Annotated in this window: 54 protein-coding genes (1 of these 54 running past the window's edge); 17 read left to right on the forward strand and 37 right to left on the reverse strand. The window is 63.6% G+C overall.

The window, feature by feature from the left end:
• Positions 1 to 251: 251 nt before the first annotated feature.
• The 11 genes from ACLRGI_RS09090 to ftsH all read right to left on the reverse strand — a co-directional run bounded on the left by ACLRGI_RS09090 (position 252) and on the right by ftsH (position 10875).
• Positions 252 to 1769 carry a DHA2 family efflux MFS transporter permease subunit gene (locus ACLRGI_RS09090; RefSeq protein WP_419201343.1) on the reverse strand — a complete coding sequence of 506 codons (1518 nt, stop codon included), beginning with the start codon at positions 1767 to 1769 and terminating at the stop codon, positions 252 to 254.
• 105 nt (positions 1770 to 1874) lie between these two features.
• On the reverse strand, positions 1875 to 2777 hold the full coding sequence (gene panC / locus ACLRGI_RS09095) for a pantoate--beta-alanine ligase (RefSeq protein WP_419201345.1): 903 nt from the start codon (positions 2775 to 2777) through the stop codon (positions 1875 to 1877).
• A 5-nt stretch (positions 2778 to 2782) separates the two neighbouring features.
• Positions 2783 to 3691: a Rossmann-like and DUF2520 domain-containing protein gene (locus tag ACLRGI_RS09100; RefSeq protein ID WP_419201346.1), complete on the reverse strand. Its 909-nt coding sequence runs from the start codon at positions 3689 to 3691 to the stop codon at positions 2783 to 2785.
• Positions 3684 to 5327, reverse strand: a complete 1644-nt coding sequence (locus tag ACLRGI_RS09105; protein WP_419201348.1) for a PH domain-containing protein — start codon at positions 5325 to 5327, stop codon at positions 3684 to 3686. The genes ACLRGI_RS09100 and ACLRGI_RS09105 overlap by 8 nt, the downstream gene beginning before the upstream one ends.
• Positions 5324 to 5836 (reverse strand): PH domain-containing protein, encoded by a 513-nt coding sequence (locus ACLRGI_RS09110; protein WP_419201349.1) that lies wholly within the window; start codon positions 5834 to 5836, stop codon positions 5324 to 5326. Before ACLRGI_RS09110 ends, ACLRGI_RS09105 begins: the two co-directional genes overlap by 4 nt.
• Positions 5817 to 6338 carry a DUF3180 domain-containing protein gene (locus tag ACLRGI_RS09115; protein WP_419201350.1) on the reverse strand — a complete coding sequence of 174 codons (522 nt, stop codon included), beginning with the start codon at positions 6336 to 6338 and terminating at the stop codon, positions 5817 to 5819. Before ACLRGI_RS09115 ends, ACLRGI_RS09110 begins: the two co-directional genes overlap by 20 nt.
• Positions 6335 to 6880 carry a 2-amino-4-hydroxy-6-hydroxymethyldihydropteridine diphosphokinase gene (gene folK, locus ACLRGI_RS09120; RefSeq protein ID WP_419201351.1) on the reverse strand — a complete coding sequence of 182 codons (546 nt, stop codon included), beginning with the start codon at positions 6878 to 6880 and terminating at the stop codon, positions 6335 to 6337. The genes ACLRGI_RS09115 and folK overlap by 4 nt, the downstream gene beginning before the upstream one ends.
• Positions 6877 to 7236: a dihydroneopterin aldolase gene (gene folB / locus ACLRGI_RS09125; RefSeq protein ID WP_419201352.1), complete on the reverse strand. Its 360-nt coding sequence runs from the start codon at positions 7234 to 7236 to the stop codon at positions 6877 to 6879. Before folB ends, folK begins: the two co-directional genes overlap by 4 nt.
• Before the next feature lie 12 nt (positions 7237 to 7248).
• A complete protein-coding gene (gene folP, locus ACLRGI_RS09130; RefSeq protein ID WP_419201353.1) occupies positions 7249 to 8154 on the reverse strand; it encodes a dihydropteroate synthase in 906 nt (301 codons plus the stop codon).
• Between the two features lie 5 nt (positions 8155 to 8159).
• Positions 8160 to 8795: a GTP cyclohydrolase I FolE gene (gene folE / locus ACLRGI_RS09135; RefSeq protein ID WP_419201354.1), complete on the reverse strand. Its 636-nt coding sequence runs from the start codon at positions 8793 to 8795 to the stop codon at positions 8160 to 8162.
• Between the two features lie 10 nt (positions 8796 to 8805).
• Positions 8806 to 10875 (reverse strand): ATP-dependent zinc metalloprotease FtsH, encoded by a 2070-nt coding sequence (ftsH, locus tag ACLRGI_RS09140; protein ID WP_017198273.1) that lies wholly within the window; start codon positions 10873 to 10875, stop codon positions 8806 to 8808.
• A gap of 514 nt (positions 10876 to 11389) precedes the next feature.
• Here ftsH and ACLRGI_RS09145 point away from each other — a divergent pair.
• Entirely contained in the window at positions 11390 to 12367 is a 978-nt protein-coding gene (locus ACLRGI_RS09145) for a hypothetical protein (RefSeq protein WP_419201355.1), read from the forward strand.
• Between the two features lie 13 nt (positions 12368 to 12380).
• On the opposite strand, the gene ACLRGI_RS09150 is transcribed toward ACLRGI_RS09145, so the two are convergent.
• The 5 genes from ACLRGI_RS09150 to dacB all read right to left on the reverse strand — a co-directional run bounded on the left by ACLRGI_RS09150 (position 12381) and on the right by dacB (position 18047).
• Positions 12381 to 13223, reverse strand: coding sequence for a hypothetical protein (locus ACLRGI_RS09150; RefSeq protein ID WP_419201356.1), 843 nt, complete (start codon positions 13221 to 13223; stop codon positions 12381 to 12383).
• 450 nt (positions 13224 to 13673) lie between these two features.
• Positions 13674 to 14225 carry a hypoxanthine phosphoribosyltransferase gene (hpt, locus tag ACLRGI_RS09155; RefSeq protein ID WP_011772910.1) on the reverse strand — a complete coding sequence of 184 codons (552 nt, stop codon included), beginning with the start codon at positions 14223 to 14225 and terminating at the stop codon, positions 13674 to 13676.
• 31 nt (positions 14226 to 14256) lie between these two features.
• Complete coding sequence (tilS, locus tag ACLRGI_RS09160; RefSeq protein ID WP_419201531.1) at positions 14257 to 15327, reverse strand: tRNA lysidine(34) synthetase TilS; 1071 nt, start codon at positions 15325 to 15327, stop codon at positions 14257 to 14259.
• Between the two features lie 92 nt (positions 15328 to 15419).
• Complete coding sequence (locus ACLRGI_RS09165) at positions 15420 to 16541, reverse strand: Rv3626c family coenzyme F420 biosynthesis-associated protein (RefSeq protein WP_419201357.1); 1122 nt, start codon at positions 16539 to 16541, stop codon at positions 15420 to 15422.
• A gap of 60 nt (positions 16542 to 16601) precedes the next feature.
• Positions 16602 to 18047: a D-alanyl-D-alanine carboxypeptidase/D-alanyl-D-alanine endopeptidase gene (dacB, locus tag ACLRGI_RS09170; RefSeq protein WP_419201532.1), complete on the reverse strand. Its 1446-nt coding sequence runs from the start codon at positions 18045 to 18047 to the stop codon at positions 16602 to 16604.
• 147 nt (positions 18048 to 18194) lie between these two features.
• Here dacB and ACLRGI_RS09175 point away from each other — a divergent pair, with 147 nt between their 5' ends.
• The 6 genes from ACLRGI_RS09175 (at position 18195) to ACLRGI_RS09200 (ending at position 22619) form a co-directional block, all read left to right on the forward strand.
• Positions 18195 to 18683 (forward strand): inorganic diphosphatase, encoded by a 489-nt coding sequence (locus ACLRGI_RS09175; RefSeq protein WP_014920365.1) that lies wholly within the window; start codon positions 18195 to 18197, stop codon positions 18681 to 18683.
• Between the two features lie 180 nt (positions 18684 to 18863).
• Complete coding sequence (locus ACLRGI_RS09180; protein WP_419201358.1) at positions 18864 to 19844, forward strand: hypothetical protein; 981 nt, start codon at positions 18864 to 18866, stop codon at positions 19842 to 19844.
• Positions 19841 to 20644 (forward strand): hypothetical protein, encoded by an 804-nt coding sequence (locus ACLRGI_RS09185; protein WP_419201359.1) that lies wholly within the window; start codon positions 19841 to 19843, stop codon positions 20642 to 20644. Before ACLRGI_RS09180 ends, ACLRGI_RS09185 begins: the two co-directional genes overlap by 4 nt.
• 46 nt (positions 20645 to 20690) lie before the next feature.
• Positions 20691 to 21326 (forward strand): hypothetical protein, encoded by a 636-nt coding sequence (locus tag ACLRGI_RS09190; protein ID WP_419201360.1) that lies wholly within the window; start codon positions 20691 to 20693, stop codon positions 21324 to 21326.
• Positions 21313 to 21948 (forward strand): hypothetical protein, encoded by a 636-nt coding sequence (locus tag ACLRGI_RS09195; RefSeq protein WP_419201361.1) that lies wholly within the window; start codon positions 21313 to 21315, stop codon positions 21946 to 21948. The genes ACLRGI_RS09190 and ACLRGI_RS09195 overlap by 14 nt, the downstream gene beginning before the upstream one ends.
• A 71-nt stretch (positions 21949 to 22019) precedes the next feature.
• Positions 22020 to 22619: a hypothetical protein gene (locus ACLRGI_RS09200; RefSeq protein ID WP_419201362.1), complete on the forward strand. Its 600-nt coding sequence runs from the start codon at positions 22020 to 22022 to the stop codon at positions 22617 to 22619.
• Positions 22620 to 22762: 143 nt separating this feature from the next.
• Here ACLRGI_RS09200 and ACLRGI_RS09205 read toward each other — a convergent pair whose 3' ends face one another.
• Genes ACLRGI_RS09205 through ACLRGI_RS09215 form a run of 3 tightly spaced genes read right to left on the reverse strand, consistent with a single transcriptional unit; the run spans position 22763 to position 24752 of the window.
• Complete coding sequence (locus ACLRGI_RS09205) at positions 22763 to 23359, reverse strand: DUF3618 domain-containing protein (protein ID WP_419201363.1); 597 nt, start codon at positions 23357 to 23359, stop codon at positions 22763 to 22765.
• Positions 23356 to 23787, reverse strand: a complete 432-nt coding sequence (locus tag ACLRGI_RS09210; RefSeq protein ID WP_017198262.1) for a phage holin family protein — start codon at positions 23785 to 23787, stop codon at positions 23356 to 23358. Before ACLRGI_RS09210 ends, ACLRGI_RS09205 begins: the two co-directional genes overlap by 4 nt.
• On the reverse strand, positions 23784 to 24752 hold the full coding sequence (locus ACLRGI_RS09215) for a hypothetical protein (RefSeq protein WP_419201364.1): 969 nt from the start codon (positions 24750 to 24752) through the stop codon (positions 23784 to 23786). The genes ACLRGI_RS09210 and ACLRGI_RS09215 overlap by 4 nt, the downstream gene beginning before the upstream one ends.
• Before the next feature lie 182 nt (positions 24753 to 24934).
• Here ACLRGI_RS09215 and ACLRGI_RS09220 point away from each other — a divergent pair, with 182 nt between their 5' ends.
• Positions 24935 to 26017, forward strand: a complete 1083-nt coding sequence (locus ACLRGI_RS09220) for an FUSC family protein (protein WP_419201365.1) — start codon at positions 24935 to 24937, stop codon at positions 26015 to 26017.
• Between the two features lie 23 nt (positions 26018 to 26040).
• Here ACLRGI_RS09220 and ACLRGI_RS09225 read toward each other — a convergent pair whose 3' ends face one another.
• A complete protein-coding gene (locus ACLRGI_RS09225; RefSeq protein WP_419201366.1) occupies positions 26041 to 27075 on the reverse strand; it encodes an NAD-dependent epimerase/dehydratase family protein in 1035 nt (344 codons plus the stop codon).
• Positions 27076 to 27085: 10 nt separating this feature from the next.
• A complete protein-coding gene (gene rfaE2, locus ACLRGI_RS09230; protein WP_419201367.1) occupies positions 27086 to 28717 on the reverse strand; it encodes a D-glycero-beta-D-manno-heptose 1-phosphate adenylyltransferase in 1632 nt (543 codons plus the stop codon).
• A 158-nt stretch (positions 28718 to 28875) separates the two neighbouring features.
• Here rfaE2 and ACLRGI_RS09235 point away from each other — a divergent pair, with 158 nt between their 5' ends.
• The gene (locus ACLRGI_RS09235; protein WP_419201368.1) at positions 28876 to 30051 is read left to right on the forward strand and encodes a glycosyltransferase family 9 protein; all 1176 of its coding nucleotides are present in this window, start codon (positions 28876 to 28878) and stop codon (positions 30049 to 30051) included.
• Here ACLRGI_RS09235 and ACLRGI_RS09240 read toward each other — a convergent pair.
• Genes ACLRGI_RS09240 through ACLRGI_RS09270 form a run of 7 tightly spaced genes read right to left on the reverse strand, consistent with a single transcriptional unit; the run spans position 30017 to position 36921 of the window.
• Positions 30017 to 30712, reverse strand: coding sequence for an SDR family oxidoreductase (locus ACLRGI_RS09240; protein WP_419201369.1), 696 nt, complete (start codon positions 30710 to 30712; stop codon positions 30017 to 30019). The two genes, ACLRGI_RS09235 and ACLRGI_RS09240, sit on opposite strands and share 35 nt — an antisense overlap.
• Before the next feature lie 31 nt (positions 30713 to 30743).
• Positions 30744 to 32207, reverse strand: coding sequence for a PfkB family carbohydrate kinase (locus tag ACLRGI_RS09245; protein ID WP_419201370.1), 1464 nt, complete (start codon positions 32205 to 32207; stop codon positions 30744 to 30746).
• Positions 32204 to 32929 carry a D-sedoheptulose-7-phosphate isomerase gene (locus ACLRGI_RS09250; protein ID WP_419201371.1) on the reverse strand — a complete coding sequence of 242 codons (726 nt, stop codon included), beginning with the start codon at positions 32927 to 32929 and terminating at the stop codon, positions 32204 to 32206. The genes ACLRGI_RS09245 and ACLRGI_RS09250 overlap by 4 nt, the downstream gene beginning before the upstream one ends.
• Entirely contained in the window at positions 32926 to 34191 is a 1266-nt protein-coding gene (locus tag ACLRGI_RS09255; protein ID WP_419201372.1) for a glycosyltransferase, read from the reverse strand. Before ACLRGI_RS09255 ends, ACLRGI_RS09250 begins: the two co-directional genes overlap by 4 nt.
• Positions 34188 to 35285: a glycosyltransferase gene (locus tag ACLRGI_RS09260; protein ID WP_419201373.1), complete on the reverse strand. Its 1098-nt coding sequence runs from the start codon at positions 35283 to 35285 to the stop codon at positions 34188 to 34190. Before ACLRGI_RS09260 ends, ACLRGI_RS09255 begins: the two co-directional genes overlap by 4 nt.
• A complete protein-coding gene (locus ACLRGI_RS09265) occupies positions 35282 to 36370 on the reverse strand; it encodes a glycosyltransferase family 9 protein (RefSeq protein WP_419201374.1) in 1089 nt (362 codons plus the stop codon). The genes ACLRGI_RS09260 and ACLRGI_RS09265 overlap by 4 nt, the downstream gene beginning before the upstream one ends.
• The gene (locus ACLRGI_RS09270) at positions 36367 to 36921 is read right to left on the reverse strand and encodes a D-glycero-alpha-D-manno-heptose-1,7-bisphosphate 7-phosphatase (protein ID WP_419201375.1); all 555 of its coding nucleotides are present in this window, start codon (positions 36919 to 36921) and stop codon (positions 36367 to 36369) included. The genes ACLRGI_RS09265 and ACLRGI_RS09270 overlap by 4 nt, the downstream gene beginning before the upstream one ends.
• 86 nt (positions 36922 to 37007) lie before the next feature.
• Between ACLRGI_RS09270 and ACLRGI_RS09275 the strand changes: the two genes are divergently transcribed.
• Positions 37008 to 37970 carry a glycosyltransferase family 9 protein gene (locus ACLRGI_RS09275; RefSeq protein WP_419201377.1) on the forward strand — a complete coding sequence of 321 codons (963 nt, stop codon included), beginning with the start codon at positions 37008 to 37010 and terminating at the stop codon, positions 37968 to 37970.
• Between the two features lie 7 nt (positions 37971 to 37977).
• Here the strand turns inward: ACLRGI_RS09275 and ACLRGI_RS09280 are convergent, their stop codons facing one another.
• Entirely contained in the window at positions 37978 to 38754 is a 777-nt protein-coding gene (locus ACLRGI_RS09280) for a sigma-70 family RNA polymerase sigma factor (protein ID WP_419201378.1), read from the reverse strand.
• 141 nt (positions 38755 to 38895) lie between these two features.
• Here ACLRGI_RS09280 and ACLRGI_RS09285 point away from each other — a divergent pair, with 141 nt between their 5' ends.
• Complete coding sequence (locus tag ACLRGI_RS09285) at positions 38896 to 39636, forward strand: GAF and ANTAR domain-containing protein (RefSeq protein ID WP_419201379.1); 741 nt, start codon at positions 38896 to 38898, stop codon at positions 39634 to 39636.
• A 124-nt stretch (positions 39637 to 39760) separates the two neighbouring features.
• Here the strand turns inward: ACLRGI_RS09285 and ACLRGI_RS09290 are convergent, their stop codons facing one another.
• On the reverse strand, positions 39761 to 40606 hold the full coding sequence (locus ACLRGI_RS09290; protein WP_419201380.1) for an HAD family hydrolase: 846 nt from the start codon (positions 40604 to 40606) through the stop codon (positions 39761 to 39763).
• Positions 40607 to 40688: 82 nt separating this feature from the next.
• Complete coding sequence (gene helR / locus ACLRGI_RS09295; RefSeq protein ID WP_419201381.1) at positions 40689 to 42893, reverse strand: RNA polymerase recycling motor ATPase HelR; 2205 nt, start codon at positions 42891 to 42893, stop codon at positions 40689 to 40691.
• A gap of 243 nt (positions 42894 to 43136) precedes the next feature.
• Between helR and ACLRGI_RS09300 the strand changes: the two genes are divergently transcribed.
• On the forward strand, positions 43137 to 43877 hold the full coding sequence (locus ACLRGI_RS09300) for a class I SAM-dependent methyltransferase (protein ID WP_419201382.1): 741 nt from the start codon (positions 43137 to 43139) through the stop codon (positions 43875 to 43877).
• A gap of 79 nt (positions 43878 to 43956) precedes the next feature.
• On the opposite strand, the gene ACLRGI_RS09305 is transcribed toward ACLRGI_RS09300, so the two are convergent.
• Entirely contained in the window at positions 43957 to 44973 is a 1017-nt protein-coding gene (locus tag ACLRGI_RS09305; RefSeq protein WP_419201383.1) for a hypothetical protein, read from the reverse strand.
• A gap of 162 nt (positions 44974 to 45135) precedes the next feature.
• Entirely contained in the window at positions 45136 to 46416 is a 1281-nt protein-coding gene (gene serS, locus ACLRGI_RS09310) for a serine--tRNA ligase (protein WP_419201385.1), read from the reverse strand.
• Between the two features lie 112 nt (positions 46417 to 46528).
• Here serS and ACLRGI_RS09315 point away from each other — a divergent pair, with 112 nt between their 5' ends.
• Positions 46529 to 47590, forward strand: coding sequence for a diacylglycerol/lipid kinase family protein (locus tag ACLRGI_RS09315; protein ID WP_419201386.1), 1062 nt, complete (start codon positions 46529 to 46531; stop codon positions 47588 to 47590).
• Here ACLRGI_RS09315 and ACLRGI_RS09320 read toward each other — a convergent pair.
• The 3 genes from ACLRGI_RS09320 to ACLRGI_RS09330 all read right to left on the reverse strand — a co-directional run bounded on the left by ACLRGI_RS09320 (position 47587) and on the right by ACLRGI_RS09330 (position 49215).
• Positions 47587 to 47817 carry a hypothetical protein gene (locus ACLRGI_RS09320; protein WP_419201387.1) on the reverse strand — a complete coding sequence of 77 codons (231 nt, stop codon included), beginning with the start codon at positions 47815 to 47817 and terminating at the stop codon, positions 47587 to 47589. The two genes, ACLRGI_RS09315 and ACLRGI_RS09320, sit on opposite strands and share 4 nt — an antisense overlap.
• Positions 47818 to 47923: 106 nt before the next feature.
• Positions 47924 to 48856 (reverse strand): prephenate dehydratase, encoded by a 933-nt coding sequence (pheA, locus tag ACLRGI_RS09325; RefSeq protein WP_419201388.1) that lies wholly within the window; start codon positions 48854 to 48856, stop codon positions 47924 to 47926.
• A gap of 32 nt (positions 48857 to 48888) precedes the next feature.
• Positions 48889 to 49215, reverse strand: coding sequence for a rhodanese-like domain-containing protein (locus ACLRGI_RS09330; protein WP_419201389.1), 327 nt, complete (start codon positions 49213 to 49215; stop codon positions 48889 to 48891).
• A 185-nt stretch (positions 49216 to 49400) separates the two neighbouring features.
• Here ACLRGI_RS09330 and ACLRGI_RS09335 point away from each other — a divergent pair, with 185 nt between their 5' ends.
• Genes ACLRGI_RS09335 through ACLRGI_RS09345 form a run of 3 tightly spaced genes read left to right on the forward strand, consistent with a single transcriptional unit; the run spans position 49401 to position 53127 of the window.
• Positions 49401 to 50144 carry a Type 1 glutamine amidotransferase-like domain-containing protein gene (locus tag ACLRGI_RS09335; RefSeq protein ID WP_419201390.1) on the forward strand — a complete coding sequence of 248 codons (744 nt, stop codon included), beginning with the start codon at positions 49401 to 49403 and terminating at the stop codon, positions 50142 to 50144.
• The gene (locus ACLRGI_RS09340; RefSeq protein WP_419201391.1) at positions 50137 to 51573 is read left to right on the forward strand and encodes an amidase; all 1437 of its coding nucleotides are present in this window, start codon (positions 50137 to 50139) and stop codon (positions 51571 to 51573) included. The genes ACLRGI_RS09335 and ACLRGI_RS09340 overlap by 8 nt, the downstream gene beginning before the upstream one ends.
• Positions 51574 to 51627: 54 nt before the next feature.
• Positions 51628 to 53127, forward strand: coding sequence for a peptide MFS transporter (locus ACLRGI_RS09345; protein WP_419201392.1), 1500 nt, complete (start codon positions 51628 to 51630; stop codon positions 53125 to 53127).
• A 170-nt stretch (positions 53128 to 53297) separates the two neighbouring features.
• On the opposite strand, the gene ACLRGI_RS09350 is transcribed toward ACLRGI_RS09345, so the two are convergent.
• On the reverse strand, positions 53298 to 53969 hold the full coding sequence (locus ACLRGI_RS09350) for a DUF4190 domain-containing protein (protein ID WP_419201393.1): 672 nt from the start codon (positions 53967 to 53969) through the stop codon (positions 53298 to 53300).
• Positions 53970 to 54186: 217 nt separating this feature from the next.
• Between ACLRGI_RS09350 and ACLRGI_RS09355 the strand changes: the two genes are divergently transcribed.
• Positions 54187 to 54797 carry the 5' portion of an SDR family NAD(P)-dependent oxidoreductase gene (locus ACLRGI_RS09355; RefSeq protein WP_419201394.1) on the forward strand. The gene runs 145 nt beyond the window's last position, so only the first 611 of its 756 coding nucleotides appear in the window; it begins with the start codon at positions 54187 to 54189; its stop codon lies beyond the right edge, outside the window.

A 54797-nucleotide genomic window follows, 5' to 3' on the forward strand; every position in this document is an offset into this window, starting at 1 on the left:
CACAAGGAAAACAACCCCACAACACCATCAAACGAGCGCCAAACAGCAACTACAGGCTTCCGTGAAGCCCATCACATGAATCAACCACCACGTCACGGCCGCTAAACACGAAAGCCGACCACCGCCGTCGAACCCTTAAACCAACAACGCTCCCCCACCGAAGCGAAGGAGCGTTGAACTCAAACCCGAGGGACCTGAGAGAGCGATCGGCTCAAGCCAGAGGGATGTGAGAGAGCGTCGGAAGGAGGCGGTCAGTGACCCCCATGCCCTCCGGCGCCGTTGGTTTTGCGCATCATGGCGCCGAGCACCACGGCAGCAACAGCTATGACAGTGGCTGCCAGGAATGCTGCCTGCATACCGGCTACCTCGTTCGAAGAGGCAGAAACCACAGCATAGATGGACACGAGCAACGCCGTCCCGGCTGCACCAGCAACCTGCTGCGCGGTGCTGATGATCGCCGAACCGTGCGAGTAGAGGTGCGGAGGCAAGGGGTTCAGGCCAGTGGTGAATGCCGGTGTGAACAGCAACGCCAGGCCAAGGCTCAGGGTGACGTGCAGGGCTATGACCCAGCCGAGCGAACTTCCCTCATCCAGGCGCGAGAACTGCCAGAGGGTCAGGACCATGAGCACCGAGCCGGTAACTGTGAGCGGGAGCGGGCCGACTTTGTCGAAGATCCGCCCGATGACCGGGCCCAGCAAGCCCATGGCCAAACCACCTGGCAGCAGCGCCAAACCTGTTTCCAAAGGCTGAAGGTTCAGGGTGTTCTGCAGATACAGCGGCAACAGGATCACACCGCCGAACAGCGCCATCATCGCAACGACCATCAGGAGCGTGGAAACGGTGAACATGCGGAACTTGAAGGCGCGAAGATCCAGCAGCGGGGCGTCGGACTTCTGGAGCTTGAGCTGCCGGAAGACAAACAGCGCCAGGCAGAGAACACCGACAACCAGCGCGATGACGGGAACAACGCCGGCCTCGGCGCCACCGATCTGGCTCAAGCCGTACACCAGGCCGCCAAACGCCGGCACGGTGAGGATCACCGAAGGAACATCCAAAGTGGTCTTCTCGCGCTCCCCCACGTTGGTGAGGTATTTGGCACCGATCGCGAAAGCGGCCAGGGCAACAGGCAGCACGAACACGAACATGAAGCGCCACGAGAAGTGGTCCAGGATGATGCCGGAAACCGTGGGCCCCATGGCCGGTGCAACCGAGATGGCAATGCTGACGTTACCCATGACGGCACCGCGCTTGGACATCGGCACCAACGTAAGGATGGTGGTCATCAGCAACGGCAGCATGATGGCAGTACCACCGGCTTGCACGATGCGTGCCAGCAACAGCACAAGGAAGCCCGGCGCCAGTGCGGCCAGGAGTGTGCCGCCGCTGAAAAGCCCCATGGCCAGCATGAAGGCCCCCCGTGTGCTCATCCGTTGCAGGATGAATCCGGTGGTGGGGATGACGACAGCCATGGTCAGCATGAACCCGGTAGCCAACCACTGCACAGTGGACGCACTCACCTGGAGGTCCGTCATGAGCCGCTGGAGGGCGACGTTCATGATGGTCTCGTTGAGGATCACAACGAAGGTTGCCACCAGCAGCGTGACAATGACGGTCACGGATTCACGTGACATCTTCCCGGACACCGGAGCCTGCGGCGCGGGTCCGGGTGACACCGGTGCCTGCGGGGCTACGGCCTCTGCAGAAATGACAGTGCCGGAAGCGCCGGATTCAGGCTTGCCGTTGGCGTCGGACGTGACGTCGGTAGACATGAGGATTCCCCAAGGGTTGGATTTGGTGTCCGGCGATCGATGCCGGTGAAGACTAGAACAGTCTAAGGGCCTATCCAATTCCCGTCAGCAGAAAAATTCCAAACGTTAGGAGAACAACGGGGCGTTGTCGATCAACCGCACCGGGCCCACCTTGGCCGCGATAATTGCCAGCCCTTCCCCACGGAACGGCGTCTCCTTGCAGTTCTCGGCGAGCGGCTCCAGCGTGACGGGATCGACGACGTCGAAATAGTCCAGCTCCACCAGCGGTTGTGACTCGACCAGCCCGACGGCGGAATCGAGGTCGAGCGGTTCGTGCGCGTTTGCGCGGGACTCAATCAGGCGCAAGGCCCGCGAGAGCACGAGCGCTGCCTCGCGCTCCTGGTCGGAAAGGAACCGGTTGCGGCTCGAGAGCGCCAAGCCGTCCTCGCTGCGAACGATGGGCACGGAAACAATCTCCACGGGGAAGTTCAGGTCTGAGACCATTCGCTTCACCAACGCCAACTGTTGCGCGTCCTTCTGCCCGAAGTAGGCCCGGTAGGCCGCCGTCGTGCCGTCCGGTGCAGCACCTCCGGGTAGTCCGTAGTGCAGCAGTTTGGCCACAACGGTGAGGGCACCATCAAAGTGCCCGGGGCGCGAGGCGCCTTCCCATTTGTCCCCGAGCGGGCCGGACGTCACGCGCACCAGGGGCTGTCCGCCCGGATACACCTCGTCCACTGACGGCGCGAAAACCAGGTCCACGCCCTCAGCATCAAGCAAGGCCATATCGGCCTCGAGCGTGCGCGGGTAGCGGTCCAGGTCCACCGCGTCCCCGAACTGCAGTGGATTCACGAAAATGGTGGCCACCACTACGTCGTTCTCTGCCACGGCGGTCCGGGCAAGCGCTCCGTGGCCCGAATGCAGTGCGCCCATGGTGGGCACCAACCCCTGCGAAGTTCCGCCCTTGGCGGCCAGGAGTTTGGCACTCTCGGTCCGCAGTTCCGCCGCGGTGGTCACGAGCTTGATGGCCATGCTGTTCAGTTTCCTTCCGGCGCCTTGGGTTCGGCGCCCAAGGCCTCGTCGATCTCATTCAGTTGTTCGGGACGCAGCAGTCCACGGTTTCCCGCCCTGCGTGCAGTGGCCCGTGCCATGGCCTGGTATGCCGCAAGGACATCGCCGCCTGCACCGCCGTCGTACTCTTTCAGTGCTTGCGCGTGCGCGGAAACGGTGCCCACATCACCGCGCGCTACGGGGCCGGTCAATGCAGACTCACCGGAAGCGAGGGCGTTCTCGAGCGTCGCGCGCAACAATGGTCCAAGCATGGACTCCGGGGTTTCGACGCCGATCTCCCGCAGCATCTGCGATGCCTGCGCCACCAGCGTCACCATGTGGTTGGAGCTGTGCGCGAGCGATGCGTGATAGAGCGTGCGGTCGGCTTCAGCAATCACCACCGGCTCCGCACCCATCTCCACCACCAGGGCCTGGGCGATGGGCAGCATGGCGGCGTCGGCAGTGACACCGAACGTGCAGTCCATAAGCCGTGTGAGGTCCAGGCTCATGCCTGTGAAGGTCATGGCGGGATGCAGCGCCAACGGAATCGCGCCGACCCCGCGGACCGGATTCAGGATTCCGACGCCGAACCGGCCGGACGTATGCGCCACCAGTTGACCGGGCTGCCAGGCGCCGAGCTTGGCCAGTCCCGCGACCAACTCGCCTAGGGCGTCATCCGGGACTGCCAACAACACGAGCTCCGAGCGTTCCACGATGTCCTGGATCTCCAGGATCGGCACCCCGGGAAGCAGGTTCCCGGCCCGCTCACGGCTCGCCTCCGACACAGCAGAAACTCCGACGACGGCGTGCTCGGCTGCGCGCAAAGCGGCGCCCAACACGGCACCCACCTTGCCGGCACCGATGATCCCGACGCCGAGTCGTCCTGGCCTAGCCATCGTGGCGTTCCTCCTGTTTCGGTGAAGTGTGGGCTCGCGTGGGCTGAGCAGGTTGTTCAGGCTGGACCGGTTGTTCAGGCTGGACCGGTTGTTCAGGCAGGACAGGTTGTTCAGGCAGGACCGGTTGTTCAGGGAGGGCGGCTGCGACCTCCGGGGCCTGCGGAGCCACCTGCGCCAGCCATTGTTCGCTGGTTTGCCGCTTACGGGCTTCCCGGGCACGGGCTGCCTGCTGGTCGAAGAGCTCCACTGCCTGCTCCACCCCGGCCTGGAACACCCGTGGAGAAACGGGCCCGGCCGTGGTGTGGAGGACAAGATCGGCCACGCCGAATCGCCTCGCCCATGGGCCCTGGTGCAGTGCCATGGATTGCGTCCGCTGGTGCGGAACCACAACAAGCGTGTGCCACCAGCGGCCGGATCGGATCAGCAACGCAGTTTTGGTGGCAAGGAATCCGTTGCGTCGCCAACCCAGCGGGGCCAGCAGGCGCGCGCGACGGGGAGTGGTGGTGAAGCCGTCACTCGTTGCTGCGTCAGTTCCCACCGGCGCAATTCCATTCAGCCCCGCAGTAAATACCCGTTCCGGATCCTCAACTCCAGGATCTGGCAACGCCAACGACATCATCCGCAGGACGTCGGACTTCAAGCCAACGGGAAGCAACATGGTGCGGGCAGCACCTTCGGTACTGGCAGACACCCCATAACCCGCGACGTTCACGGCCATCCGGTACCAGCCGAAGATCCTCCAGAGGGGCGGCTGCGTCACCATGAGCGCTTGAATGCGTCCCGGAGGCAAGGTCTGCGCCTGGGTATCCAAAAGGCCGTACCGAAGGCGGATGCCGTCCGGTGAGATTGCAGCCGTGAAGTTGTAGCCCTTGTTGAAGGAGCTCCAGTACGCGGCACCGATTCCCAGAATGCCGGGAATGAGCGCCAGGAAAAGTGTCTGGTTCTGCGTGAAAACGGAGACGGTTACCACCACGGCCGCGCCCACCAGTATTCCGATGGTCTGCTCGCTCAGCAGCAAGGAACCAATGAGCCGGTTCGGTGGCACGGACAGCACAACATGCTCGGGCGCTTCCGGAACTTCCTCTGCCGTCTCAGGCCCACTAACCACACCCGCCGCCCGCGCAAGGATAGTGGCGCGCAGCTGCTTGGCTTGGTCCAGCGGGAGGTAAGCAAGCCGCACGGCCGACTCGCCGGCGTCGGCCACTTCAAACTTGAGTTCGGCAAGCCCGAAAATCCGGGCCAAGAGCGGTTGCACAATGTCGATCGCCTGAACGCGGTCCAGCCGGGCCTGTCGTTGCTGCTTGAACAGGAATCCGGTGTTGACGCGGACATACCCCTCAGCCACTTGGTAGCGCGTGAAGTACCAGCTCAGGATGAAACCGCCAACAGTCAACAGCAACACCACGGCGCCGCCGGCCAAAAGCCATGGCACCCGGCCGCTGAGGTTCGGATCCATGAAGTCGCGGCCCTGCAGCATCCGCTCGAAAGCGTCACGGCCAAAGAAGAATCCGACGGCGGCCAGCGCCACCCAGCCGCGAACGAACGGTGACGCAGGGTGGACCCGGTTCCAGCCGTCGTCGACCGTAGTTTGCGCCTTGCCCGGGAGGCTCTCCGTAGCGTTGTTCTCCAGGCTCACAGCCCGGCCAACCTGGCTTCTCCGCGAGCCGAAAGCTGCTCGCGCAGGCGTGCCCCTTCTGCTGAGGGGAGGCCAGGCAAGTGCGCGTTGGTTCCCGCTGACGCCGTGTGGAGTTTGAGCGTGCACAGTCCCAAGCTGCGTTCAACGGGACCAACCGCAACATCCACGTACTGCATCCGGCCATAAGGGACCACCATGGTCCGTTGGAAAAAGATGCCACGGCGGATGAGGAGGTCGTCGTCCCGCTCGGCATAGCCGATTGCCCGTACTTGGCGCGGAATCAGCACGAGCCGCCACAAAGCCAAGGCCAGCGCTACCGCGGGAACCGTGATCGCGAGCCACAACGGAGGCCAGCGCCACCAACCGAGCAGCACGAAAATGAGAGGCAAACTGAGGACCGCCAGCATCACGACGTTACCGATGGTCCACTCCACCAAGCGCACGGTGACGTACTTGCGCGATACCCGCAGCCACTGGACGCCGGGTGGGTCAATCGCCTCGGTATGCATATTCGCCTTCACCCTTTGTTTCACCGCGACGCGTTTCCGGTCCGGCGGTACCACCTTCCAGATCCTCGGGCGGGATCCGGCAGAACCGCTCCACCACGAGTCCAACAACCACCATTACAACGCCGCCGCCACCCATCAGCAGGGCATTCCAGAGGATTCCTTCACCGCCACGCAAACCACCAATACGAAGCAGATCCGCCGCGATTCCCACATGCCAGCCGAGGAGCAACGTCCCGGCGTAGGCGCAGGCCTGTGCCAGAATCAGTGTCCTTGCCGCAAGGATCGGATTGAGCAGATTCTTCTTCTTGCCGTTGCGCCAATGAAGCACCCGGATGCCCATGATCAGCGTCAGCACGGCGATGACCGCCATGGTGATCAAGGCGGAGACCGGCAGCACCGGTGTGGGCATGCTGAAACGGTTGGTAGTGACGGTAGCCAACCAGCCAATGACGGCAGCGATGACCGCGATGAGCACCAGAACTACGGGGCGCATTGCTTTCATGGCTGCTCCACTGCTCCAGTCGCCGGCACACCGGCCACGTCACCGAAACCATCGAACCGCCGGATGTCCGGCATGTCAGCGGCCTCGGCGGCCAGTTCAGCCACGCTCCGGCCATTCAGTGTGGCGTGCGGCTCCAGCAGGGACCACGGGTAGAGCACGAAAGCGCGCTCGGATGCCCGCGGATGCGGAATGGTGAGAACGGGATCGTCGCTAAGGACGTCGCCGAACACGATGATGTCCACGTCAAGCGTCCTGGGTCCCCAGCGCACCTCGCGCGTGCGGTGGTGCTTCTGTTCCACCGCATGGCAGTGCTTCAGCAGCTCCAAGGGAGTCAACGTGGTCTCCACCGCCATGACCATATTCAGGAAATCCGGTTGGCCCTCAGGACCACCCACCGCCTTTGTCTGCACCACCGGCGACACACCCAGGAGGCGCACCTCCGGCGGGTCCACCAGGTCCGCGACGGCCGTGGACAACGTGTCGTTCCGCTCCCCCAGGTTGCTGCCAAGGGCCAGGATGGCCTTGGTATAGCCCGACGTCATGATCGCTCCCGGTGGACGCTGACAGTGACGTCGCCAAAGGGTACCTCAATGGGTGCCTTGGGCTTGTGAACAATGACATCGACGGCGGCCACGTTGTAGTTCTCCAGGATGCCCTCGGCAATCCTGACGGCCAGGCCCTCAATGAGGTTAAGGGGCTCACCCTCGATGTACTTGGTAATCAATTGGGCCACTTCACCGTAGTGGGCCGTGTACTGGAGATCATCCGTCTCAGCCGCTTTGGTGAAGTCCGTGTACAGCACGGCGTCCACAACGAAGGGCTGGCCGTCACGGCGTTCGAAATCGAACACTCCGTGATAACCGACGGCGGTGACGCCGGTCAGCGTGATCCTGTCCACAGCGGTATCCAATCAGCGGGAAATACGGGCGGCGACCTTGACGGCGTCAAGGCTCGGGCCGACGTCGTGAACGCGGACAGCCCAAGCGCCCTTGGTAGCGCTCAAAGCGGTGATGGCAGCAGTGGCTGCATCCCGTTCCAACGGCGCAGCGGATTTACCGGCCACTGTCAGGAGTGAACCGAGGAACCGTTTGCGGGAAGCAGCGACCATCACTTTGTGGCCCAGGGTGAAGAGCTGGTCCAAATTCTTGAGGATCTCCCAGTTCTGGTCCTCGTTCTTGGAAAAACCGATACCGGGATCGACGATGATCTGCTCAGGTGCAACGCCAGCTGCATAGAGCTTGTCGCGGACACCGCTGAGCTCAGCCACGACGTCCTCTGTGACGTTGTTGTACTCCGTCAAGCTGTCCATGGTCCGGGCGTCGCCGCGGCGGTGCGTCAGGATGTAGGGAACCTTGGTCCGGGCGACAAGCTCGGGCATATCCGGTTCAATCGTCAGTCCGGAAACGTCGTTGATGATGGCCGCGCCCGCCTCGACGGCAGCGGCGGCGGTGGATGTGTGCATCGTGTCGATGCTGACCAGCGCGCCGGCCTTCACCAACGCCTGGATCACGGGGATGACCCGGCGCTGTTCTTCCTCAGGGGAAACCGGTTCAGCACCCGAGCGGGTGGATTCCCCACCGACGTCGATGATGTCCGCGCCAGCGTAAAACATGCGCAGGCCGAGCGCGATGGCGGTGTCCGGTGTCCGGTGAGTACCGCCGTCGCTAAAGGAATCCGGGGTGACATTGAGGATTCCCATGACGAGCGTACGGTCCGTTGGCAGGTCCTCGAACCTGGCCGCGGGTCGCGGTTTGCGGAGAATCGGCAGGGGGCTTGTGGCCGGGCCGGTTCCAGGTGCTGCAGCGAGGGAGTCCATAGTGCTTACCTTCCGAGTATTAGGCTCATGGCCTCGGCGCGGGTGGCCGGGTCATGGAGTTGACCGCGCACCGCACTGGTTACGGTCTTGGCGCCGGGCTTGCGGATGCCGCGCATGGACATGCACATGTGTTCACATTCGACCACGACAATTGCGCCGCGGGGGTTCAGGTGCTTCACAAGCGCCTCAACGATCTGCGTGGTGAGTCGCTCTTGCACCTGCGGCCGGCGCGCATAGATATCGACCAGCCGCGCCAACTTGCTCAGGCCGGTCACTTTGCCGTCATGTGACGGAATGTAACCAACATGCGCGACGCCGTGGAACGGCACCAGGTGATGCTCGCACGTCGAATAGAAGGGAATGTCCTTCACGAGGACAAGCTCTTCATGGTCGAGGTCGAACGTAGTGGACAGGACATCCGCCGGGTGCTGGTGCAGACCTGCAAACACCTCCGTATACGCCTTGGCCACACGCTTTGGCGTGTCCAGGAGGCCTCCGCGCTCAGGATCTTCTCCTATCGCCAGGAGGATCTCGCGGACAGCCGCTTCAATGCGCGGACGATCCACTTTGTGGCCATGCTTGGAGCCCGCGGCGGAACCGTGGGCGGCGGCGAGGTCGTCGTCGTCGTCGAAATGAGTCACAGCAGAAAGCTTAGCCGTGATGCGGGTGGTCGTTGCCGCCGTCGGGTTGCGGGGCTTGGAATGACTCCTGGCTGCTGACTCCTTGGGCGTGCGGTGCTACTACGTCCAGAGGTTCGTCCAACCTTGCCTTCTTGGCCTCTTCCTGGGCTTCGCGTTCCGCCTTCTCGGCACGGGATTCCACGGGCGGGATGGACTGGACCGGACGGGATTCCTTGGACAGCCAGATCTCGCGGAAATCCCGCTTCCGGATGTCATGGAAGATCTCGGCGATCTCCGTTTGGTTCAGGGTCTCGCGCTCCAGCAATTCCAAGGCCAGCCGGTCCAGGACATCGCGGTTTTCCGTGAGGATGGCATAGGCCTCATCGTGCGCCTGGTCGATCAGGCGGCGTACTTCCTCGTCCACAACGTAAGCGATCTGATCCGAGAAGTTGCGCTCTTGTGCGGCGTCGCGGCCGAGGAACGGCTCACCACCGCCCTGGCCCAACTTCACAGCTCCAACACGTTCGCTCATGCCGTACTGGGTGACCATCTTCCGGGCCGTGGAGGTGGCCTTTTCGATGTCATTGGAAGCACCTGTGGAGGGATCGTGGAACACGATTTCCTCAGCGACGCGACCACCCATGGCGTAAGCCATCTGGTCCAGCAGTTCGTTGCGGGTGACCGAGTACTTGTCGTCCTCGGGAATCACCATGGTGTAGCCCAGAGCACGGCCACGGGGAAGGATGGTGATCTTGGTGACCGGTGCGGAGTTACGAAGAGCAGCAGCAACCAACGCGTGGCCACCCTCGTGGTAAGCGGTGATCTTGCGCTCAAGTTCCTTCATGACGCGGCTGCGCTTCTGCGGACCCGCCATGACGCGATCGATTGCTTCGTCAAGTGCGCGATCATCGATCAGGTTGGCATTGGAACGCGCAGTCAGCAGCGCCGCTTCGTTCAGGACGTTGGCCAGATCCGCGCCCGTGTAGCCGGGAGTCTTCTTTGCAACACCCCTGAGATCGATCCCCGGGGCCATCGGTTTGCCCTTGGCATGGACGTTGAGGATCTGTTCGCGGCCGATCATATCCGGGGCTTCCACGGTGATCTGGCGGTCGAAACGGCCCGGGCGCAGCAGCGCCGGGTCCAGGACGTCAGGACGGTTGGTGGCCGCGATGAGGATGACGTTGGTCTTCACATCGAAACCATCCATCTCAACGAGGAGCTGGTTCAGCGTCTGCTCGCGCTCATCGTTACCGCCGCCGATACCGGCACCACGGTGACGTCCAACGGCGTCGATTTCATCCACGAAGATGATGGCCGGGGAGCTTGCTTTGGCCTGCTCGAAAAGGTCACGAACACGTGAAGCGCCAACGCCGACGAACATTTCAACGAAGTCCGAGCCTGAGATGGAGAAGAAGGGAACACCGGCCTCACCGGCGACAGCGCGGGCAAGCAACGTCTTACCAGTACCTGGAGGACCGTAGAGCAGCACACCCTTGGGGATCTTGGCACCAACGGCCTGGAACTTGGCCGGTTCCTGGAGGAACTCCTTAATTTCCTGGAGCTCTTCCACGGCTTCATCAGCGCCGGCTACGTCAGAGAAGGTCACCTGCGGCATGTCCTTGTTGACCAGCTTGGCCTTGGACTTGCCGAACTGCATCACCTTGGAGCCGCCGCCCTGCATACGGGAAAGCAGGAACCAGAACAGGACACCGAGCAGCAGCACAGGAATGAGCAGGGAGAACAGCCCGGAGAACCAGTTGTTCTCGACCGGCTGGTCAGTGAAGCCCTTATCCGGGTTGGCGTTGGTGACAGCCTTCACCACATCCGGACCGCGATCCGTGACGTAGAAGAACTGGACGTTCTTGCCCTTGTCCTGGCCGTCCAGGTTCAGGTTGTCCTTAAGCACCAGGTCAACGCGGTTCTCGGCGTCGAAGATCTTGGCCTGCTCAACCTTCCCGCTTTGGGAAAGGAGTTCGAGGCCGTCCTTGGTGTCAATGCGCGTGGAACCGCCCGGAGCCAATGTTGCGAATGCCACCAGGAGCAAGCCAACGACGACAACAATCCAGATGCCCGGGCCCTTGAAGAAACTCTTAGCTTTCATCTGATCGGGGTTTTGCCCCGTCCCTCCTGGTAGTGCTGCAAGGCGCAACTTCTGCGCGCGAGTGGTGCTGCTTCAGTTTCAAGCTATACACCGTTCCCAGTAATTCACGCATCGGAAAGTCCAAAAGTTCCCTCTGGGCGTACACAGGATACTCGCGTTGTGTGTGCTGGAACAGGGCTTTTGAGCGGCGGTGTGGGCTTGGGCGCGGTGTTCACTGGCTGGGCGGCGCGCCCTTTCGCGCCATCCGCACCCGCAACCACCGGTGCGCCCCGGCGCACCCCCTCGCGCCATCCGCACCCGTAACCGCCGGCGCGAACGGCGGCAAAAGGTGCGGGCACACCCCCGAGTGCGGTCCACGCGCTCCCACTCACATTTCCAGCACATCCACCTCGAGCACCCCTGGGGTGCAGCGCCGAGATATGGCATTGGTAGGGCGCTTAGTGCCGATGCTCTTTTTCCACATAGCTCAGGCCGGAGCTTCCGACTTCGCTCAAGACCGGGGAGCGTAGAACCCATGGCCTTTCAAGAACTAATACTTGCCTCGGACGCGACACGGATCGGGCAAGACGCGCGCCTACTCGCGAAGCAGGCCAAGCGTGGCGACCTGGTCCGAGTCCGACGGGGCACGTATGCCCGCTCTGCTTATTGGGCGGGATTGAATGAGCGCCAGCGGCACGGCCTTCAAGCAGCTGCACTGGTCAACACCGCGAAGACACCGCCCCTCTTTAATTTGCAAACAGCCGCACTCCTTTGGGGGCTCGGCGGAGCGAGTGTGCCAAAGCGATTATGTACAGTCACTGAAGATCCAAGAGGCGGCAGGTCAAAGCACGGGATCCGGAGAAGCTTAGGGTCTTTTGACAGCGGGACAACCCAATTGGGCGGCTTCCGGGTAACGGACAAGGTCCGCACCACTGTAGAGCTGGCAGCCACTCTGAACTTCGCTGAGGCCCTGGCGATTCTCGACTCCAGCCGTCGCGACCAAGGGTGGGGCGATGCTCGGGAAGTGGAGGATTGGGACAAGGACAAGCCATGGGGTCCCCCGTCGAGCGTTGACGAACTGGCCGAAGCTGTCTCCGCTCTCGCCAGCCAGTCAAGAAAACGACGTGCTGGCACGATTCTTGAGTTGTCCACAGACAAGTCTGAATCGGTGGGCGAATCCATGAGTCGAGCCCAAATGATACTGCTAAATTTCCCCACCCCTAGCCTTCAAGGGTCTTTTACTTTGAGGAATGGACGAACTGCCCGAGCGGATTTCTGGTGGCCGGAACTCGACCTGGTGGGGGAATTTGATGGCTACGGAAAGTATCTGAGAAATGAATTGCGTGGAACCCAAACCCTCCAGCAGGCAGTCATGGCGGAAAAAGCCCGTGAAAACGGCCTACGGGCTCTGGGCCTCACCGTTGTTCGCTGGGATTGGTCCGAGATGATGAATCCGCGCGTGTTCGCACGTATTTTGAACGACGGAGGTCTTCATTCTCTTCGGGCAGCCTAAGGCTTTGATCAGGTCAGGCCGTGGTTACGGGGAGCACAAGCAAGTAACCGGTGGGCAGGTCGGTGCTCCAGCGTCGTGGCTCCCGGACCACGAACTGCGTGGCCAGTTGCTCCGGGGTTAGCAGGCTGTTGGGTTCAGGGGATGCTCCCCATTGTCCGCTTCCGTAGGGGTACAGCGGATCGAGCACATTGATTCCTGTTACGTGGAACTCCGGAAACTGCGCAGGATCGCCCACAGACTCGAAGCCGCTCATGACCCAGGCATGGCGACCACTCCACATGACCAACCCCACTGGTCGGCCAGTCTCCGCGATGGCTCGGGCTGCTGTCTGCAGGGTGTCCTCATAGTTAGCGATGCTGACCACTGTGTAAGGGCCCATTCCAACTTCGGTCAGCACTTGTGCCCAACCCCGGGGGTTGGCACCGTTGAACGAGTTGGACGATCGCGCACGCGCCATCTCCCAGAGCTCACTTTGCTGTGCGGAGGATGCCCACGAACCGCCCCCGGTATCGTCGATGAGGTTGTGTGCCATCTGAATGCTTGCAGCAACGCACCATTCAAAGGTGTATTGCGGCACGAAATCTCCCTCCTGATAGAGGTTTAGAGCGAAAGCCTGGGGCACGGCGGGCGGTGCGGGTGGCGCAGGCGGTGGCGGTGCCGGCAATGGCGGCACAGCAGACTGCGTGGCATTCGTTGACGGGGCCGCGGCAGCGTCAACCGTAGTTGGCGCGGCGTAAGAGGTCGCGATTGGATGACCGGCATCAGTCTCGGTGAGATCGACGGCCGGAGTACAGGCCGTGAGGAGCGTCGCCATGACAGCGAGCCACGTCAAAAGACGGGCAGGAGCACCGGTCATGGTCCAGTTTAGCGCGAGCGTTGGCGCAGCGGACAGGTTCGGCCGTTCACGCACCCGCTACCCGCACCCACTCCCGCCCGGCGCACCCCTTAAGCGCCAACACCGCACCCACACCCGCCAAACGCACCAGAGGTTACGGGGGCAAACGGCGGAAAAGAGCGCGAAGGAAGGAACCACAAGCCAGGGGGCCAGAGCGCGTGGACACCGAACAAGGGGCAAGGAGAACAGCGAGGGCAACCAGTCCACGGATAGGGGACGGCGGAAAAGGGGGCAGCGGACAGGTTCGGCCGTTCACGCACCCGCTACCCACACACTCCCGCCCGGCGCAACCCTTAAGCACCAACGGCGCACCCTTTAAGCGCCAACACCGCACCCACTCCCGCCAAACGCACCAGAGGTTACGGGTGCAAACGGCGGAAAAGGGCGCGGCGGCGGGGTAAGCGAAGGGGCTTACTCGTAAACGTGCGGGGCCAGGGTGCCCACGAAGTCCAGGTTGCGGTACTTCTCGGCGTAGTCGAGACCATAACCAACCACGAATTCGTTGGGGATGTCGTAGCCGACGTACTTGACGTCGATTTCCACCTTGGCGGCGGTCGGCTTGCGGAAAGCAGTGCAAATTTCGACGCTGGCCGTGCCACGGGATTCAAGGTTGGACTTGAGCCAGGACAGGGTGAGGCCGGAGTCAATGATGTCTTCGACAATCAGGACGTCCTTGCCCATGAGGTCGGTATCGAGGTCCTTGAGGATCCGGACAACACCAGAGGACTGAGTGCCCGAGCCGTAGGACGAGACAGCCATCCAGTCCATGCTGACGTGGCTGTGCAGTGCACGGGCGAGGTCGGCCATAACCATGACTGCGCCCTTGAGGACACCGACAATGAGGATGTCGCGGCCTTCGTAATCTTTGTCGATCTGCGCCGCGAGCTCCGCGATGCGCGTTTGGATCTGCTCTTTGGTGTAAAGAACGTGCTTGAGATCTGCCTGGACGTCGTTTGAATCCACCAATGGCTCCTGTTTTGATGCTCGGGTGCGGCTACTGTTGGGACGGTTTCTGATGCCGGAATACTAGCTTCCCACAGCGCGCGGCTTCACGTGGACCGCCCTTGGCCGGATCACGGGTCGCATCTGCAACTGAAACACCTGATGAAACTGAGCGTTCCTGCTCCAAATCGCTGAGGGACAAACGATACACACTCACATGGCCGGGAAGTTCAACGGGTCCGGCTGAACCTTGCCGGCGAAGCAGCGCTTCCGCAGCTTGGAGGCGCCCGTAGCCGGGTTGTTGACCACCGACGTCGGCCGCTGCCTTCGCGATGACGCGGAACCTGAGCGCTGCGGGCAGTTCACGGACAGCGTCCTCGGGGAGCGAAACGTCGCCGCCCTCGCGCTGGACCAGTGAGAGATAAGTCTCGTTGGCCAGGTCTTCCAGAAAATCGGCATCCTGCTGGAGGATGGCGGCGGTCCGGGCCAGCGATTCGGCGACGCCAGGGCCGAGCTTTTCTTCCAGTACGGGCATCACTTCAACACGCGTGCGGGATCTGGCGAACGCGGGATCGGCATTGCTGGGATCATGCCAGGGAGACAACTCCTCCACCCGGCAGATTTCCAAGGTCTCCTCCCGGCGAAGGCCGAGAAAGGGTCGGAGCAGCCGACCACGAACGGGCCGCATGCCAGCGAGGGACCGCGTTCCGGACCCACGGGCCAAGCCCAGGAGTACTTGTTCGGCTTGGTCGTCCAGCGTGTGGCCCAGCAGGATCGCATCGCATCCAAGGTGGTCAGCAGCAGAGTCCAATGCTGCATGACGGGCATCCCGGGCTGCAGCCTCGGGACCGAATCCAGTGGCGGCAACTTCTACCGTGCGGACTTCCACCGGAGATAGTCCCAGATCGCGCAACACGGAGGCCGCCCGGGAAGCGACCTCTCCGGAACCAGGCTGGAGTTGATGATCCACCACGACGCCCGCGACAGACACCGGGTGTCCGTCCACGTGACCTCGTCTGGCGAAGTAGGCGGCAATGGCTGCCAAAGCCAGGGAATCCGGGCCTCCACTGCAGGCTACAAGCACATGTGATGGGTAGCCCGCAGCAGCCAAGGCGTTCTGCAACTGCTTACGGGCCTTGCCGACGACGGGCGCCAACCGCCCGGGCCGCCGTCGACCCTTACCGGCGGAATCGACGGCAGAACCGGAAGGAACGCTCAAAGCCCCATCCGCTCAAGCCACAGCTTGGAGTTGTGGATTTCTTCCTCGGTGGGCAAATACCCGGCGGAGTTCCACACTTTGTTGAAGCCCTCCATGCCGGCCACGCCAACAACTTCCCGAACGAACTTGGCGCCATCGGTGTACTGGCGCATCTTGGCGTCCAGACCGAGGAGGTTGCGGATGAACTTCTCCACCACACCGCGGTCCTTGCCGCGCTCGTTGAAGCGCTGGCGGATGGTCTTCACGGACGGAACAATGCTCGAATCCACAGCATCCATCACCACGTTGGCGTGACCCTCGAGGAGGCTCATGACCGCTGTGATGTGGGATAGGGACGCCTTTTCCTCCGGGTTCTGGAGGAGATCCAGGATAGCGCCGCGGCCCGGCGTTTTCTCGGAGGGGTTACGGTCCCGCAGGGACTTGGCTACAGCGCCGGCGCGTTCAACCAACGTATCCATGTTGCCCAGGAGATTGCCGCTGAGCTTCTCGATTTCATCCAGCATGTGGTGCCGGAGCCACGGTGCGGCCGCGAACTGCACGCGGTGGGTCTGTTCGTGCAGGCAGACCCAGAGACGGAAGTCGTCAGGGTGGACGTTAAGTTCGCGCTCCACGGAAATGATGTTCGGCGCAACCAACAAGAGTCGGCCGCCCGGTGGAACATTGGAATCGGGGGCCAAGGCGGCAAAGGGGTCGTACTGGCCGAGGACTTTGCTGGAGAGGAATGCGAGCACTGCGCCGAGTTGGGTGCCCGTGATGGCTCCGCTGGCGGCGGCCGCCGCCGGGGTCATCGCCACTCCACTGCGGCTCTCCAGCATCTTCTTCAGCGCAGGCTGGAGCATCACGGAGAAGCTTTGGGTATTGGCCTTGGACCACGAGGCCCGGTCCACCACCAGGACATGCGAATCACGCAGGTCCCTCGCGGCATCCAAGCCGGTGATGTCGTGCACGTGCGGGACGGAAATATCCGCGTTGAAGCGCAGATTGTCCACGGCTTTGCCGATCTCCCCGGCGCTAAGCTCCGGACCTGGCGGGGCAAGCCGGGCAGCCGTAGAGGCGGCCAGGTCCCAATTGATCAGGGACTGGGCCCCTGCTGACGAATCTCGGGCAGATGACACCATACGGTCCATCACACCACACGAGGCTGACAGTGTGCCTTAAGTTCGCTGCGCGCGGAGGAGTCAGCCCCGGCACCCGCACGAGGCCAGCACTGACGCCGACCGGTCCATGGCCACCTTGTTGCCCGCCGCTCCAGGGTCCAGGCCATTGCCGATGAACGAGAACACCAGCAGCCGCCCATCGGCGTCCACCACATAGCCACTCAACGCGATCACGGTATTCAACGTGCCCGTCTTGGCCCGCACCAGCCCGGCGCCCTCGGACGTACCGGCCTCGGCATATCTGTCGCCCAGGGTCCCGGTGAGGCCGGCCACCGGGAAACCGTCGAGCGCGGTCCGCAAGGCAAGGTGAGGCCCGCTGGTGATGGCACGGACAACTTCAGCGAACTGGCGGGCAGTCACCTGGTTCTCCAAGGCAAGGCCTGAAACGTCGGCCAACTGCATCGAATCCGTGGCGATTCCCAACTCCCCCAGCCTTTGCCGCACGGCTGCGGTGGCGCCGTCGTACGTCCCCCCGTGACCGGACGCCAAGGCGGTCATGCGCCCCAGCGCTTCTGCGAGGAAGTTGTCCGAGGACTCGAGCATCAGGTCCACTTGCTCGCTGACGGTGGCGGACTCTGCAGCGGCCAGCTCTTTGGCGGGGAGGCCTTTACCGCGTTCGACGCCGGGACTCACCGAAACACCGGCAGCCGCCAATTGCCCGGCGAACGCCTGGGCGGTGGTGATGGCGGAATCCTGGGGTCTGGGACCGGTCAAAACGTCCGGGGCATAACGGCCGGAGTTCAACGCCAAGGAGAACAGGGGCGCGGTTTCGCCGGCGGCGACATCGTCCAAACTCCATGCGGGGTTAAGGGGTGCGCCGCTGAAGAGCGAGTCGTCAACTTGTACGGTGATTGGTCCCTGCACTCCGGCCGAGGCCAAAGTGGCAGCCGTGTCCGCAGCCAACGACGCCAGTCCGGCACGGCCCAGGACAGCTGTGGGCTCCGAGGCGGAACCGCCGAGCAGAACGTCCCCACCTCCGGTCAGCACCACTGTGGAGGGATTGTCGGACGCGAGCACTCGGGTGGTGAACCGCGACTCGGGACCGAGGGCCTTCAACGCAGCCACGGCGGTCAACAGCTTCATATTCGAGGCCGGGATGCGGTTGGCATCAGCCTCACGGTCGAAAAGGACCTGACCCGTGGACGCGTCCAGCACCACGCCGCTCATACTGCCCCCACCGTCCGGCTTGAGCGTGGAGTCCAGGAGTTTTGCGACCTCGCCGGCAACCGGGATAGGCGCTGAGTCGCCCAACGGAAGCACGCTGTTTGCCCCCGAGAGGCGGTCCGGCACCTGTTGCCAGGAGGGAATGGACGGCGGGGGCTTGGGGAAACTGAGCAGGTTGGGAAACATGCCCACTGTGACCACGGCGGCGAGGCACAACAGGACGGTGGTCAACAGCACCGGCCACGTAAAGCGCCCCCACGCCGCGGGCACCCGCTTGCGGGCACCCCCGTTTTTAACGCCCATCATGGAAGTTGCTTGGTCCTGTCAGTCCTGAAATGTCCCCGCCGGTTCAAGAAACCCGGGCCTCTCGCTATATCCTCAATAGTAGTCGGCGGCGCCGGCGGCGCTTTTGCCTGCCTCGCCCCACCCACACCCGTCAAGGAGCATTCCATGAAGCACGACGTCACCATCGAGATCCCCAAGGGATCGCGCGTCAAGTACGAAGTTGACCACGAAACCGGCCGTGTCCGCTTGGACCGCGTCCTGTTCACCTCCATGCAGTACCCCACACACTACGGTTTCTTCGAGAACACCCTGGGCGAAGACGGCGATCCGCTGGACGCACTGGTGCTCCTGCAGGACTTCGATCTGCACCCGGGCGTCATCGTTGAATCGCGCCCCATCGGCGTCTTCAACATGACCGACGACGGCGGCGGAGACGCCAAAGTCCTCTGCGTCCCCGTTGACGCACGTTTCGACCACATCCAGGAAGTCAGCGACGTCAGCGAATTCCTGGTCAAGGAAATCGAGCACTTCTTCACGCGCTACAAGGACCTGGAGCCCGGCAAGTGGGTCAAGGCCGAAGGCTGGGGCGACCGCGCCGCTGCTGAAGCCGAGCTGGAAGCTTCCATCAAGCGCTTCTCGGCTGAAGGCCACTGATTTTCACGGCCTTTAACGCTTGACGCCCGACGGCGGCTGGTGCGGTCCCTCTGGACCCCGCCGGCCGCCGTCGTTCTTTAACGGTTTATGCACATGGGCATGTCTCCCCATCGCAGCAGCTTGCCGGTCCGCCTAGGCTGGGACGAGACTTTTCGATGCATGTTCACAGGGGGTTTCCTTATGGCTGGGTTTTACGGCGCGGACATTGCGCAGCTTCGCAGTCTGGCGGGTGTGATGGGCAAAGCCGCCGACGCCATCAGCCTGCAGAGCACGCAGTTGTCCAACGCCATCAACTCCACCACGGCGTGGCAGGGCCGGGACGCCACGGTATTCAAGGGCGATTGGAACAGCCAGCACCGGCAGAGCCTGGTGAAGGCCGCCAACATGCTGCGCGAAAACGCGAGCCAGCTGAAGAAGCACGCCAACCAGCAGGAGTTCGCCAGCCACAATGATGGCTCCGGCTCCTCGGTTGGTGTCCTCAAGGACGTCTATGACACCGCGATGGGCGTCAAGGGTGTGGCTGCCCCGTTGTGGACGGCGTACAAGTACCTCAAGCTTGGCAACGCGGAATGGGTGAAGACGCGCGAAGTCCTGACCAATTGGCGGGCCGGCGGGACTGTGGTCCGCGATGCCATGACCGCACTGCGCAACGGTGAGAAAGTCACTGACGTCCTCACCGACCTCAAAGCCAACATCCCCTACAGCCAGGCCTTCCAGGAGGCCAGCAAGTTCTCCAAGGGCCTCCGCATTGCCGGAGCCCTGGCGGCACCGCTCAACATAGTGGGCGGCATCAGCGACATGATCAACCCCGAGCACGACGGCTGGCGCGGTACTGGTGACCGGGTCGCAGGCGGCTTGTCCGTGGTTGGCGGCGTTGGCAGCATCATGCTTATGACAGCCGGCGGCGCAGCCCTGCTGGGACCGATCGGTGCTCCCATCGTCATCGGCGCCGGCATCGTTGCGGGCGCGTGGGCGTTGGGTAACCTCGTAGCCGACAACTGGGACTCCATCAGCAACTTCGCCCGCAACCCTGGCAGTTACATCGCTGACGGGGCCAAGGAGGTGGCAGGCTTCGCCAAGGACGTAGGCAGTAAGGTGGCAGACGGGGTCAGTGACGCCGCCAAGTCAGTCGGAAACTTTGTCGGAGGGATATTCGGATGACCACCAGCACCATGAAATGGACCCAGCGGGACATTGAGGCCGCGGCCAAGGTTCTGGCTTCGGCCAGCGCGATCGGCGCGTCTTTGCCCACGCTGACCGATGAAGAAGTTGTGGCCCTGGACGGTGTTCAGCACGAACAACTGGTTGCCCTGCCGTGGCTTTCGGCCCAGGACGCCAGCAAGGAACTGATGTGCGCTGTCGCCTTGCGCGGCTTGCTCGCCAAGGAACTCGTGTACCCCGTGGTCTTTGAAGGCGAAACCGAGCCGTCCCGCTTGCATGCCACCGAAGAAATTACTGGCGCCCTCACGCTGCGCCGCAGCGGCAGCAGCGTAGTCTCCGCGGAACGCACCGTATCCACCGGCAAGCGCTGGCTGTACGGCTACCTCCACGATGAAGGCGTCCTGCTGGAAGAAGTGGACGAAAGCGGGCTGCACGGCTTCACTGTTGTCACCCGTGATCAGCTGGTACCGCGCCTGGCCGGGTTCGTAGACCCCCAGCAGGCAGCCGCACGCGACACCGAACCCGCAATTTACACGGAAGCCCAGTTCGAGGCGCACGCCGCCACCGCCTTGGCCGATACCCAGGCCGCGAGCAACGTGGTGGCCTTCAATTCCGATACCAACGAATTCCCCACGGTCACGGTATACACCGGCCCGTCCGGTGTTCACGTGCTGACCCCCCGCGTGGAAGGTTCACCCGAATCCGGCCCGGAGCAGACGGAATCGGTGTCGTTTGAGCTACAGGAAACCTCCGCTGCCTCGTTGGCCCGCGTCCTGGGTGGGCTGGCCGGACTAGCCTGACGTTCCACACCGAAGCCATCCACCGCCGTCGAGCTGAAAGCCCTTTATGAGCACTTCGAAGTCCACTACCCTCACAGGGCTGCTTGATCCTGTTAACGGCCGCCCCGTTCGCCGCCACCCCGAGACCGGCGCGTACTTCGTCAAGGCCTCGGGAGGCGCCCACTTCTGGGGCCGGGTGCTGGATGCCCTGGTGTTCCTGGTTGGCTACGTGGTGCTGGCCGTAATCCTTGCTGTGGTCCGGGAATCCATGATGAACAACGGCTCGGCGCTCGGATACAACGACGGTTTATGGCTGACGCTCTACGTTGTCCTCTGGTTCGTGGGGCTGTTCGCCTACGGGATGATCTGGGGATCCGTGGGCAGCGTGGGCGACGCCGCCGCCGGCATGCGCTCCGTGCGGATTAGGAACGGCACGACGGCGGGAGCCTGGCTGGGCGGTTGGCGTGCCATCTGCTGGTCTTTCTTCCCTTTCTTCGTGGTGATGTTCATTGCCTCCGCAATAAGTGGTGGCGGAGACGACACGTGGGACCCGAAGTTTGCTGCGGTCGACCGTCGCTCGGGAATCGCGCAAGGCCAGCAGCCCGTTCCGGACCCCAAGGTTGTGGCCGCAGAACAGGCAGCCGAAGCGGAGCGACGGAACATGCCCAACCTCTACGGCCAGCGTCCGGATGCGCGGCCGTAACTGGCTGGTTCGCAGGGTTGAGCGAAGGCTCGGGCCCGAACTCGGCCGGCTGCGTCATGTCGCTTCCTCACGCAGGATCTTCTGGAAGGCGCTGATCCCCTGCTTGGTGGTGGGGTTCGTCTTCGGGACCATCGCCGAATTCATTAGCCCCCTTCGTTCCACCAGGGACGCCGGACACTTCAACGATCCGGCACTGTTTGTCACCGCGAGCGTCCTCACCGGCTTGTTGTTGTGGTGCATGACTTTTCTGGGAAGCTTCCGGAAACTGCTGGTTTTTGACCGCGGGGTGGTGGCCAAGTACTCCCAAGAGCAGACTCAGGTGCTGATTCCGTGGAGCGACATCGTACCCGGGAGCATCAAGGCGGTGACCACGGCGGACGGCAGTGATCCCGACCGCCGACTAGTGGCACGCCGGAAGGTTTCGTTGGGAGCCGGAGGCCGGAATGCCGTGGTCTTCCAAGCTCGTGGGAGGTACTGGGTGTTTGCTTCCGACCAAGATACGCGACCCTTGGTGGTGGTGATCCAGGAATGCCTGCGTGATGCAGGTATGACCGATGCCTTACGCGCCACGTCGGGTGCGCTGCCCGCCGTCGTACTGACTGGACCAACCGCGCTTGACTGACTGGCTTTCCTTAACGATGGGCAAATTTTGCCCTTGCAGACCCGCTACCAGCCGGTAGCATTTGATCCACTATGTTCACTCTCACCATCAACCAACGCGACAGCCGCCGCGACGGCGATCTCGTGCCCCAGTTGCTCAAGGACCTGCGGCACATTCCTGCGCGGCTCGACTTTGACCGCTCGGTTGAGGATGAGGTGCAGGGCATCGTCGAATGCAGCAACCAAGCGGTGGAAACTGCACTGATCGCGCTCCGAACCGGCCAGTGGTACGTGGGGATCGGTGTGGGACCCCTTAATGAACCACTGCCCAACCTGGTCAAGGATGCGTCGGGGCACGGACTTGTTTACGCCCGGCGAGCAGTCGATCGGCTTCGTAACGGCAAGGAGCGGGTCCCCGTCGCGGTGGACGGCCCCGTCGCGGCCCTTGCTTCTGAAGCCGAGGCGGTCCTGCGGCTCCTGGGGCATATCGTGCTGCACAGGAGCCCGGCGGAATGGCGGGTGCTGGATCTGCTGACTCCGGGTGTCCGGGGCCAACAAAAGACCGTGGCCCAAGAACTCGGCATCACTACCCAGGCCGTGAGCAAAGCCCTGGCACGCGCGCAGTGGGCGGAGGAACATGCCGCACGTCCGGCGGCTGCCCGCTTGCTGCAGTTGATCCTCGAAGTGCGCTGACCTGGAATCGAAGTGCGCTGGCCCGGAAAAGCACGGACGCGGCTAGTCGCGGGAACGCAGCAAACCCAACTGAGTCGCAGCTGACGCCGTTTTGAGGGCTCAAAAGGGCATCTGCTGCGACTCAGTTGGGTCAGCGGGTCAACTTACTGGTTGCTGACGTTGTCCTTTGCCGTCTGCGCGCGGTCCTGAACGTCCGAGGCTGCTGCCTGGCCTTCGTCCTTGACGTTGGCCGCGGCTTCCGTGGCGCTGTCTTTGACGTTCTGCATTGCGTCCTGTGCCGGCTCGCGCAGGTGCTCGGCAACTTCCTGGGCAGCCTGGCTGATTTCATCCGTGAGCGGCTGGGCCGCTTCCTTCAGAGCCTGGGCAGCTTCGCGCTCCTTCTCCGACGGCGGAATCAAGGCCGAGACCAGCAAACCTGCGCCGAAGGCGATGAGGCCGGCGGCAAGCGGGCTGCCTTGCGTCTTGCGGGTGATGGCCTGCGGTGCGTCACCGAGGTCCGAGACCGCACCGGAAACGTTGCTGGCAACGCCCGAAACAGCATCCCCGGTCCGGTGTGCGGCGTTGCCTGCAGCACCACTGACATCATCGCGGGCGCCGAACACAGCCGTCTTGATCTTGTCCACCCTGCGATTAACAATGTGCGAGGGCGTGACCTTGTCAGCCACGGCGTCAACGTTGGTACTGAGCCGCCGGCGAGTTTCTTCGATATCGGCGCGCAGGGCGTCGGGGTTCTGCGTCATCGTGTCTCCTCAGTGTTCGGTTTCAAAGCGGGGGGTATTTCTTTGACCGTTTCAGCGGTCCGGGGCATGCCCTTGATGGCGTTGAGTTCCTTGCGGCCCTTGGCAGCCAAAACTGCTGCAACGATGCCCCAAATGACCGCGACAATAACAGCGGACCATCCCAAGCCAACAAGCTGACCCAATGCCCACCACAGGGCAATGGACAGGAACAGCACGGTGATGTGGCCGGCGTAAGCAGCCCCACCCAACATCCCCGCGCCCTTGCCGGCCTTGGTGGCGGACTCCTTCAGTTCCGCCTTGGCCAGCTCCACTTCCTGGCGCATCAACGTGGAAACGTCGCGCGTCAGGTCGCTCAGGAGCTCACCGAGGGGAAGAGTTTCCGCCTTTACGTGGGCTTCTGTGGGAGGCAGATCGGCGGGACTGCTCATCGGTGACCTCCGTACTGGGGGTCATCCGGGTCAAGGGGACTCTCGGGGTCAATGGCTCCAGCGAGCGGGTCGCCTTGTGCTTTGACTCCACCGGCGGTTGTCTCCGGATACGGAAGCGTGGAACCGTCGTAGCCGCCCGTAGTGCCGGCGTCGTACCCTGTGCCTGCGCCACCTGCCGCTACTCCCGTGGTGGAGGCTGCACCGTATCCCGCGGTGGTGGTTGTGGGCCCGGGAAGGTCCACTGCCGGAGGCGTTACAGCCCCACCCTGGGTGGGGTAGTAAACGGCCCGAGGTGTCTCCGTGGCGACTGGAGTGCCACTGGAGGTCGAATCAGAAGCGTTGCCTGCCATTCCGCGGCCCAGGCGGCCGGCAAGGACACCGGCTCCAGCTGCCAGCAGCAGGAAGGTTCCTGGCTTACGGCGGGCGAAGCCCTTGACTTCATCCAGCAGCGAGCCGGGATCCCGGCCTTCCAACCACTGGGCAACGGAGGAGGAGCGCTGGGCTGCCTGCTGGACCAGGTCCGTGGCAACACCACCGTTTTCAGTCGAGTTGGCCATGGTGGAGAGTTCGTCGGAAATAGACCGCAAACCTTCCGCAACACGCTGCTGCTGGGCCTGGGCCTGATCGGTCAGCTCACCCTTGGTCTGGGTCAGCAACTGGCGGGCATTCACCTTGACCTCGCGGGCTACGTGCCCGGCCTCGGTTTTGGCGGTGTCCACGACTCCGCCCGCGGCGTCGGATACAGCGCCTGCGACTCCCGCCGCTTCCTCCTTGGCAGTATCCACCTTCCCGGAGCTTGCGGAACCTGTTCCCGAACCTGCAGGGGTTCCGCTGATTCCTGTGGTTCCGGCGGTCTCAACATCGGCCGAGTCCAAGTAGTTTCCCGTGAACGGTTCGGTGCCTGCGTGGGCACCGGTGGTTGGCGCCGCGAAGCTTCCGTCCTGCGGCGATTTGCTCTCAGTCATTATCGCTCTCTTTCCACAGTTGGCAGGCTGCGGACAGCAGCCGGGATAGTAAGTATCGTTACTATCAATGGGTGTGTACCCGCTTGTCACGGTTCTAATCACCACATTTTCAAAAGATGGCCTGCCCCACTTTCAGCGCTTGTGGCTCGACACGGGAGGACATACCTGCCAACGTAGGTTTAATGAGCCAACTGCCCACGAGGCGACGGCTGATTCCCGCGCTTCGAAAGACCGTCACCCGCCACCGACTCCTGTTTGCCGCCAAAACTGCTGTCGCGGCAGGCCTGGCCTGGTACCTTGCACCGTTCATGCCGGGCCCCGCCGCAGCCTATCCGTACTATGCGCCGCTGGGCGCCCTGGTGAGCATGCACCCCACCGTGGCCGACTCCGCCAAGCATGGACTCCAAAGCCTGGCGGGGTTGGTGTTGGGCATCGGCATGGCCTTCGCCATCACCACAGTTGCCGCGCCCACTGCCCTGGCTGTTGCCGTGGTGGTGGGACTTGGCGTGCTCATCGGCGGGCTTCCCCGGCTGGGCACTGCGTCTGAATGGATTCCCATGGCGGCGCTCTTCGTGCTGGTACTGGGCGACTCAAACGCAGAGGGATTTTCCTTCGCCTACGTCCTCCAAATGGCCTTGGGCGTCACCGTTGGATTTGCGGTGAACTGGCTGATCTTCCCGCCGCTGCACCTGGACGACATCGATCCCGCCATCGCCGGACACCAAGGCGCTTTGTCCCGCCAACTCAAGGACATGGCTCGAGCCATGGAAGAGTCCTGGCCACCTAACCACGAGGCCTGGGCCAGCCGCAGCGACGAACTCTCGCTCACAGCGGCCGGCGTTCGGACTGCCGTGCATCAAGCTGAACTGAGCGCAAAAGCGAACCCCCGGTCCCGACGTCGTGCAACCCGCCTGCCAAGCGACCTCGCAGGCCTCCGAACCTTGGAACGCCTCACCTTCCACGTCCAGGACATCACCGACGTCCTGGCGAGCGCCATTTGGGAAGAGGGCGCCGGAACCGTCATCCCCGATGCCGTGGTTGGCCCCCTCTCGGATGCTTTGGAGTCCGTGGCCAGCGTGGTGGACCACTGGCGTGACGCGGAGTCCGGCGAACTGGCCAACCGTTTGGCGCAGGCGAAGGACAGCATTGGCGCCCTTAGTGATGCCGTGGCCCAAGCGGCCGCTGACCAAGCACCGGTAAACGCACCGGCGTCCGTGGCCATGAGCTTGCGCCGGATCCTCACCGTGGTGTTGTCGTCCGAATAGTGGTGGCGTCCTCCGAGTAAGGGCTAGCGCGGTCGCAGCGGCGGGGAGCCCTTCCGCCCCTTGCCTGCGCCTATACCGTCCAACATTTCCGCCAGTGACTCCAACGAAGAATGCTTGGGCGACCAGCCCAAAAGAGCGTGCGCCCGGGACGTATCCATGATGGGCGCGTTGGCCGCCATGTCCACCCACCCGCCGTCGGTCACCTGCAGCCGAAGCCGCCAACTGACCTCGACGACGGCGCGCAGCACCGGAAGCGGGAACGGCATCACCCGCCGGGCGTTGAGTATCCACGCCAAGGCATTGGGGTCGATGACCGGCTCGGCGGCTATGTTGAAAGCACCTTCCGCCTTGCGTTCCACCACACGCCAGTACGCATCAGCGACGTCGGCCGTGTGGGCGGCTTGGAACACCATCTCCTTGGGAATGGCGAGCAGCGGCAGCCACGGCTTCCGCGGAACCAGTCGAGGCAGGAGCCGTCCCAGGAAGTAGCGTCCTACCTCGCTGCCGCCACCAGCGCTGAACATCAACGCGGGGCGGAGCCTTGCCACCACGATGTCCTGGTTCTCCTTGGCGAAACCGTCCAGCAGCCTTTCCTGCGCCGCCTTGTCCACGCTGTAGTGCGAGCTGCGGATGCCGCCCGTCGGCCAGCCCTCCTTGGTCCTTTGGTCCTTGGGAGCCGGCGAGTACGCTCCAACGGATGAGGCGCACACCACGTGTCCCACTCCGGCTTTGCGCGCCGCGGCCAGCACGTGGGCTGTTCCGGCCACATTGGTCCGGCGAAGCATCTCCCGGTTGTGGTTCGGCTGGATCAGCCACGCAAGATGAACCACGGCATCGGCTCCGGCCAAGGCTGCTTCCAGCGCGGGTTGGTCCTCGGCGGCGCTGATGTCCAAGGTGTGCCACTCCACGCCGTGATAGGGAGCGGCGTCCGGGTCGGGTTGCCTGCGGACGACACCCACCAATTCCAGGTCCGCGCCTTCTTCGGAGCGTGCCCGCTGGAGCCGCTTCAGCAGTTCCGTACCACCGTGTCCTGTTGCACCGATGATCGCTATACGCATGGCTGTTTCCTCAGGTCTGCGGGGTTTCGCCCGTGGAACGGATGCGTTCCAAAACGGCTGTGGTGGAGTGTTCGGGCACGTAATCCAAGATGGTCACAGTTCCGCCGTAGCGTTCCACGGCTTCGGTTTCCTGGAGCATCTCAGGCGTGTAATCGCCGCCCTTTGCATAGACATCGGGCCGCAGGAGATCTATGAGCGGTATGGGAGTAGGGGTATCGAAGACGGTGACATGGTCCACACAGCTCAGCGCGGCGATGACTGCCGCCCGGTCTGCCTCATGGTTGACCGGACGGTCCGGGCCCTTGAGCTTCCGCACGGAAGAATCGCTGTTCAGTGCCACCACCAATACGTCGCCCAGTTGCTTGGCTTGGTTGAGGTAGCGGGTGTGGCCGCGATGGAGGACATCAAAGCACCCGTTGGTGAGCACAATCCGCTTGCCTTCCCGGCGATGCTCCTCCACATGCCGGGCCAGCTCGGAGTCCGTTAGCGCAGTGTCCGCGAAGCCTCGGAGGTGCTTGGCCAGTTCGTCAGTGGTGCAGACGGAAGTACCTGGCCGATGCACAACAACATCGGCAGCGGCTTGGGCCAGGTCCACGCTGGTAGTGAGCGGCAGCCCCGCAGCCCGGGCAATCGTCAACGCAGCTACGAAAGTATCGCCGGCACCTGAGGCCTGCTTTTCCGCCTGGGGCCTCGCCCATGTCCTGTGGGTTGCCGGTTTAGGGGAGTCGCCGTTGGGCCGGATCGTGAGGGTCCCCTCCCGGTCCAACGTCACGACGACGGCGGCCGCACCTGAGGTGCGAAGGAGCTGGTCCGCGTGGGCTTCCACGAAGGGGCATCGGGCTGCGCCCCCGGGGAACTCTGTCCCGAGCAGCGTTGCCGCTTCCTGCGCATTGGGGGTAGCGAGGTCAGGCTGGAGGCTTGACCAACGTCCTGGATAGTGGGCGTCCACTACTACCAGGGTGTCCTGGCGGGCGCGGGGGAACCCGGCCTCAGTATCCGGTCCCAGATGCTCGAAAATTACGTCCCGAACAGCGCCTTCCAAAGCCCCTGCCCCGTAGTCACAGAGCACCACGGCTGAGGAACCGCGGAGTGCTTCGGGGATGGCGTCGGCCACCTGACGGAGGCCATCCGCCGGCGCCTCTTCGGCGGCATCATCCAAGCGCAGCATCACTTGGCCTCCGCTGCTCACGCGGAATTTGGTGGTGGTGGTCATCCCGGCATGGGACACCACGTGCGATACGTCCACCCCTGCCGTTCCGAGCTGCTCAAGGAGTGTTTGGCCTCCCTGGTCCTCCCCCACCAGTGAAACGAAACGAACGTCCGCCCCCATCGCGGCCAGGTTCATGGCCGTGTTGGCGGCACCGCCCGGGGCGAAGTCGCGGCGCCTGACCTGGACCACCGGGGCTGGGGCTTCGCGGCAGAACCGGTCAATGGTTCCATCCCACCAGCCGTCCAGGATGGAGTCGCCGATGACCGTAACAACGGGGCGGGCTTCGGCCAAGCGGCCCGGCAACCAGTCCGCCAGGCCTTCCTGATGGGCCAGGCCTTCTTTGCTGCCCCGGCTTTCGTGATTGGCCGGGCCCTCTTGATTGGCCGGGCCCTCTTGATTGGCCGGGCCCTCTTGATTGGATAGGCGTGCCATGGGGTACCTTCCGGTTGGGCTTACAGTTTCCTGTTCCCCTCAGGTACCCCGCGGCACGGGCTTCACACGCCGGGCCCGGGAGTTTCCCCACGGAACCACTACGGCCCCGGAGCTACTGAAGAACCGGCCCGCAAGCTTGGCAGCGAAAGGAATCATCCATGGAGAAACCGCTGACGAATCCGACCCCCGGGGTGGGTCCCGTGCTGGAGAAGTTCAGCGACGTCAAGCGGATTGCGGTCCTTAGGGGCGGTGGATTGGGGGACCTGATCTATACGTATCCGGCCCTCCACGCCGTGAAGAACGCTTACCCCGAAGCCACCATCACGCTCCTGGGTACGCCCATCCACGCGGCAGTTGCGGCTGCGACGGAAGGTCCGGTTGACGACGTCGAGATGCTGCCCGTCGCTCGCGGCGTTCACGACGGTCCCCGCAACGGCGAGCGCTTTGAGGACGACGCCGAGGACGTCGCCGCCCAGGAGGCGTTCTTCGAGGCGATGCAGGCGAGGGAGTTCGATATCGCACTTCAAATGCACGGAGGCGGACGGTTTTCCAACCCTTTCCTGCTTCGGCTCGGTGCGCGGCATACCGTGGGGACGCGCACCAGGGACGCGGAGCCGTTGGAGCGGAACCTTGACTACGTCTACTACCAGAACGAACCGGACCGGTGGCTGGAGGTGGCGGGCCTCGCCGGAGCTCCCACTATCATTTCCCCTCCCCTGCTTCCCGGGCCGGAGCACCAGCGGAACATCGTGGGATTCAGGGACCCCCGGCGGACATCGCTGGTGGTGGTCCACCCGGGAGCCACCGATCCGCGAAGGCGATGGCCGGCGTCGTACTTCGCTGAAGCCGCGGCGGGACTAGCTGCCCAAGGTGCCCAGGTGCTGGTAGTGGGCGACCGGTCAGAAAAGGCGTTGACCCAGGAAGTGGCGGAGCTCGCGGTCCGGCAACTGGCACCAAATGATCGGCAGGCCGTGCGCTCCGTGGCGGGGGAACTGGATATTGGTGACTTGGCGGCGCTGTTGGCTGATGCAACGGTGATGCTCGCAAGCGACAGCGGCCCCCGGCACTTGGCGCAGGCAGTGGGGACGCCGACTGTCGGGATCTATTGGGTGGGCAATGCGTTCAATGCGGGGCCGCGCGGACGGAGCCTGCACCGCGTCCATATGTCGTGGGTGACCCAGTGTCCGGTATGTGGTGCGGATGTGACCCAGGTGGGCTGGACGGCGCCGCACTGCGGCCACGACGACACCCTGATCAGGGGCATCGCCGTGGCCGACGTTGTTCAGGACGTGCTGGACCTTACGGCCACGAGCCTTCTTCTGCGGGGCAGATAAGGAGTTCCCGGACCTCGCTGCCGAACGGCTGGGAGAGGGCGAACACCACTGCTTGGGCCACATTGGCGGGATCGTTGAGCTTGGAATCGTCCTGCGGCTTGTATTGCTCGTCCCGGTCGTCGAAGAAGTGGGTCTTCATGCCGCCCGGGATGATGGTGGTGACGCCTATGACGCCGCCGGTCTCTGCGGCGAGCGCGCGGCTGAAGCCGATCACACCGAACTTCGAGGCGCAGTAGGCCGTTGCATCCGGCAGGGCCCGTAGGCCCAGGGTGGAGGCGATGGTGACGGCCCGTCCGCGGGATCCTTTCAGGTACGGCAGGGCGGCGCGGACCACGGACACGGTGCCCAGGAGGTTCACGCCGATGACCTTTTCCCATTCCTCCGCCGGGACATCGCCCAACTTGCCGCAGCGATCAATGCCTGCAGCTGTCACCACTCCGTCCAGGCCGCCCAGGGTTTCGGCGGCTTCTTTGACGGCAGCTTCCACGGCTTCACGGTTGGAGACGTCCACTTCCAGGGCTTTGGCGCCGGACACGTTGCTGACATCGCGATCGAAGACGAAGGGTGTGCCGCCGGCGTCGCGGATGGCTTCCACGATCGCAGCGCCAAGGCCGGAGCCGCCTCCAGTAACAATGACGCGGCCGGGTGTTTGCGTGTTCATGCGATTCCTCTCGGTTGATGGTTGCTTGTTGTCAGCTGACCTTGGCTAGTGCCGCAGCCAGGCCGCTGGTGGAGCGTGCCGGGTGGAAGGGCACAGTGACGCAGCGCCCTCCCCAGCCCGCCACCAGGCGGGCTTCCGGCAATTCTTCGGGGGTGTAGTCGCCGCCCTTGACCCAGATGTCGGGCTTGATTTCGGCGAGGCAGGCTTCAGGAGTGTCCTCGCCGAACACCACCACGGCATCAACGCATTCGAGTGCCAGCAGCAATTCGGCGCGGTCCTCCACGCTGACGATTGGCCGGTGTACGCCCTTGAGCCGCCTTACCGATTCGTCTGAATTCAGGCAAACGATGAGGCAATCGCCCATGCTGCGCGCAGCAGCCAACGTGCGGGCGTGGCCGGCGTGAAGGAGGTCGAAGCAGCCACCCGTGGCCACCACCGTGCCGCCCTGGGACCGCACGGCATGGGCCAGTTGAACACCGTCCGGGTGCAGGTCACCGGTGTCAACGAGTTCCAGGCCCTTGAGTTCGATTTCGGGACCGGGTTCGATTTCAGGACCGGGTTCGACGGCGGGACTCGCCTCAAGCGCGGGCGTTGCGCCTGCTGGACCGGCCACCACCGCCAACGCGGCCGCTCCACCGGCAGCGAGGAAGGCTGATGCGTCCTCCACTGCCTTGGTGGCCGCCTGGGCAAGGTCCAGCCCGAGCCCCAAGTGCACGGCAAGGCTTCCGGCCAGGCGATCACCGGCTCCGCAAGGATCACTCACGTTGGTCTTGGGTGCGGGAATTCCCTGCGCGGGGTCGCCCCCCGAAAGTAAGAGCGCCCCCTCTTCGCCCCTCGTCACCAGAACTGCACCGCTTCCCCACTTTTCGAGCAGGTAACGGCCGGCTTCTTCAGCACCTGTGCGTGACGGTTCCAATCCGCCGGCTTTCGCGGACGCCAGCGCCTCGGCAAGGTTGGGCGTCACGACGGCGACTCCCTCCACGGGCTCGGAACCGGCAGGATGCGGATCCCACACCACCGGGACGTGGCGGGCGGCGCCGGCCAAGGCGGCCCGGATGTCCGTGTTGGCGGTGATTCCCCGGCCGTAATCGGCCACCACAATGGCGTCGGCCGACCCAATTGCAGCCAGCATCTCCCCTGTACTGGCCGGGACGGGAGCAGGGGCGCACCCTTCATCGAACCTGACCATGGGATGCGTCCCGATCCGCACGCGGGTCTTGGTAGGCGTCGGAGCGAGCGGGGCTCCCGCAAGCACGGACACACCGGTCAGTGCGCGCCTGAGGTGGCTGGCGCCGTCGTCGTCCGATACTGCGGTGACCAGCGCGACGTCGTGTCCGTCCTGCGCGAGCACGGTAGCCACCAGTCCGGCGCCACCTGCACGACGCCGGATATCGGCGACGTCGACTACCGGCACCGGCGCGTCGGGGCTGAGCCGGGTGGCGGCGCCATTGATGTCGACGTCCAGGAGAACGTCACCCACCACCGTGATCCTCATGGCTGACCCCCTCCGGAGGAAGCTGCGCCGTAGGAACCCGCCCGCCTGGCAACCTCGGCATCGAACGCCCGGCACACCGCATGGATGGCGATGAGGTGGCCCTCCTGGGCGTTTGCCGAGATGGCGTCCACCGTGATGGCTTGATCGCAGGCGTCGGCCAACGGGTTAGGCCCGGCGCCGGTGAGTGCCCAAGTGATGATGCCGCGTTCCTTGGCAGCACGGGCGGCTTTGAGCAGATTGGGACTGCGTCCGCTGGTGGACAGGAGAATGAGGACATCACCTGCCCGGCCGTGGGCGCGCACTTGCCGGGCGAAGACTTCCTCGTAGCCGTAGTCGTTCGAGAGTGCTGTGACGGCAGAGGATTCTGCGTGGAGTGAGATTGCGGAGAACGGTGCGCGTTCATCGTCGAACCTCCCCACCAGCTCAGCCGTGAAGTGTTGTGCCTCAGCGGCTGAGCCGCCGTTGCCTGCTGCCAGGAGGCGTTGTCCGGACAGCAGCCGTTTGGCAAGTTCGGTTCCCCACTCGGACAAGAGGGCCGACTGCGAGCGCAGGGACTCCAGCGCGGGCAGGACATTGTCCAGGTGCTTGGTGACCTCGGCGGTGTGCGTTGAATCGGTGATTTCGGGAGCCCAGCGCCTGGGAAGGGTATCCGGAACAGTGGAAGGGGCGGTGGTGGTTCGGGTAGTCACAGAGCCTTTGATGTTCACAGTTTTGATGTTCACAGTGCCGTTCCTTCCAATGGTTCCAGGCGTTCGGGTTGCCGGGACAGGCCGGCGGCCAGAACGGATCGGTAGGCTTTCTCGGTGTCCGCTGCGATGCGTTCCCAGGAATAGCGGGACCGTGCCCGGCGCGCTCCGGCGCGGCCCATGTCCTCCCGGAGATCCGGATTACCCAGCAGTTTCCCCAACGCCTCTGCCAGGGCTTCAGGATTGCGGGGCGGGACGTGCAGCCCCGTTTTCTGGTCCACTACGGTCTCCCTGAGTCCGCCCACGGCCGCAGCCACAACGGGTACTCCGCAGGCCATGGCCTCAAGGGGCACAATGCCGAACGGCTCGTACCAAGGCGTGCAGACCACGGCGTCTGCGCTGCGGAAGATACCCGGCATCGCATCCCGCGGGACCTGCCCGCGCATGGTCACTTTGTCCTCGACGCCGAGCTCCTTGGCCATGGCCCTGAGGCGTTGCGCTTCAGGATCTTCCTCGAGGTTGAGGGCGTCACCGGAACCGCCAACGATCAGGAGCTCGACGTCGTTGAAGCCCGCCTCTGCCAGGAGGGGAAGGGCCTGGATGATCAGGTCCACACCCTTGCGTTGCACCAGGCGTCCCACGCTCAGGATCCGATGCGTGCGGGTCCTGGGCTCGGCGTCGGACGTTCCAGGGAACAAGGTGAGGTCCACGCCGCAGGGTGCGATGGAAATTTTGGACCGGCTGATGCCCAGGGCCTTGAGTTCGAAGACCTCGTCCGGGCAGGTGGCAATGACCCAATCAGCGGTGCGGCCTACCCACGGCTCCAGCCATTCCCTGGCTGGCGGGCTGGTATCGGCAGCGCCTTGGTGCCGGCGTTTTACGGATCCGAGCGCATGGAAAGTCTGCACCACAGGAACAGGGTCGGCCGCGCCTGCCCGCCGGGATGCTTGGATTGCAGCAAGGCCGGACATCCAGAAGTGTGCGTGCACCACGTCCGGCAGTTCGCCCGCCCAGTCCGCGCAGATGCCATCGGCCAGCTCTCCCATGTACGGCAGGAGATCGTCCTTGGGGATGCGGCGGGCCGGACCGGCATCCACATGGACCACGGCGAGTCCCGGCCCTACATTCACCCGCCCTGGTAGCTCGGGGTCATCACGCCGCGTGTACACCGTGACTTGATGGCCGCGATCTGCCAAAGCGGATGAAAGTGCCGCCACATGGACGTTCTGTCCTCCGGCGTCAACGCCTCCCAGGGCGGCCAGCGGACTGGCGTGTTCGGAGACCATGGAGATTTTCATGGGTGCGTCCTCTCAGTGTCATGGCGGGCGTTGGTGTCATGGCGGGCGTTGTCATGGCGGGCGTTGTCACGGCGGGCGGGAGCTGCACCGGGTTCCGGTCGGCTTTCCCGGCGTGTGCCCTTGGGGAGTTCGGCCAGGAGTTCGTCCCAGGCCCGGAGAAACTTGTCCAGCCCGTAGCGCTGCAGGGCTGCCTCGCGGGCAACAATGCCCATGGCGTAGGCGTCGTCGGGGTCGTCCAGCAGCCGTCGGGCAAACCTTTGGAGCTCGTCGACGTCGTTGGAGACCAAGCCTGCACCGTGCGGAATCGCGCGGCTCGCCTCGGTGGTGGCCAGTGCCAGGACGGGCATGCCAAGGTGCATGGCTTCGAGCAGGGCCAACCCCAACGAAGTCCAGCGGAGCGGGTGAAGGTACAGTCGGCAGCGGGCCAGGTCCTCGTGGAGCCTTGGCGCGGAGACGTCTCCGGCAATGCGCAGCCGTTCCTCGCTGAGGCCGAACCCTTTGAGGTTCAGCGCCTCCGGAAGTGCTTCGGTTCCCATGCCGAAGACCCGCAGCGGTCCCACCCCTGCAAACCCCGGGAGCAGGTCCGTTCCGGTGACCCGTCCGCGCCGGACAGGCTCGTTGACTACTACGCCCATCTCTTCCCGCTCACCTGTGTACAGGTGTCCCGGGTCCGGAATTCCGTGTTCAATCACCGTGGTGGTTGCCGTCCCCGTGTCCCAGAACAACTGGTTGAAGTGCGTCACATGGACCACCGGGATGGTGGTCTGATCTGCCAAAGGGTGGAGCGTGAACGGGACGTCGCCCTTGGGGGTGTTGTGTTCGAGGTAGACGGCGGGCAGGTCCACGCCGGGGCGGCGGCCGAGTGTCCGGGCAACGGCCGCGATCTCCTCGGGCCGCTGGAGGACCACTGCGTCAACGCTGGCGGGATCAAGGGTATCCAAGTCCACTTCCCGGGCGGCGGCAGGCCAGTCACGGCCGCCTCTTCCCAAACCCCACGCCCCGCCGTCGGACGATTTCGGAAGCAGGTACTCATGCTGGCCGCGGACAAATGCCTCCATCCATCCGCCGTGGACATGCCACACCAGGATCCTCATGGTTTCCAGACCTTTCGTCGAGTGGACAGGGAGGACACGCCTCCCAGGAGCCGTTCAACAGCTTCGACAACCTGCTCCGGGGTCACCGAGCTCAGGCAGGGGTGCCCGGGAACCGGACAAACGCGGGCGCGGGTGTTCTTGCAGCCCGCTTCCTGGTCGCCCAGCAATTCCAGCGGGACGCCGTAGGGCGCCCACCGGATGGCCGGAACCACGGGGGCGAACAGGCACACCACCGGCGTGCCAACCGCTGCAGCCAGGTGCGCGGGTCCGGTATTGCCGGTCACCACGACGGCGGCTCCGGCCAGTACCGCTGCGAGCGTCCTGAGGTTGGTTCCGCCTCCGAGGTTCCTGGCGGAAGGTCCGGCCACCGTTGCTGTCAGGGACGTTTCACCGGGGCCGCCCGTGACCACTACCCGGTGGCCGTACGCTTCCAAAAGTTCCACCGTTGCCGCGTGGTGGAGCGCGGGCCAGGCCCTGGCCGGTGCGGCTGCTCCCGGGTGGACCACAATGTAGGGGCCTTCGTCAGCCAGCTCGTCGGCCACGCCTTCGGGGTCCGCGCCAGAGGTGATTCGCAGCTTTCCGTCGTCGCCGTTGGGCAGCACGTAACCGCCGGCCTCTGCGATAGTGAGCGCCCGGACCACTTCGGGCTGGTCCTCGGGGAAGTCTTCGCCGGGTTTGAGCCGGACATCCAGGAGTGAGCCTGCGTAGTCCGTTGATGCACCCGTGATCTTTTTGACGCCGGCCAAGCGCAGGAGCATGGCCAGCGGAAGCGGAGACTGGTGGAAGGACGTAAGAATGACCGCTTCCTGAATCCGGGAACTGCGGACAAAGTCGATCAGGCCGTTGGTCATTTCTTCCGTGACGGGAGGTGCCGGGTTCACGATCCATGGGCATGCCCACGTGTGCACCTGCGTCACCCCCGGCAGCATTTCCGCAGCGCCGGCTCCTTCAGGGCCGCAGAGCAGGACCACATCGTTGGGTCGGCTGCCATCGGGCCGGCTTCCGTTCGCGACGGCGCGCAGGGCAGGTCCTGAAAGGAGTACATCGCCCATGCTGTCCAAGCGGGCTACCAGGACGCGGCTCATACAGGCGCATCCTGTTCTTCCAGCGCCCCGGAAAGTATGAGCTCCACAGCCTGCCCCAAGTCCTCCGCAACAAAGCCGGCGGCCTCGATTTCCTCCTGCCGCGTTACTTGGGTGGGCACCAGCACGGCCCTCGCACCCGCCGCAGCGGCTGCCTCCATGTCAGCACCGATGTCGCCAACAAAAGCGACCTCCTCCGGGCTGATGCCCAGCGTGCTGCACGCTCCCAGGATCATGCCGGGTGCGGGCTTGCGGCACTCACAGCCATCCCCGGGTCCGTGCGGGCAGATTTCCCACACGTCAAACGGACCCAGTAACTGCTCTACCCGCTGATTCACTGACATGACTTGGTCCAAGGTCAACAGCCCACGCGCCACGCCCGACTGATTGGTCACCACACCGGTGGCCAGTCCCGCCCGACGTACTTTTTCGAGGGCGGACAGCGCACCGTCAATGGGCCGCACCAGCTGCGGATCGCCGTTGTATGGCACGTCAACAACGAGTGTTCCATCGCGGTCAAACAGGACCGCCTTCAACGTTCCGGTTCCTCCCATACCCGCAACGTTCCCCAGTTCTCCGGACGCTAAACAGTGCGGCCGTGAGAAGTTTCGTGCAGCTAGACTCCTACCGGGAGGCCACTATGGACACAGCATTGAACAGTCACCAGAGCAACGATCAACCCCTGCTGCTTGCCCTGCGCGCTTTGAAACTCGGCGACCTCCTGGTCGCGGTTCCGGCGCTCCGTGGGTTGCGGCGGGCGTACCCCGAGCACCGGATTTTGTATGCCGCACCTGCCTGGATCGCCGAGGCCTTGGAGCTTGTGGGCGGCATTCACCATCTCCCCACGCCCGGGCTTGATGACCCTCTGACGGTCCCCCGGGGTGCCGTGGATATCGCAGTGAACCTCCACGGGAATGGCGCTGAAAGCCGTTTGCGGATTGAGGAATTGCAGGCCAACCGGGTGGTGGCGCATGCTTGCGACGGCACCGATGGGCCTGAGTGGACCACCGGGATCCCGGAACGCGAGCGCTGGACCCGGCTGCTCAACTGGCACGGCATCGAGGCTGATCCCTTGGACTACCGGCTGAATCGTCCAGCCGTTCCCTCGCCGCGTCCCGGAGCCACCGTGATCCACGTGGGTGCGGCCTATGGCAGCAGGCTCTGGCCGGTGGAGCGATTTGCTGACGTTGCGGTGGGGCTCGCTGCTGCGGGACACGAGGTAGTCCTCACGGGCGGCACTTCAGAGCGCGCCCGCGCAGAGGAGACCGCTGCCTTGGCGAAGCTCAAAGGAGCAAACCTCGACGACGGCCTGCTGGCTGGGCGGCAGGGGCTCGCCGAGTTCGCGGCCACCATCGCCGAAGCACGGCTGGTGATCTCGGCCGATACCGGCGCCGCACACCTGGCATCCGCGTACGAACGACCGTCCGTGGTGTTGTTCGGCCCCGCACCCGCGGAAGAATGGGGACCGCCGCCCGGACCGCACGTGGTGCTCACCGCCGTCGAACTCCGCCGCGGTGACGTGTTCTCCCCCGATCCTGATCCGGCGCTTTTGGCCGTGAGCGTCCAGGACGTCCTGGAGGCAGTGGAACGCCTGGCCGTCTAAAGCACTGTTACGGAGCCGTCCCGTCCTGCAGGTGGGCTTCTTCGTCCAGCAGCTGCGTTTGGAGAGCAACGAGGATTTTCGAAAGCTTGCGCGAGACCTGCATCTGCGACATTCCCAGGGCCTCGGCGATGGTGGACTGTGTTTCCTCGCGGTAATAGCGGCGATAGAGCAGATGCCGGTCCTCCGCACTCAGGCCGCGGATGGCGTTGCGCAGGGCCAACACGTCTTCGAGCCGGTCCGTGGGGCAGCCGAAAGCGGACAGCGAGCCCTGCAGTCCGTCGCGCCCCTCGGAGGCGGGAGCATCCAGGGAATCGGGGCGCTTGCTGGTGCCGGCCATGAGCGCTTCACGCACTTGGCATGGCTCCAGGTTCAGATCCTCGGCTACTTCCTCCGGAGAGGGCGTGCGTTGCAGCGTCTGGGTCATTTCCTCGGTCCGGGCCAATACCTGGCGGCGGACGTCCTGGATGGTGCGGGGCGGACGAACAACCCAGCAATGGTCGCGGAGGTAGCGCTTGACTTCCCCGGCGATGGTGGGGGCTGCGTAGGCGGGGAAACTGACGCCCTTTGACTCGTCGTAGCCGCGCGAGGCCTTGATGAGGCCCATGAACGCAACCTGCCTGACGTCGTCGAGGTCGTGGGTGTGGGCGGAGTATCTGGCAGCAATGGACTTCGCCAAATTGAGGTGGTCCAGGACCAGGCTGTCCTGGAAGCTCTGCCGGATGCTGCCTTCCGGTTTGCAGGCAGGGGTCCTGGTGTGGACGTTGAGGGGTCGGGTTTGACGCATGGGGCTTCAATCCTTAACCAGCTAAGTGGGGGTGAGCCCACGGCAAGACTCCTTAAAAAGAGAAGCACACTTACTATTAGCTTTCAACGGTCCACGGGGTTAGTCTCGAAAGGTAGCCACAATCAGGGATCGGAGTTTCCCATGGAAGAACCTCAGCTCGCCGAGCCGACTTCGGTCGTGGCCGATATCCAGGACCTGCTGCTCGATACACCCGACGTTGAAGCGTTCCTGGAAGAGTTGGCGAGGCATTCAGCCGGAATGTTCAGCACCGACGGCAGGGAGGTCTACTGCGGTATCACCTTGATGCGTCAGCGCAATGCCGGCACCGTCGCCAGCAGCAGCGAACGGGCGAGGCAGCTGGATGAGGTCCAGTACGCCTTTGCTGACGGGCCCTGCCTCCACGCCTGCCGTGAAGTAACGCAGGTCCACATTCCCGATTTCGCAAAGGACAACACCTGGCCCGAGTACAACGAGGCCATTACTGACCACGGTGTGCGTTCCGTGCTGGCTGTCCCCTTCCCGCTCGCGGACAGCACCACCAAGGCCGGCCTGAACCTGTACTCGGACCAACCCAATGCATTTGACCAAGCCGCCGTACAACGCGCCAACGACTATGTGCAGCAGGCCTCCAAGGGGCTGCGCCTGGCGGTGTTGATTGCGGAGCATAGCCAGACCGCCAGTAACCTCAGGGCGGCCATGGAATCCCGCACCGTGATTGACGTGGCAACAGGCATCATCATCGCCCAGAACCGCTGCACCCAACAGGAGGCCATGGACCTCATCAAGAAAGCCTCCAGCAACCGGAACGTCAAACTGCGGGTGGTGGCACAGGCCATTGTTGAATCCGCAGGCGGCGGGCCCGTTCAGACGTACTTCAAGTAGCTGGAATCAGGTTCCGGCCACCCCGGATCCCGCCCTTGTCCGCTTCCCCCGCCGCTCAGCGGTGAGGGGAGCGAACTAGAGCCGGATTGGACGCAGTGGGGCGCACAGCTGAGACGAGTGGCAGTTACAGCAGGCTGCGCAAGACCTGCGCTGCGCCGTCGTCGAGCACTGATGCAGTGACCTCATCAGCAACGGCGATGACCTCGTCGGGAGCCTGGCCCATTGCAACGCCCCGGCCGGCCCAAGTGAGCATCTCGATGTCATTGCGGCCATCGCCCACGGCAACCGTGTTGGCTTGGTCCGTGCCGAGCTTATGGCGCAAGGCCTCCAACGCGCTTGCCTTGGTGACGCCTTCGGCCGCAATGTCCAGCCAGGCAGTCCACCCCACAGAGTACGTCACGCCGGAAAGTCCGATGTGCCGGATGGCCTCGTTGAACTCCTCCGAAGTGTTCTCGCTGCTGAACACCACCACGCGGACTGCCGTGGAATCCAACATGGTCTGAAAGTCGACGCCGATGGACTCCACGCCGAAACTGGCGTCCTGGAAGCGCTCAGTGGAGAGGAAGTTTCCATCCTCGTCCTCCAGCGCGTACTTGGCGTTGGGCAGCCGTTCGCGCAAGGCCTTCAGGGCCGGAGCGGGATCGAAGGTTGCCTTGTGGATGATCTCGTACCCCTTTTCCAGGGAAGGATCCAAGCGAAGGGTCACGCCGCCGTTGCAGCACACAGCGTAGCCTCGTTCGAGGCCGATCTGCTGAATGATGGGAAGCGTTGCATTGAGTGACCGGCCGGTGGCGATCATGACGTCGTGGCCGCTTGCCACCACCGCTTGCGCAGCGGAGCGAACTTCCGGGGACATGTGGCCGTCGTGGTCCACAAGTGTGCCGTCCACGTCCAACGCGATCATGAGCTTGTTGTTGTTATTTGGCTGGTCATCGATGCCAGCAACTGGAGTATCAGTCAAAATAGTCATGCTTACAGTAGAGCAGACACCTCCGACACTGAACTAGGACCGGCGCCACAGCTGTGGATTAACGGACCGTGAATAGTCTGGTTCAGTCCCCCGGCTCATGGCCCCTCCCAAGGATCACCAGCTGCCTGGTGGCACGCGTCATGGCAACGTAACGGTCAACGGCGCCTTCAATACCCCCACTTGCGGAACCCCGGCCGTATTCCTCCGGATCGATCAGGACCACGAGGTCGAACTCCAGGCCCTTCGCCCCTTCGGGAGTGAGCCAGCTGACGCGGTCCTGTTGGTTGCCCACTTCCGCCTGGCTGATAACACAGGCTGTGCCCTCAGGATTGTCGCCGAGCCAGTTGTCCAGGATCGCACTGAGCTCCCTGGATTCTCCGTGAACCACAGGAATCCCACTGCTGCGGACCGAGGTAGGCACGTTGGCGTCAGGGAGCGCCGCCCTGATGACCGGCTCGACTTCGACCATGACCTCTTCAGGCGTGCGGTAGTTGATGCTGAGGCTGGCCATCGACACGGCTCCCATGCCCACGCGCTCCAAGCGTTCTTCCCAAGACTCCGTAAACCCGTGCCTGGCTTGGGCGCGATCCCCCACCACCGTGAAACTCCGCGAAGGGCAACGCAGCAACAGCATCCGCCACTCGGCGTCGGTCAGTTCCTGGGCTTCGTCCACCACGATGTGCGCGAACGGCCCGGCGAGGACATCGGGGTCCGCTGCAGGCAGCGCACTTCGGTCCATCAGCTTGTGGCGCATGTCATCACCGCGCAGCATGTACATCTCCAGGTTTTCGGAATCGTCAGCTGCTATCAGGTCATCAACCACCCGGTCCATCAGCTCCCGCTCTGCGTCCAGTGTTGCCTCCTGCTGCTTACGGCGTCGTGACGCCTCCGGGTCCCCAAGCCGTTGGCGGGCAGCGTCCAAAAGCGGCAGATCCGCCGTCGTCCAGGCCGCAGGGTCTTCACGCTGCAGCGTTGCTGTTTCATCAGGCCGCAACCATGGTGCGCACCACCGTAGATAAGCAGGGACCCTCCATAGATCCGCCACCAAGGCAGAGTAACCGAGCAGAGGCCATGCCTTGGCGAATGCCGTACGCAGCTCCGCGTTGTGGGTGAAGGCACGGCGCAGCAGGCTCTCAGCAACCTCATGATCGTCCAGCTTGTCCACGAGAATGGCGAGCAGTGCCTCCCACACGTCCTCGCGTGCTTCGTTGTGCGGGGATCCGGGTTCTGCGGCGTCGAAGGCCTCCACCCAGTCCTCGCTGCTGAGCCAAATGTCAGCGTAGGGCGTCTCGACCTCCATTCCCTTGGCGGGGGGCTGTTCGTAAAACCTGACCGCCTGCTCAATGGCTTTCACCATCTCAACGGACCTCTTCAAACGGGCAACTTCGGGATTATTCTCGACGACGGCGGTGGCACCTTCGGGGACCAGGTCCCTCAGCGTGCAGGTCTGCACTCCCTCTTCACCCAAGCTTGGAAGGACGTCGCCAACATAGGAGAGGTACTGCTGATGCGGGCCCACGAAAAGGACATCACTCTTACGCTGATTGCCGCGGTGGTTCAGGCGCGGATCCGAGTAGAGCAGGTACGCCGTCCGGTGCAAGGCGACCACAGTCTTTCCCGTACCCGGACCGCCGTCAACCACTAAAGCACCGCGAGAACCCGCCCGAATGATCTGGTCCTGATCCGCCTGGATGGTCCCCAAAACGTCCCGCATCCGAGGTGAACGGTTGCTGCCCAAACTGGCGATGAAAGCGGATTGGTCATCAAGGGCGGCGTTACTTTCCAAGCCCTCAGCAGTGAACACCTCGTCCCAGTAGTCACTTATCCGGCCCCGCGTCCACCGATATCTGCGGCGGCTTGCCAAGCCCATCGGGTTGGCGTGGGTCGCGCCGAAGAAGGGCTCTGCCGCCGGTGAGCGCCAGTCGACCAGGAGCCGGCGCCCCTCGCTGTCAGTAAGGCCGAGCCTTCCCACGTAAACAGGCTCCGGGTTGTCAACGGTGACCATCCGTCCCAGGCAAAGATCCAAGCCGAAGCGCCTCAAAGTCTTCAACCTCGCGGTGATCCGATGGATTTCCTGGTCCCGGTCCAAGGCTGCCTGTCCACGACCACCGGGCTGCTTGCGGATGGCATCAAGGCGTGCGGATAGCTCCGCGATTTGTTCGCTCAGGTTGGTTTCAATGGCGGCGAATTGCTGCTCGTCACTACCGATCAGCTTCGGATCGGCCTTGCGGGCAAGGTGCTCAGGCAAAGCGAAGGCACGGGTTTTCGGCGGGCTGATTTCCGGCATCACACGATTCCCTTTTCGGTTGGTAATGGGGGTTCGTGGATCAATTGTTCGGCACGTAGGGGGCCTTGCCGCAAGCCCCGGGGTGCGTTATAAATTGAATATGGAAGGGATGATTCCCTTCCTTTTTTGTGCCTGGGTACCCGTTGGTTCCGTCCAGTCCCGCGCTTGTTCGAAGTCCCCGCCATACAACGCGAAGCGTGGCTGATTGGAGCAGGTTTGGATGGTGCGGGCTAGGGTAGTCGGATGTCTTCACGAATGACCGGGGCTCAGCTATCGGCCCTCTACGACGCCGAGAATTTGTGGGCCGAGGATGACGACTTTTTCCTGGCGTTCGTGAATGAGCGGCCGAACAGCCGGGTATTGGATCTGGGCTGTGGCACGGGTCGAATGACGCTGGCGGTTGCTGGGGACGGTCACGCCGTTGTTGGCATCGACCCGAACCCGGACTCCCTTGCGGCCGCTCGCCTGAAACGCGGAGCCGAGGAGGTGACGTGGATTGACGGTACCTCGACGGCAATCCCCCGGGATGTCATTTTTGACGTGGCAATCATGACGGCCCATGTGGTTCAAGCGATTAACGACGACGCCGACTGGCACCGAACGCTCGCCGACGTCAACCGCGCGCTCGTACCCGGAGGTCGATTGGTCTTCGATTCCCGCGACCCTGCGGCCAATGCCTGGGACCGCTGGACCCCGGCCAAGACCCGGCGCCTGCACACCCTTCCCGACGGCTCCCTCGTGGAAACCTGGACCGAAAACAGTGTGGAAATCGGCGGGCTCGTTACATTGACCGAGCATCGCGTCCTTAATGGAAGCACCGAAGAAAGGGAGATCTCCGTCCTGGCATTCCGCACAGAAGATCAGCTGCGACAGGACCTGAAAACGGCTGGTTTCACGGTGGACAGCATTCACGGCGGTTGGTCCGGCGAGGACGTGGGCAGCGGGCAGGGCGAACTCATCGCGATTGCACACAAGCCCACATAATTCCCGCCCTGGTTCGCATCCCGCGCAGTACAACGGGGGGCGGAGCGAACGAGAGCGGGTTTTGGGCGCTATCCACGGCTCACCGCCAGAACAGTCCCGCGCCAATCAGCTTCCGGCGCAGCCTCTCCGGGTTCTCGACGTCGGCCCATCCCCAGCGAGCGAATCCGTAACCGAGGGCACGAATCCGGTCTTCCCGCAGCTTCTCGTTGTACACGGCCTCCTCAGCTGTGGCGCCGTTACGTAGTTCCAGGGTGGTGTACTTCGCTTTTCCGTCGAACTCGCCCACCACACCCTTCCGCCCTTCCTTCCCGGGCCACCAGAAATCGCTTCGACCAATGAAACCGTCTACATCGCTGAAATCGTGCTGTAGCTCCGGCTGCTCGACACCGAGAAACCGAAAGGCCGCCCTGCTATACGACTCTCCGGCAGATTCAACCAAAGGAGACGCCAGCGACAACGCCAGTTCCGCCCGGCGTCGGGCGGCAGCGTGCGGGTGAGCCCGGACGTCCGCCGCAATCTGGTCCATGTCCAGAAGGCTGGACTCCTGCGCCAACATTTTCGTCTTCCAGAGCTTCCGGGCTACTCCGTCCGCCACTACCAGGGACTGGCTAAGCGTCGATGAGAACGCTACGTCCAAGGCTGTTTGCAAGAGTCCCGTACCCATGAACTCTCCGAGTCTTACGGGGGTGGCCTCAGGATTCACGTGGTACCGCAAGGGGAAGCCTCGATCCTTAAGAACGTGCTGGCTGTCATTGCCGGCACTCACCACGGACAAAGTGGGCCTGCGACGTCCGGAGCGGCTTGGATTCGTCGCAACGCATTCCACATAGGAGGGGGTCCGCAGGATGGGTATCCCCATGACGAATGCAGCAGTTTCCCGGCAGAGGACAAGGCCCGGAATGGCTCTGGCAGCTGCGGCAACGGTCCAAGCGAAGCGAACCCAAGGCTGAGCCGTCATCCATTGCGATGTCTCCACGTAGAAGCCGCGGCGGATCCTCACCAGCTTGCCCGCCATGAAGCTGCTGTGTATCGCATCCGTCCGGCCGCCGGAACGGAGAATAGCAGGGGTTTCAATGAGGCCAGGTGGTAAGTCCATAACTCCACATTGCCCCCGTGCGGGCCATGGTTCAGCTACAGAACACCCTTATGTGCACAACCACGGATGTGGAGGACAAGCCGCAACGAAGAATCCCGCCCCCGTCCGTCACACGAGCCGTACAACGGCAGGCGGAGCGAACGAGGGCGGGATCCGTGAAAACTAGATAACCGGCAGAACCTCAAGCCCGCCAAGGTACTTCTGCAGTGCCTTGGGAACGTTGACGGAGCCGTCCGGGTTCTGGTGGTGCTCAAGGATGGCAACAATCCACCGCGTGGTGGCCAAAGTGCCGTTCAATGTGGCAACGGCCCGGGTTCCCTTGGCAACACCTTCATCGTTGACAACGCGTTCACGGATGTTGAGGCGGCGCGCCTGGAACGTGGTGCAGTTGGACGTCGACGTGAGCTCGCGGTAGGCGTTCTGGGTGGGGACCCAGGCTTCGCAGTCGAACTTACGGGCCGCGGACATACCGAGGTCACCGGCGGCAGTGTCGATCACGCGATAAGGGAGCTCGCACTTGGCCAGCATTTCCTCTTCCCAGGCGAGCAGGCGCTCGTGCTCAGCCGCTGCTTCCTCCACCGTGGTGTAGATGAACATCTCCACCTTGTTGAACTGGTGGACGCGGATGATTCCCCGGGTGTCCTTGCCGTGCGAACCGGCCTCGCGGCGGTAGCAGGAGCTCTGGCCCGCGTAGCGGATGGGCCCTGCGGAGAGGTCCAGGATCTCGTCTGCGTGGTAGCCGGCGAGGGCCACCTCCGAGGTTCCCACGAGGTAAAGGTCGTCTTCGGCGAGACGGTAGATCTCGGCGTCGTGCTTTACATCGAAGCCGGTGCCCTGCATGGTCTCGGGGCGCACCAAAGTGGGGGTGATCATGGGGACGAAGCCGGCGTTGATGGCCTGCTCCATGGCCATCTGCAGCAAGGCCATTTCCAGGCGGGCACCCACGCCGCGGAGGAAGTAGAAGCGTGAGCCGGAAACCTTGGCACCACGTTCCATGTCGATCGCGCCGATCAGCTCACCGATTTCCAGGTGGTCCTTAGGCTCGAAATCCGTGAATTCGCGCGGGGTACCAACAGTTTTGACCACAACGTAGTCGTCCTCGCCGCCCTCGGGGACGCCGTCCACCACGAGGTTGGGGATGACCCGAAGCAGCTCTTCCTGCTTGGCTTGGGCGGCAGAGGCTTCAGCGGCAGCAGCTTTGACCGAGTTGGCCAGTTCCTTGACCTCTGCCAGCAGGGCCTGCTTTTCCTCGCCCTTGGCCTGCGCCACCTTCTTGCCGAAAGCGTTCTGCTCGGCGCGGAGTGTCTCGTGGCGGATCAGGGCAGCGCGGCGATCGGAGTCAGCGGAGATGATCGCGTCCACAACGGACTCGTCGGCGCCACGGGCGCGCTGGCTGGCACGGAACTTGTCCGGATTTTCGCTGAGGTCTTTTACGTCGATCACCAGACAAGAGTATCGAATCCGCCGCGGATTTCCGGCCGACGGCCGGCAAGGGCCGCCCGTCCCGGATAGGAGGGAAAGAGAGGACTGCCCAGGAGGATAGTGTTGGAGCACCATGAGCGACTGGATCCTGTACGTGATTCTCGCTGGGGGCGTGGCGTTTGCCGTCTCCAGTTGGTGGGGTGTGCGCAGATTGAAAGCCCGGCACATTAGGAGCGCGGTTCGCGAGGACGCCCACAAGCCAGGCGCCGGGGACCAACGTGTTGCCGTCATCCTGAACCCGGTGAAGAACAACGCCGAAGTGGCCCGGCAGGCCATTATTGACGCCTGCAACCTAGCCGGCTGGGACGCCCCCAAGTTCTTCGAAACCACTGTGGACGACCCCGGCTACGGCCAATCCCGCCAAGCGCTGGCCTACGGCGCCGACGTCGTTCTGGCGTGCGGAGGCGACGGTACGGTGCGCGTCGTGGCCGAGTCTCTGGCCCACAAGAACGTGGCCATGGGCCTCATCCCGCTGGGCACAGGAAACCTGCTGGCACGCAACCTGGACCTGGATGTCACGGACTTGGCCGACTGCATCCAGATAGCACTGTTCGGTCATCAGCGCTTTATTGATACGGCCACCATGGGCATCGACAACGAAATTACCGGTGAGTCCGCAGAACACACGTTCCTGGTCATCGCCGGCATGGGATTGGATGCCGAGGTTGTTGGCGACACGAAGGAAGACCTCAAGAAGAGCGTGGGCTGGCTCGCTTACACGGAGGCCGGCGTCCGGCACCTTCCTGGCCGCCGGAAACGAGTCACCATCACCATGGATGACCAGCCCGAACAGGCGCGGAAGATCCGCAGTGTGCTCTTCGCCAACTGTGGCTTGATTCCCGGGGGCATCGACTTCATTCCCCAGGCCATGATCGACGACGGCATGCTGGACATTGTGGTGATGAGCCCGCGCAGTGCTTTCGGCTGGCTGGCCATGTACACAAAGGTCCTGTTCAAGCACAACGCCAACCTGCCGATGATGAGTTTCTACCGTTCCGGCAAGGTGGTCATCCGCAGTCAGGAACCTATGGCTACCCAGCTGGACGGCGACCCCTCGGGTGAGGCAACAACGGTCACCGTGCAAGTGGAACCGGGTTCCCTGCTGGTCCGCGTACCGAAAGCCACAACGCTCTAGATTGCGCCGACGTCCGGTTGGGCAGCGTTCCGATCAGCTTCCTCGGTGGCCGCCTTGGCAGCAGCGCGCGCCTCGGCTTGCTCCTTGATCATGGCTTGTTCTTCTTCAAAGCGGAGCCGGTCTGCACGATCGGCTTCATCGCCATTCCAGTCGTCCTGGTTTTCGCCTGTGGGCTTCGGATTGACGATCATGCCCTGGCCGTCTTTGTCATCCCGGTGAACAGACATGACCGCTCCTTTCGTTGGTGCATTCATCCATCGTTTATGGATCAAGCAAGCATACGCACAGAAGCATCCTTGCGAAAGGGCGGGAGTCCTGGATTGTGGACAGCGGCTAGGAGCCTTTCAGGATCGATTCAACCCAGGCGTGTGCTGAGGCAAAGGCGGCGTCGGAAGTGTGCGGGGCTACTACTGCCGGCTGCTTGTCCGCACGAGCGTAGGAGCCCAGGAACCGGGTCGCGGGACTGATCCGGTGGAGCCCCGCGAGAGCGTCGGCCACCCGCGAATCAGTGGCGTGCCCATCAGCGTCGATGCTGAAGAAGTAGTGACCCAGGTACTGCCCGGTGGGCCGGGATTCGATGCGGCTCAGGTTGACGCCTCGGGAGGCGAACTGGTCCAGGATTTCCATGAGCGCACCGGGGTGGTCTTCAGGCAGCGGAACCACAACAGAGGTTTTGTCCGCACCCGTACGGCCCGGGAGGAGGCCGGGTTTGCTCACCAGGATGAACCGCGTGACCGCCTCGGGATTGTCCCCGATGTCCTCGGCCAGAACATTCAGTCCGGCTTGTTCGGCCGCGACCAAGGGCGCACAGATGGCGGCTTCATAGGGAGCATCATCCTCCAGCAATCCCATGGCGGAAGCGGCCGTGGAGGATCCGGGAACGTAGTCGGCGTCTGGAAGGTGTTGGTCCACCCACAGGCGGCATTGCGCCCACGCGTGGCCATGGGTTGAGATCCGTTTGATGTCGGAAAGTTCGACGCCGGGCCTGGCCACGAGCACGAAGGTGATGGGAACGAGGGCCTCACGGATGATCCGGAGTTCCTGGCCTGTGGCAATCGCATCCAGCGTGGCCGTGACCCCGCCCTCCACCGAGTTCTCGATGGGGACCATGGCAGCGTCAGCCTGACCGGCACGGACACGATCCAATGCCGTATTGACGTTGGTGCAGGGTATACGTGTGGCGTCAGCAGCTCCGGGCACCTGCATGAGGGCGGCCTCGGTGAAGGTGCCCTCGGGACCGAGGAACGTGTAGGTAACTGCCGACATTCGAGATATTCCTTGTTGGTTATATACGCGGGTTAGAGGACTACAGGCTTCAGCCCGTTGTCAGAAACCATCGCCTTACCGGCCTCGAACCACATGTCCATGCCTCCGGCGACGTTCACGGCGGAGTAACCCTGTCCCACGAGCCACTGCACCGCACGGAAGGAGCGGCCTCCCGTGCGGCAGATGACGAACAGGTCGTCGTCCGGATCGAGTTCGTCCAGGCGGGCCGGAAGCTGGTCCATGGGGATGTGGCGTGCGCCCTCGGCGTGACCGGCCACCCACTCGTAGTCTTCGCGGACGTCCAGGATGCTGGCATCTGCCGGAATGTCGCCTACAGGTACGGTATCGAAGTCGCTCATGGCGGTCCCTTCCCATCGATTAAGTTCAGCATCCAGCCTAGTCCCCGAGGGCTGACACCGTAACTTCAAGGGAAACCGTAACTTCAAGGACGGCCTTCCCTTGCTTCCCGACGCCGGGACGTTAAGACTGGGACGGAAGCAGACTGGGAAGCGCTCCCACACCATCGGCCCGTAAGGAGTACCCCATGCCGGCTGCGCAAGCGACCATCCTGGCGACATCCGGCGGCTACAAGCCGGGCGACCGCACCAGGATAGAGTTCAACCACCTGATGCACTACGCCGTGGAGTTGTCCGGCGTGAGCGGCCGCGCCCCACGGGTGACACATATCGGCACGGCGTCCGGTGACCAGCGCTGGTGGGCTGCGGAAATGGACCAGGCCGCCCGAATTGCGGGGTTCGACTTCAGCCACCTCAACCTTTTCACCATGCCCAATATCCCGGATCCGGAAGCGCACCTCCGCGAGCAGGATGTGGTCTGGGTGAACGGTGGTTCCGTGGTCAACCTGCTGGCGGTGTGGCGGGCCCACGGACTGGATAAGGTCCTGCGGAAGGCTTGGGATAGCGGTGTGGTGCTGGCCGGCGTCTCGGCCGGTTCCATCTGCTGGTATCGGGGCGGCGTGACGGATTCGTTTGGCCCTGAACTGCAGCCCGTCACCAATGCGCTCGGCTTCCTCCCCTACGGCAACGGCGTCCACTATGACTCTGAACCGCGGCGTGCTCCTGCCATCCATCAGCTGGTGGCCAATGGCACGCTCGGTGAGACGCACTGCACGGACGACGGCGTGGGGCTGGTTTACCGGGGCACGGAACTCGTAGAGGTAGTGTCCGAGGTGAAGAACAAGGCCGCCTTCCGCGTGACCGCCGGCGCGGGCGAGAGCGTGGATGCTGTTGCTGTGGAGGAACGGTTGGAGTCGCGTTTCCTTGGTTGATCCTTACGCACAGGACGTCTCGCAGATGACGGCTGTTGAGCTCCGCGACGCCTTGGCCTCGGGCGGGCTCTCGGCCCGTGAGGCCACCTCGCATTTCCTATCGGCGATCGGCTCCCGGAACAAGCAACTGGGCGCCTTTGTCACCGTCACGGCCGAACAGGCCCTCAAGGACGCCGCCGCGGCAGATCAGTTGCATGCCCGCCTGTTCCGTGAGCACAGGCAAGATGAGCTCGGACTACTCCACGGCATGCCCACGGCGTTCAAGGACCTTACCGATGTGGCGGGCGTGCCCACCACGCACGGCAGCGCAGCCCTCGAGCACAAGCCTGCACCGGAGGACGGAGCTCTCGCGGCTACGTTGAGGAACCAAGGTGTCATCTCGCTGGGCAAGACGCAGGTTCCGGAATTCGGACTCACCGCCTACAGCGAAAACCGCGTTGCACCGCCGTCGCGAAATCCGCATGCTCCGGGGCGCAGCTCCGGCGGGTCCTCAGGTGGAAGTGCTGCCGCGGTGGCTGCGGGTCTTGTTCCCTTGGCGCCAGGGACCGATGGCGGCGGGTCCATCCGGATTCCGGCGGGCGCCTGCGGGTTGGTCGGCCTTAAGCCCGGACGCGGCCTGGTGCCATCCGGGGCAAGCGCGGGTGACGCGGCAAAATTGGTGGTCGCCGGTCCCCTCGCAAGGACTTCGGCGGATGCGGCGCTGCTGCTGGACGCGCTGGTTCCCCGGGATCAAGCGCCCGACGGCGGTTACCTCGCCAACGTCGGGCAGGCGCCGGAACCCCTGAGAATTGGCGTGAGCCTGGACAGCCCTTGGGCCGGCGTGTATCCGTTCCAGATCGAACCGGAAGCCATGGATGCCCTGGAGCTCGGGACCAAGCTGCTCCAGAAGGCCGGCCACACTGTCAGCGAAGCCCAAATCCGCTATGACAACCGCTATCCGGAAGCGTTCACCACAGCCTGGACTGCCGGCGTCGGGAGTGCCCGGATAGCACCCCAGCGCGAGGCGTTGCTGACTCCACTGACCCGGACGTTCCGGCGTCGGGCGCAACAGCGGAGCGCGTTGAAGGTCAATGAAGCCCTGAGTTTCCTCCGGCAGTTCGAGCACGATACCGTCACGCAGTACTCCGGATGGGACGTGATCCTCATGCCCACCTTGGCGCAGACACCGCGGCCGATCGGATGGTTCACGGGCGGAGGCCACAGCGGCGAGCCGTGGCCGAGCGAGTGGGCCGGCGACGCCGATGAGGACTACAAAAGGCAGTGCCAGTACGCGCCGTGGTCCTCCATGGTGAACGTGTGCGGGCTCCCGGCGATCAGCGTTCCCGTGCACACCACGTCGAGTGGCCTCCCGATGGGGATACAGCTGATCGGCAAGCCGGGATCCGAACTACTCCTTCTCCAGCTGGCAGCCGCCTTAGAAACCCGCTGAGATACGCGTCTAGCATATGGAATGTGGTTGCCCCGGGCATATATCGATGTGACAATGCCCGCAGTCAGTGCCAGCATTAAGAAAATGAGCACACCTCAAACCACGGCTGAGTCCGCAAAGCCAGCGGGCGATACGTCATTCTTCGGCCACCCAAAGATGTTGGCCAGCCTCTTCTCCGTGGAAATGTGGGAGCGATTCTCCTTCTACGGCATGCAGGGAATCCTGCTCTACTACATGTACTTCACCGCCGAGCAGGGCGGTCTTTCCATTGACCAGGGCCTCGCCGCTGGTTTGGTGGGCGCGTACGGTGGCGGCGTTTACCTGTCGACGATCCTCGGTGCATGGCTCGCCGACCGTCTCTTCGGCTCCGAAAAGGTCCTGTTCGGCTCGGCCATCATGATCATGGCCGGCCACATTGCGCTGGCCCTCCTGCCGGGCATTCCGGGCCTGATCGCGGGCCTGGTGTTGGTTGGCATCGGCTCCGGTGGCTTGAAGGCCAACGCCACGGCCCTGGTGGGCAGCCTGTACGGCGAGAAGGACGAACGCCGCGATGCCGGCTTCTCCATCTTCTACATGGGCATCAACATCGGCGGTCTCATTGGCCCGTTGGTCACCGGTTGGCTGCAGACAAGCTACGGCTTCCACATCGGCTTCGGTGCCGCAGCAGTGGGCATGGCGATAGGCCTGGTCATCTACTCCCTGGGCCGCAAGCGCCTTCCGGAGGAAGCACACCGCGTTCCCAATCCCCTCCCGGCGAAGGACCGCACCAAATATGGCCTGATCTTCCTGGCCATCCTGGTTGTCGTCGGCGTCCTGCTCGGCACAGGAATCGTCAATGCCAACAACCTGGCCAGCAGCATGGCCTACGCCGCGATCGGCGCCGCAGTGGTCTACCTGTTCCTGATCTTCCGCAGCCCGCTGGTCACCGGCGTGGAGCGTAAGCGCGTGATCGCCTTCATCCCCCTGTTCATCGCATCGGCCGGGTTCTGGGCACTGTTCCAGCAGCAGTTCACGTTCATCGCCGTGTACTCGCAGGAGAAGCTGGACCGTAACCTGTTCGGCTGGGAAATGCCGGCCGCCTGGGTCCAGTCCATCAACCCGGTATTCATCATCATCTTCGCCGGCGTCATGGCTGCCCTGTGGACCAAGCTGGGTTCCAAGCAGCCGAGTTCACCGCTGAAGTTCTCCGCGGGCCTGTTCATCATGGGCCTGGCGTTCCTTGCCTTCATCCCCCTGGCCGGCGAGGGCAAAACCCCGCTGCTGGCACTGGTGGGCATCCTGTTCATGTTCACCTTGGCGGAACTGTTCCTCTCCCCCATCGGCCTGTCCGTGAGCACCAAGCTCGCCCCTCAGGCGTTCCACACCCAGATGGTGGCACTGTTCTTCCTGTCCGTCTCGCTCGGCACCACGTTGGCGGGCATCCTCGCTGGCCTCTACAACCCCGAGGACGAGCTCCCGTACTTCCTGGGCATTGGAGGCGTGGCAGTGGTACTGGCTGTTGGCCTGGCTGCGGCAGCGCCCGCAATCAAGAAGCTGATGGGCGGCGTGCGCTAAGGGTTCCCGACTCACGACACGCAAACGGACCAGCGCCGCCTACATCCAGGTGGCGCTGGTCCGTTTCTGTGTTCCCTGCGAATTAGGGTGGCCCGGATGGGCATTAACGACGGCGACCCTTGCGTCAGGTGAGTTTCCCGCCTGACGCAAGGGTCGCCGTCGTACGCGTTCTAGTAGTTGTAGCTGCTGCTGCTTGAGGCACCAATGGCGATGAAGAAGATGATGCCGAAGACCAGCGTCAGCGCCACACCGAGGTAGCCCATCACCAAGCCGGCGATTGCCATGCCCTTGCCAGCGGGCTCGCGCTTCAGGGCGAGGTGGCCCAGGATCACGGCTGCGATCTGCGGGAGGATGAAGAAACCGAAGCCGACGTAGACGGCGATGCCGCAGCACATGCTGGCGATGCTAAGTCCCTTGGGCTCGGCCTGCATGGCGTAGTACGCGGGCTGGCCGTACGGTGACTGCGGCTGACCGTAGGGCTGCTGTCCGTACGGCTGCTGATTGAACGCCTGCTGCTGGTACGGGCTGGGCGGCTGGCCGTAGGGCGACGGGGGCTGCTGGCTGTAGTCGCCGGGCGTGTACGCGCCGGCGGGCTGCTGCGGCTGCGTGTAGAAGTCGTTCTGACCCTGGGCATCCTGCGTGTACGGGTTCTGGCCGTGCGCGCCCTGCTCGTAGGGCGGGAGCGGCTGGGTGGCGTTGGCGCCGTGCTCGGACGCACCCTCGGCGGGCCCCTGGCTGGACGTGCCCGACTCGGGCGCGCTGAACTGTGCGGGCGGAACATACTGCGGCGGTTCGTAACCCGCCGGATTGTCCTCGTTGCCCTTGGATGGCTGGTCTGACATAGGAATCCCCCTGGATCTGGTCTTTGATCCCAACACTACCGCCGCCGGGGTCGCCGCATAAGGTAGCGCGCGTTCGGCGCGTGGGCCGACACTGCGACGATTCTCACATTCATGCATACGCATGGAATTTTTTCTAGTTGGACTCGGTTTCCACAAGTAGCGCTCAAGCAGCGCCCACCAACGAAATCTGCGGGACCTGTCCCGCGAAGGAGGAATCATGGGTAACTTCGAAGGCAAAACCGCGCTCGTCACCGGCGGAGGCTCCGGCCTCGGGGAAGCGATCAGCAAGGACCTCGCGAAGAACGGCGCCAACGTTGTTGTGGTGGACGTTAACCTCGACGCCGCCACGCGCGTGGCCGAGGAAATCACGGCCGACGGCGGCAAGGCAGTCCCATTCAAAGGCAACACAGCGGTGGCCGAGGACAGCAAGAAAGCAGTCGACTTCGCCGTGGAGACCTACGGTGCCCTTAATTACGCGGTCAACAACGCCGGCATCGCGGGGGGCAGCGCTCCTGTCGGTGAAATCGACATTGAAGACTGGGACAGGGTCATCGCCATCAACTTGAGCGGAGTCCTCTACGGAATGCGCTACCAAGTCCCTGCCATCCTTGCCGCAGGCGCGTCCGAAGGCGCCATCGTGAACATGGCCTCCATCCACGGCGCTGTCGCAGCACCCGGCAACGCCGCGTACACCGCTGCCAAGCACGGCGTGGTGGGCATGACCAAGAATGCTGCGGCGGAATACGGAGCCCAGGGACTTCGCGTCAACGCAATCGGCCCCGGCTACATCGACACTCCCTTGCTGGCCGCCGCGCCGAAGGAAGTCTT

This window comes from Paenarthrobacter sp. PPS72 (assembly GCF_048537125.1).
Taxonomy (GTDB): Bacteria; Actinomycetota; Actinomycetes; order Actinomycetales; family Micrococcaceae; genus Arthrobacter; species Arthrobacter nitroguajacolicus_E.

What these genes read in the sequence shown, in the direction of transcription:
- ACLRGI_RS09285 (WP_419201379.1), top strand. Translation starts at nt 38,896, where the DNA reads ATGGAAGAACCTCAGCTCGCCGAGCCGACTTCGGTCGTGGCCGATATC.
- ACLRGI_RS09350 (WP_419201393.1), bottom strand. Translation starts at nt 53,969, where the DNA reads ATGTCAGACCAGCCATCCAAGGGCAACGAGGACAATCCGGCGGGTTAC.
- ACLRGI_RS09180 (WP_419201358.1), top strand. Translation starts at nt 18,864, where the DNA reads ATGGCTGGGTTTTACGGCGCGGACATTGCGCAGCTTCGCAGTCTGGCG.
- helR (WP_419201381.1), bottom strand. Translation starts at nt 42,893, where the DNA reads ATGCCGGAAATCAGCCCGCCGAAAACCCGTGCCTTCGCTTTGCCTGAG.
- ftsH (WP_017198273.1), bottom strand. Translation starts at nt 10,875, where the DNA reads ATGAAAGCTAAGAGTTTCTTCAAGGGCCCGGGCATCTGGATTGTTGTC.
- ACLRGI_RS09280 (WP_419201378.1), bottom strand. Translation starts at nt 38,754, where the DNA reads ATGCGTCAAACCCGACCCCTCAACGTCCACACCAGGACCCCTGCCTGC.
- ACLRGI_RS09270 (WP_419201375.1), bottom strand. Translation starts at nt 36,921, where the DNA reads ATGGGAGGAACCGGAACGTTGAAGGCGGTCCTGTTTGACCGCGATGGA.
- rfaE2 (WP_419201367.1), bottom strand. Translation starts at nt 28,717, where the DNA reads ATGGCACGCCTATCCAATCAAGAGGGCCCGGCCAATCAAGAGGGCCCG.
- ACLRGI_RS09300 (WP_419201382.1), top strand. Translation starts at nt 43,137, where the DNA reads ATGTCTTCACGAATGACCGGGGCTCAGCTATCGGCCCTCTACGACGCC.
- ACLRGI_RS09225 (WP_419201366.1), bottom strand. Translation starts at nt 27,075, where the DNA reads ATGCGTATAGCGATCATCGGTGCAACAGGACACGGTGGTACGGAACTG.
- folK (WP_419201351.1), bottom strand. Translation starts at nt 6,880, where the DNA reads ATGACGTCGGGCTATACCAAGGCCATCCTGGCCCTTGGCAGCAACCTG.
- ACLRGI_RS09165 (WP_419201357.1), bottom strand. Translation starts at nt 16,541, where the DNA reads ATGGTGTCATCTGCCCGAGATTCGTCAGCAGGGGCCCAGTCCCTGATC.
- ACLRGI_RS09100 (WP_419201346.1), bottom strand. Translation starts at nt 3,691, where the DNA reads ATGGCTAGGCCAGGACGACTCGGCGTCGGGATCATCGGTGCCGGCAAG.
- pheA (WP_419201388.1), bottom strand. Translation starts at nt 48,856, where the DNA reads ATGTCGGCAGTTACCTACACGTTCCTCGGTCCCGAGGGCACCTTCACC.
- ACLRGI_RS09195 (WP_419201361.1), top strand. Translation starts at nt 21,313, where the DNA reads ATGCGCGGCCGTAACTGGCTGGTTCGCAGGGTTGAGCGAAGGCTCGGG.
- ACLRGI_RS09265 (WP_419201374.1), bottom strand. Translation starts at nt 36,370, where the DNA reads ATGAGCCGCGTCCTGGTAGCCCGCTTGGACAGCATGGGCGATGTACTC.
- ACLRGI_RS09150 (WP_419201356.1), bottom strand. Translation starts at nt 13,223, where the DNA reads ATGACCGGTGCTCCTGCCCGTCTTTTGACGTGGCTCGCTGTCATGGCG.
- ACLRGI_RS09205 (WP_419201363.1), bottom strand. Translation starts at nt 23,359, where the DNA reads ATGACGCAGAACCCCGACGCCCTGCGCGCCGATATCGAAGAAACTCGC.
- ACLRGI_RS09330 (WP_419201389.1), bottom strand. Translation starts at nt 49,215, where the DNA reads ATGAGCGACTTCGATACCGTACCTGTAGGCGACATTCCGGCAGATGCC.
- folP (WP_419201353.1), bottom strand. Translation starts at nt 8,154, where the DNA reads ATGGACTCCCTCGCTGCAGCACCTGGAACCGGCCCGGCCACAAGCCCC.
- ACLRGI_RS09260 (WP_419201373.1), bottom strand. Translation starts at nt 35,285, where the DNA reads ATGAGGATCCTGGTGTGGCATGTCCACGGCGGATGGATGGAGGCATTT.
- ACLRGI_RS09110 (WP_419201349.1), bottom strand. Translation starts at nt 5,836, where the DNA reads ATGCATACCGAGGCGATTGACCCACCCGGCGTCCAGTGGCTGCGGGTA.
- ACLRGI_RS09335 (WP_419201390.1), top strand. Translation starts at nt 49,401, where the DNA reads ATGCCGGCTGCGCAAGCGACCATCCTGGCGACATCCGGCGGCTACAAG.
- ACLRGI_RS09190 (WP_419201360.1), top strand. Translation starts at nt 20,691, where the DNA reads ATGAGCACTTCGAAGTCCACTACCCTCACAGGGCTGCTTGATCCTGTT.
- ACLRGI_RS09245 (WP_419201370.1), bottom strand. Translation starts at nt 32,207, where the DNA reads ATGAGGATCACGGTGGTGGGTGACGTTCTCCTGGACGTCGACATCAAT.
- ACLRGI_RS09175 (WP_014920365.1), top strand. Translation starts at nt 18,195, where the DNA reads ATGAAGCACGACGTCACCATCGAGATCCCCAAGGGATCGCGCGTCAAG.
- dacB (WP_419201532.1), bottom strand. Translation starts at nt 18,047, where the DNA reads ATGGGCGTTAAAAACGGGGGTGCCCGCAAGCGGGTGCCCGCGGCGTGG.
- ACLRGI_RS09315 (WP_419201386.1), top strand. Translation starts at nt 46,529, where the DNA reads ATGAGCGACTGGATCCTGTACGTGATTCTCGCTGGGGGCGTGGCGTTT.
- ACLRGI_RS09235 (WP_419201368.1), top strand. Translation starts at nt 28,876, where the DNA reads ATGGAGAAACCGCTGACGAATCCGACCCCCGGGGTGGGTCCCGTGCTG.
- ACLRGI_RS09255 (WP_419201372.1), bottom strand. Translation starts at nt 34,191, where the DNA reads ATGAAAATCTCCATGGTCTCCGAACACGCCAGTCCGCTGGCCGCCCTG.
- ACLRGI_RS09345 (WP_419201392.1), top strand. Translation starts at nt 51,628, where the DNA reads ATGCCCGCAGTCAGTGCCAGCATTAAGAAAATGAGCACACCTCAAACC.
- ACLRGI_RS09275 (WP_419201377.1), top strand. Translation starts at nt 37,008, where the DNA reads ATGGACACAGCATTGAACAGTCACCAGAGCAACGATCAACCCCTGCTG.
- ACLRGI_RS09320 (WP_419201387.1), bottom strand. Translation starts at nt 47,817, where the DNA reads ATGTCTGTTCACCGGGATGACAAAGACGGCCAGGGCATGATCGTCAAT.
- ACLRGI_RS09090 (WP_419201343.1), bottom strand. Translation starts at nt 1,769, where the DNA reads ATGTCTACCGACGTCACGTCCGACGCCAACGGCAAGCCTGAATCCGGC.
- ACLRGI_RS09145 (WP_419201355.1), top strand. Translation starts at nt 11,390, where the DNA reads ATGGCCTTTCAAGAACTAATACTTGCCTCGGACGCGACACGGATCGGG.
- ACLRGI_RS09210 (WP_017198262.1), bottom strand. Translation starts at nt 23,787, where the DNA reads ATGAGCAGTCCCGCCGATCTGCCTCCCACAGAAGCCCACGTAAAGGCG.
- ACLRGI_RS09185 (WP_419201359.1), top strand. Translation starts at nt 19,841, where the DNA reads ATGACCACCAGCACCATGAAATGGACCCAGCGGGACATTGAGGCCGCG.
- ACLRGI_RS09215 (WP_419201364.1), bottom strand. Translation starts at nt 24,752, where the DNA reads ATGACTGAGAGCAAATCGCCGCAGGACGGAAGCTTCGCGGCGCCAACC.
- panC (WP_419201345.1), bottom strand. Translation starts at nt 2,777, where the DNA reads ATGGCCATCAAGCTCGTGACCACCGCGGCGGAACTGCGGACCGAGAGT.
- ACLRGI_RS09305 (WP_419201383.1), bottom strand. Translation starts at nt 44,973, where the DNA reads ATGGACTTACCACCTGGCCTCATTGAAACCCCTGCTATTCTCCGTTCC.
- ACLRGI_RS09220 (WP_419201365.1), top strand. Translation starts at nt 24,935, where the DNA reads ATGAGCCAACTGCCCACGAGGCGACGGCTGATTCCCGCGCTTCGAAAG.
- ACLRGI_RS09290 (WP_419201380.1), bottom strand. Translation starts at nt 40,606, where the DNA reads ATGACTATTTTGACTGATACTCCAGTTGCTGGCATCGATGACCAGCCA.
- ACLRGI_RS09200 (WP_419201362.1), top strand. Translation starts at nt 22,020, where the DNA reads ATGTTCACTCTCACCATCAACCAACGCGACAGCCGCCGCGACGGCGAT.
- ACLRGI_RS09240 (WP_419201369.1), bottom strand. Translation starts at nt 30,712, where the DNA reads ATGAACACGCAAACACCCGGCCGCGTCATTGTTACTGGAGGCGGCTCC.
- ACLRGI_RS09115 (WP_419201350.1), bottom strand. Translation starts at nt 6,338, where the DNA reads ATGAAAGCAATGCGCCCCGTAGTTCTGGTGCTCATCGCGGTCATCGCT.